At 72.6% G+C, this 55,870-nt stretch carries 54 protein-coding genes (2 of these 54 running past the window's edge); 18 read left to right on the top strand and 36 right to left on the bottom strand.

From position 1 onward, the window contains the following. The 5 genes in view from ABFT23_RS09460 to ABFT23_RS09440 are tightly spaced (at most 49 nt apart) and all read right to left on the bottom strand, a layout consistent with a single transcriptional unit that may run on beyond the window. Positions 1-1,380, bottom strand: the 5' portion of a protein-coding gene (locus tag ABFT23_RS09460) for a cryptochrome/photolyase family protein (RefSeq protein ID WP_347894532.1). The gene continues 129 nt to the left of window position 1, outside the view; 1,380 of the gene's 1,509 nt are visible here — the first part of the coding sequence; it begins with the start codon at positions 1,378-1,380; its stop codon lies beyond the left edge, outside the window. Positions 1,381-1,414: 34 nt separating this feature from the next. Next, complete coding sequence (locus ABFT23_RS09455) at positions 1,415-1,882, bottom strand: MOSC domain-containing protein (protein WP_347894531.1); 468 nt, start codon at positions 1,880-1,882, stop codon at positions 1,415-1,417. Between the two features lie 35 nt (positions 1,883-1,917). Next, positions 1,918-2,670, bottom strand: coding sequence for a hypothetical protein (locus ABFT23_RS09450; protein WP_347894529.1), 753 nt, complete (start codon positions 2,668-2,670; stop codon positions 1,918-1,920). Beyond that, a complete protein-coding gene (locus ABFT23_RS09445; RefSeq protein WP_347894527.1) occupies positions 2,667-3,302 on the bottom strand; it encodes a SatD family protein in 636 nt (211 codons plus the stop codon). The genes ABFT23_RS09450 and ABFT23_RS09445 overlap by 4 nt, the downstream gene beginning before the upstream one ends. Positions 3,303-3,351: 49 nt before the next feature. After that, positions 3,352-4,332: a pseudouridine synthase gene (locus ABFT23_RS09440; RefSeq protein ID WP_347894525.1), complete on the bottom strand. Its 981-nt coding sequence runs from the start codon at positions 4,330-4,332 to the stop codon at positions 3,352-3,354. A gap of 57 nt (positions 4,333-4,389) precedes the next feature. Here ABFT23_RS09440 and ABFT23_RS09435 point away from each other — a divergent pair, with 57 nt between their 5' ends. Further along, positions 4,390-5,544, top strand: coding sequence for a glycosyltransferase (locus ABFT23_RS09435; RefSeq protein ID WP_347894523.1), 1,155 nt, complete (start codon positions 4,390-4,392; stop codon positions 5,542-5,544). Here ABFT23_RS09435 and ABFT23_RS09430 read toward each other — a convergent pair. Continuing rightward, positions 5,537-6,910: an NAD(P)-binding protein gene (locus ABFT23_RS09430; RefSeq protein WP_347894522.1), complete on the bottom strand. Its 1,374-nt coding sequence runs from the start codon at positions 6,908-6,910 to the stop codon at positions 5,537-5,539. The genes ABFT23_RS09435 and ABFT23_RS09430 overlap by 8 nt on opposite strands. A 90-nt stretch (positions 6,911-7,000) precedes the next feature. Here ABFT23_RS09430 and ABFT23_RS09425 point away from each other — a divergent pair, with 90 nt between their 5' ends. Both ABFT23_RS09425 and ABFT23_RS09420 read left to right on the top strand, forming a co-directional pair. Then, positions 7,001-8,266 carry an alpha/beta hydrolase gene (locus ABFT23_RS09425; RefSeq protein WP_347894520.1) on the top strand — a complete coding sequence of 422 codons (1,266 nt, stop codon included), beginning with the start codon at positions 7,001-7,003 and terminating at the stop codon, positions 8,264-8,266. A 10-nt stretch (positions 8,267-8,276) separates the two neighbouring features. Further along, entirely contained in the window at positions 8,277-8,930 is a 654-nt protein-coding gene (locus tag ABFT23_RS09420; RefSeq protein WP_347894518.1) for a class I SAM-dependent methyltransferase, read from the top strand. A 7-nt stretch (positions 8,931-8,937) separates the two neighbouring features. On the opposite strand, the gene ABFT23_RS09415 is transcribed toward ABFT23_RS09420, so the two are convergent. From ABFT23_RS09415 to ABFT23_RS09405, 3 genes are read right to left on the bottom strand one after another with little or no spacing between them, the layout of a single operon-like run. After that, positions 8,938-10,026: a prenyltransferase/squalene oxidase repeat-containing protein gene (locus ABFT23_RS09415; RefSeq protein WP_347894516.1), complete on the bottom strand. Its 1,089-nt coding sequence runs from the start codon at positions 10,024-10,026 to the stop codon at positions 8,938-8,940. Next, complete coding sequence (locus ABFT23_RS09410; RefSeq protein WP_347894515.1) at positions 10,023-10,790, bottom strand: class I SAM-dependent methyltransferase; 768 nt, start codon at positions 10,788-10,790, stop codon at positions 10,023-10,025. Before ABFT23_RS09410 ends, ABFT23_RS09415 begins: the two co-directional genes overlap by 4 nt. A gap of 1 nt (position 10,791) precedes the next feature. Continuing rightward, entirely contained in the window at positions 10,792-12,054 is a 1,263-nt protein-coding gene (locus tag ABFT23_RS09405; RefSeq protein ID WP_347894513.1) for a glycosyltransferase family 4 protein, read from the bottom strand. A 139-nt stretch (positions 12,055-12,193) separates the two neighbouring features. Here ABFT23_RS09405 and ABFT23_RS09400 point away from each other — a divergent pair, with 139 nt between their 5' ends. After that, on the top strand, positions 12,194-12,802 hold the full coding sequence (locus ABFT23_RS09400; RefSeq protein WP_347894511.1) for a TetR family transcriptional regulator: 609 nt from the start codon (positions 12,194-12,196) through the stop codon (positions 12,800-12,802). Here ABFT23_RS09400 and ABFT23_RS09395 read toward each other — a convergent pair. Together ABFT23_RS09395 and ABFT23_RS09390 are read right to left on the bottom strand one after the other, a co-directional pair. After that, positions 12,780-13,313 (bottom strand): pyridoxamine 5'-phosphate oxidase family protein, encoded by a 534-nt coding sequence (locus ABFT23_RS09395; protein ID WP_347894509.1) that lies wholly within the window; start codon positions 13,311-13,313, stop codon positions 12,780-12,782. The two genes, ABFT23_RS09400 and ABFT23_RS09395, sit on opposite strands and share 23 nt — an antisense overlap. 35 nt (positions 13,314-13,348) lie before the next feature. Beyond that, the gene (locus tag ABFT23_RS09390) at positions 13,349-14,332 is read right to left on the bottom strand and encodes an NAD(P)/FAD-dependent oxidoreductase (protein WP_347894508.1); all 984 of its coding nucleotides are present in this window, start codon (positions 14,330-14,332) and stop codon (positions 13,349-13,351) included. A 119-nt stretch (positions 14,333-14,451) separates the two neighbouring features. Between ABFT23_RS09390 and ABFT23_RS09385 the strand changes: the two genes are divergently transcribed. Both ABFT23_RS09385 and ABFT23_RS09380 read left to right on the top strand, forming a co-directional pair. Further along, complete coding sequence (locus ABFT23_RS09385; protein ID WP_347894506.1) at positions 14,452-15,006, top strand: DUF1707 SHOCT-like domain-containing protein; 555 nt, start codon at positions 14,452-14,454, stop codon at positions 15,004-15,006. Beyond that, positions 15,006-15,668 (top strand): potassium channel family protein, encoded by a 663-nt coding sequence (locus tag ABFT23_RS09380; protein WP_347894504.1) that lies wholly within the window; start codon positions 15,006-15,008, stop codon positions 15,666-15,668. The genes ABFT23_RS09385 and ABFT23_RS09380 overlap by 1 nt, the downstream gene beginning before the upstream one ends. A 19-nt stretch (positions 15,669-15,687) precedes the next feature. Here ABFT23_RS09380 and chrA read toward each other — a convergent pair whose 3' ends face one another. Both chrA and ABFT23_RS09370 read right to left on the bottom strand, forming a co-directional pair. Next, on the bottom strand, positions 15,688-17,043 hold the full coding sequence (gene chrA, locus ABFT23_RS09375) for a chromate efflux transporter (RefSeq protein ID WP_347894502.1): 1,356 nt from the start codon (positions 17,041-17,043) through the stop codon (positions 15,688-15,690). A gap of 87 nt (positions 17,044-17,130) precedes the next feature. After that, complete coding sequence (locus ABFT23_RS09370) at positions 17,131-18,381, bottom strand: HNH endonuclease signature motif containing protein (protein ID WP_347894500.1); 1,251 nt, start codon at positions 18,379-18,381, stop codon at positions 17,131-17,133. A gap of 296 nt (positions 18,382-18,677) precedes the next feature. Between ABFT23_RS09370 and ABFT23_RS09365 the strand changes: the two genes are divergently transcribed. Continuing rightward, positions 18,678-19,016: a YnfA family protein gene (locus ABFT23_RS09365; RefSeq protein WP_347894498.1), complete on the top strand. Its 339-nt coding sequence runs from the start codon at positions 18,678-18,680 to the stop codon at positions 19,014-19,016. A gap of 9 nt (positions 19,017-19,025) precedes the next feature. Here ABFT23_RS09365 and ABFT23_RS09360 read toward each other — a convergent pair whose 3' ends face one another. The 5 genes from ABFT23_RS09360 to ABFT23_RS09340 all read right to left on the bottom strand — a co-directional run bounded on the left by ABFT23_RS09360 (position 19,026) and on the right by ABFT23_RS09340 (position 25,477). Continuing rightward, positions 19,026-19,307, bottom strand: a complete 282-nt coding sequence (locus ABFT23_RS09360; protein ID WP_347894496.1) for a hypothetical protein — start codon at positions 19,305-19,307, stop codon at positions 19,026-19,028. Between the two features lie 10 nt (positions 19,308-19,317). Next, on the bottom strand, positions 19,318-20,613 hold the full coding sequence (locus ABFT23_RS09355) for an MFS transporter (RefSeq protein WP_347894495.1): 1,296 nt from the start codon (positions 20,611-20,613) through the stop codon (positions 19,318-19,320). A 60-nt stretch (positions 20,614-20,673) separates the two neighbouring features. After that, complete coding sequence (uvrB, locus tag ABFT23_RS09350) at positions 20,674-22,800, bottom strand: excinuclease ABC subunit UvrB (RefSeq protein ID WP_347894493.1); 2,127 nt, start codon at positions 22,798-22,800, stop codon at positions 20,674-20,676. A gap of 88 nt (positions 22,801-22,888) precedes the next feature. Next, on the bottom strand, positions 22,889-24,217 hold the full coding sequence (locus ABFT23_RS09345) for an aldehyde dehydrogenase family protein (protein ID WP_347894491.1): 1,329 nt from the start codon (positions 24,215-24,217) through the stop codon (positions 22,889-22,891). 3 nt (positions 24,218-24,220) lie between these two features. Beyond that, the gene (locus tag ABFT23_RS09340) at positions 24,221-25,477 is read right to left on the bottom strand and encodes a phospholipase D-like domain-containing protein (protein WP_347894489.1); all 1,257 of its coding nucleotides are present in this window, start codon (positions 25,475-25,477) and stop codon (positions 24,221-24,223) included. 100 nt (positions 25,478-25,577) lie between these two features. On the opposite strand from ABFT23_RS09340, the gene ABFT23_RS09335 reads away from it, so the two are divergent. Continuing rightward, the gene (locus ABFT23_RS09335; RefSeq protein ID WP_347894487.1) at positions 25,578-26,771 is read left to right on the top strand and encodes an MFS transporter; all 1,194 of its coding nucleotides are present in this window, start codon (positions 25,578-25,580) and stop codon (positions 26,769-26,771) included. A 10-nt stretch (positions 26,772-26,781) separates the two neighbouring features. On the opposite strand, the gene ABFT23_RS09330 is transcribed toward ABFT23_RS09335, so the two are convergent. Beyond that, entirely contained in the window at positions 26,782-27,720 is a 939-nt protein-coding gene (locus ABFT23_RS09330; protein ID WP_347894485.1) for a DNA-3-methyladenine glycosylase family protein, read from the bottom strand. A 97-nt stretch (positions 27,721-27,817) separates the two neighbouring features. Here ABFT23_RS09330 and ABFT23_RS09325 point away from each other — a divergent pair, with 97 nt between their 5' ends. Beyond that, positions 27,818-29,362 (top strand): ATP-dependent DNA ligase, encoded by a 1,545-nt coding sequence (locus ABFT23_RS09325; protein WP_347894483.1) that lies wholly within the window; start codon positions 27,818-27,820, stop codon positions 29,360-29,362. A 57-nt stretch (positions 29,363-29,419) separates the two neighbouring features. Beyond that, positions 29,420-30,094, top strand: coding sequence for a TetR/AcrR family transcriptional regulator (locus ABFT23_RS09320; protein WP_347894481.1), 675 nt, complete (start codon positions 29,420-29,422; stop codon positions 30,092-30,094). Between the two features lie 125 nt (positions 30,095-30,219). Here the strand turns inward: ABFT23_RS09320 and ABFT23_RS09315 are convergent, their stop codons facing one another. After that, positions 30,220-31,509: an acetyl-CoA C-acetyltransferase gene (locus tag ABFT23_RS09315; protein ID WP_347894479.1), complete on the bottom strand. Its 1,290-nt coding sequence runs from the start codon at positions 31,507-31,509 to the stop codon at positions 30,220-30,222. Between the two features lie 97 nt (positions 31,510-31,606). Between ABFT23_RS09315 and ABFT23_RS09310 the strand changes: the two genes are divergently transcribed. Both ABFT23_RS09310 and ABFT23_RS09305 read left to right on the top strand, forming a co-directional pair. After that, positions 31,607-32,956: a 3-oxoacyl-ACP reductase gene (locus ABFT23_RS09310; protein ID WP_347894477.1), complete on the top strand. Its 1,350-nt coding sequence runs from the start codon at positions 31,607-31,609 to the stop codon at positions 32,954-32,956. 4 nt (positions 32,957-32,960) lie between these two features. After that, positions 32,961-33,806, top strand: coding sequence for a MaoC/PaaZ C-terminal domain-containing protein (locus ABFT23_RS09305; RefSeq protein ID WP_347894475.1), 846 nt, complete (start codon positions 32,961-32,963; stop codon positions 33,804-33,806). A 35-nt stretch (positions 33,807-33,841) separates the two neighbouring features. On the opposite strand, the gene ABFT23_RS09300 is transcribed toward ABFT23_RS09305, so the two are convergent. From ABFT23_RS09300 to dxs, 4 genes are read right to left on the bottom strand one after another with little or no spacing between them, the layout of a single operon-like run. Then, positions 33,842-34,726, bottom strand: a complete 885-nt coding sequence (locus ABFT23_RS09300) for an acyl-CoA thioesterase (protein ID WP_347894473.1) — start codon at positions 34,724-34,726, stop codon at positions 33,842-33,844. Then, positions 34,723-35,670, bottom strand: a complete 948-nt coding sequence (locus ABFT23_RS09295; RefSeq protein WP_347894471.1) for a PAC2 family protein — start codon at positions 35,668-35,670, stop codon at positions 34,723-34,725. The genes ABFT23_RS09300 and ABFT23_RS09295 overlap by 4 nt, the downstream gene beginning before the upstream one ends. A gap of 25 nt (positions 35,671-35,695) precedes the next feature. Further along, positions 35,696-37,153, bottom strand: a complete 1,458-nt coding sequence (locus tag ABFT23_RS09290; RefSeq protein WP_347894469.1) for a hypothetical protein — start codon at positions 37,151-37,153, stop codon at positions 35,696-35,698. After that, positions 37,137-39,041, bottom strand: a complete 1,905-nt coding sequence (gene dxs, locus ABFT23_RS09285) for a 1-deoxy-D-xylulose-5-phosphate synthase (RefSeq protein WP_347894467.1) — start codon at positions 39,039-39,041, stop codon at positions 37,137-37,139. Before dxs ends, ABFT23_RS09290 begins: the two co-directional genes overlap by 17 nt. 106 nt (positions 39,042-39,147) lie before the next feature. On the opposite strand from dxs, the gene ABFT23_RS09280 reads away from it, so the two are divergent. Continuing rightward, the gene (locus ABFT23_RS09280; RefSeq protein ID WP_347894465.1) at positions 39,148-39,654 is read left to right on the top strand and encodes an FBP domain-containing protein; all 507 of its coding nucleotides are present in this window, start codon (positions 39,148-39,150) and stop codon (positions 39,652-39,654) included. Continuing rightward, positions 39,651-40,235: a TetR/AcrR family transcriptional regulator gene (locus tag ABFT23_RS09275; RefSeq protein WP_347894464.1), complete on the top strand. Its 585-nt coding sequence runs from the start codon at positions 39,651-39,653 to the stop codon at positions 40,233-40,235. The genes ABFT23_RS09280 and ABFT23_RS09275 overlap by 4 nt, the downstream gene beginning before the upstream one ends. Here ABFT23_RS09275 and ABFT23_RS09270 read toward each other — a convergent pair. After that, positions 40,225-41,169 carry an SMP-30/gluconolactonase/LRE family protein gene (locus ABFT23_RS09270; RefSeq protein WP_347894462.1) on the bottom strand — a complete coding sequence of 315 codons (945 nt, stop codon included), beginning with the start codon at positions 41,167-41,169 and terminating at the stop codon, positions 40,225-40,227. The genes ABFT23_RS09275 and ABFT23_RS09270 overlap by 11 nt on opposite strands. Continuing rightward, positions 41,166-41,594: an NUDIX domain-containing protein gene (locus ABFT23_RS09265; RefSeq protein ID WP_347894460.1), complete on the bottom strand. Its 429-nt coding sequence runs from the start codon at positions 41,592-41,594 to the stop codon at positions 41,166-41,168. The genes ABFT23_RS09270 and ABFT23_RS09265 overlap by 4 nt, the downstream gene beginning before the upstream one ends. A 28-nt stretch (positions 41,595-41,622) precedes the next feature. On the opposite strand from ABFT23_RS09265, the gene ABFT23_RS09260 reads away from it, so the two are divergent. Further along, positions 41,623-42,639 (top strand): glycosyl hydrolase family 18 protein, encoded by a 1,017-nt coding sequence (locus ABFT23_RS09260; protein ID WP_347894458.1) that lies wholly within the window; start codon positions 41,623-41,625, stop codon positions 42,637-42,639. A gap of 15 nt (positions 42,640-42,654) precedes the next feature. On the opposite strand, the gene ABFT23_RS09255 is transcribed toward ABFT23_RS09260, so the two are convergent. Next, complete coding sequence (locus ABFT23_RS09255) at positions 42,655-43,026, bottom strand: hypothetical protein (RefSeq protein WP_347894457.1); 372 nt, start codon at positions 43,024-43,026, stop codon at positions 42,655-42,657. 42 nt (positions 43,027-43,068) lie between these two features. Then, positions 43,069-43,857 carry an SDR family NAD(P)-dependent oxidoreductase gene (locus tag ABFT23_RS09250; RefSeq protein WP_347895072.1) on the bottom strand — a complete coding sequence of 263 codons (789 nt, stop codon included), beginning with the start codon at positions 43,855-43,857 and terminating at the stop codon, positions 43,069-43,071. 94 nt (positions 43,858-43,951) lie between these two features. On the opposite strand from ABFT23_RS09250, the gene ABFT23_RS09245 reads away from it, so the two are divergent. Next, positions 43,952-44,428, top strand: a complete 477-nt coding sequence (locus tag ABFT23_RS09245) for a MarR family winged helix-turn-helix transcriptional regulator (protein WP_347894455.1) — start codon at positions 43,952-43,954, stop codon at positions 44,426-44,428. 2 nt (positions 44,429-44,430) lie between these two features. On the opposite strand, the gene ABFT23_RS09240 is transcribed toward ABFT23_RS09245, so the two are convergent. The 6 genes from ABFT23_RS09240 to ABFT23_RS09215 all read right to left on the bottom strand — a co-directional run bounded on the left by ABFT23_RS09240 (position 44,431) and on the right by ABFT23_RS09215 (position 50,618). Then, entirely contained in the window at positions 44,431-44,844 is a 414-nt protein-coding gene (locus tag ABFT23_RS09240) for a secondary thiamine-phosphate synthase enzyme YjbQ (protein WP_347894453.1), read from the bottom strand. A 2-nt stretch (positions 44,845-44,846) separates the two neighbouring features. Continuing rightward, positions 44,847-45,152, bottom strand: coding sequence for a thiamine-binding protein (locus tag ABFT23_RS09235; protein WP_347894452.1), 306 nt, complete (start codon positions 45,150-45,152; stop codon positions 44,847-44,849). Positions 45,153-45,183: 31 nt separating this feature from the next. Beyond that, positions 45,184-45,849 carry a DUF3105 domain-containing protein gene (locus tag ABFT23_RS09230; RefSeq protein WP_347894450.1) on the bottom strand — a complete coding sequence of 222 codons (666 nt, stop codon included), beginning with the start codon at positions 45,847-45,849 and terminating at the stop codon, positions 45,184-45,186. Positions 45,850-46,030: 181 nt separating this feature from the next. Then, positions 46,031-46,798 carry a hypothetical protein gene (locus ABFT23_RS09225; RefSeq protein ID WP_347894448.1) on the bottom strand — a complete coding sequence of 256 codons (768 nt, stop codon included), beginning with the start codon at positions 46,796-46,798 and terminating at the stop codon, positions 46,031-46,033. 129 nt (positions 46,799-46,927) lie between these two features. After that, positions 46,928-49,618: an aconitate hydratase AcnA gene (acnA, locus tag ABFT23_RS09220; RefSeq protein ID WP_347894447.1), complete on the bottom strand. Its 2,691-nt coding sequence runs from the start codon at positions 49,616-49,618 to the stop codon at positions 46,928-46,930. 199 nt (positions 49,619-49,817) lie between these two features. Then, on the bottom strand, positions 49,818-50,618 hold the full coding sequence (locus ABFT23_RS09215; protein WP_347894445.1) for a VWA domain-containing protein: 801 nt from the start codon (positions 50,616-50,618) through the stop codon (positions 49,818-49,820). 146 nt (positions 50,619-50,764) lie between these two features. Here ABFT23_RS09215 and ABFT23_RS09210 point away from each other — a divergent pair, with 146 nt between their 5' ends. Together ABFT23_RS09210 and ABFT23_RS09205 are read left to right on the top strand one after the other, a co-directional pair. Next, the gene (locus tag ABFT23_RS09210) at positions 50,765-51,334 is read left to right on the top strand and encodes a dihydrofolate reductase family protein (RefSeq protein ID WP_347894443.1); all 570 of its coding nucleotides are present in this window, start codon (positions 50,765-50,767) and stop codon (positions 51,332-51,334) included. A 116-nt stretch (positions 51,335-51,450) separates the two neighbouring features. Beyond that, positions 51,451-52,728, top strand: coding sequence for a neutral zinc metallopeptidase (locus tag ABFT23_RS09205; RefSeq protein ID WP_347894441.1), 1,278 nt, complete (start codon positions 51,451-51,453; stop codon positions 52,726-52,728). A gap of 66 nt (positions 52,729-52,794) precedes the next feature. Here ABFT23_RS09205 and ABFT23_RS09200 read toward each other — a convergent pair whose 3' ends face one another. Both ABFT23_RS09200 and ABFT23_RS09195 read right to left on the bottom strand, forming a co-directional pair. Beyond that, entirely contained in the window at positions 52,795-53,895 is a 1,101-nt protein-coding gene (locus ABFT23_RS09200; RefSeq protein WP_347894439.1) for a class I SAM-dependent RNA methyltransferase, read from the bottom strand. Next, on the bottom strand, positions 53,892-55,870 hold the 3' portion of the coding sequence (locus ABFT23_RS09195) for an APC family permease (RefSeq protein WP_347895070.1). 76 nt of this gene lie beyond the right edge of the window; the window shows 1,979 of its 2,055 coding nt (coding positions 77-2,055); its start codon lies beyond the right edge, outside the window; the stop codon is at positions 53,892-53,894. Before ABFT23_RS09195 ends, ABFT23_RS09200 begins: the two co-directional genes overlap by 4 nt.

The raw sequence follows: 55,870 nt of genomic DNA, 5'->3' as shown, positions 1-55,870 counted from the left end.
CACGAAGGTCCAGTAGAGGCCGTCCCACGCCTCGCGCCACTCGCCCCACTCGCCCCCGGGGTAGTCGCTCATCTTGCGCAGGTAGTTGCTGCCCGACACGTAGGGCTTGGTGGTGATGGCCTCCCCCGCGGCGAACTGGCTCATCGCGTAGACGTTGGGCACCATCACCCAGTCGTAGGCGTCGACGAACATCTCCATGAACCACTCGTACGCCGCGTCGGGGTCGGTGCGCAGCAGGGTCATCGCGTTGCCCAGCACCATCAGTCGCTCGATGTGGTGCGCCCAGCCGTTCTCCAGCACCCGCTCGAGCACGTGGTCGACCGGGCCGAGCCCGGTGGACGCCGTCCACCACCCGGGGGCGAGGGACCTGCCGTGCTGGAGGTGGTTGTGACTGCGCAACCGTCGGCCGTAGAGGGCGTAGGTGGCCCGCATGTACTCGCGCCACCCGACGACCTGTCTGACGAAGCCCTCGAGGCTCGCGAGGGGCACGGCGTTGGACTCCCCCACCTCCAGCGCCCGAGCGAGCACACGGCGCGGCGAGATCAAGCCGACGTTGAGCGGCGGCGTGAGCAGCGAGTGGAAGACCCAAGTCTCCGCGCGTGACAGGGCGTCCTCGTAGGGGCCGAACTCGGCGAACCGCTCGGCCAGGAACTCCTCGTAGGCCGCATCGGCCTCGCCGTGGCTGGTCGGCCACGCGAACGCGTCGGCGTTGCCCGGGTTGTCGGCGAACGCCCGCTTGACCCAGGCGATCGCGTCGTCGACGTGCTCGTGCCGGTCGGCGGGGTCGATGCGGCGTGGCTGCGGGACCGGGTGGCCCTTCGGCAGCTTCTTGCGGTTCTCCTCGTCGAACGACCAGCGCCCGCCCTCAGGCTTGCCGGTGCTGGTCACGAGCACGTCGAGCCGCTGGCGCTGCCAGGCGTAGAAGTGCTGCATGCGCGCCCGCCCGCCGGCCTCGGCGAAGTAGTCCGAGAGCTGGTGTCGCGTGGTGAGGAAGTTGGGGGTGTCGAGCACGTCGGCGGCCTGCAGCTCGTAGCCGCCGTCGGCGAGCCCGGCGACGAGGTCCTGCCCGAGCCAGTCGTCGACGACGTCGTAGACGCTCACCCAGGTGGGCGCCAGCCGCTGCACCAGCCGGGCCAGCGCGGCGCGCGACGTCGTCCGGCCGTCGGTCTCGAGCACCTCGACGTCGTGGCCGCGCTCGCGGAGGCGGTCGGCGAAGCGCCGCATGCTGGCCCGGTGCAGGACGAGCTTCTGGGCGTGGAAGCGGTACTGGCGGAACAGCAGGTCGTGCTCGACCAGCACGAAGGTGGTGCCGGTGTCGGCGTCGAGGTGCGACTCGAACAGCTGGTGCGGCAGGACGAGACGGACGTGTCGTTCGGCCATGACCGCACGCTAGTGACCGGCTCGCGTCGTCGACTCACCCTGCCGGTACGTCGAGCTCGACGGCGTCACCGACCGACACCGGGCCGCCCTCGAGCACCCGGAAGATCGACCCGCCCCGGTGGCGCAGCGCCTCCTGGGCGCCGGGACCGATGGTGTCGTCGAGCAGCTTGCACGGCGCCGCGACCCGCACCACCTCGAGCAGCACCGCGCCGACGCGCACCCGGGTGCCCGGCGTCCGGGGCACCGTGCCGTGGTCGAGGGTGAGGTTGCGGCGCGTCAGCCCGGCCGGCACGTCGGCACCGTGCCGCTCGGCGGCCTCGGCCAGTGCGTCGAGGCTCTGCACCGACACGTGGCGGTGCCGGGTGCCGTGGTAACGGTCGCCGACGATGCCCCGGCCGGCCTCGACGTCGACCTGCTCGACCGAGCGCATCGGCAGGCGGGTGCCCTTGGCGACGTGGATCGCGACGACCCGGGGCGTGCTCCCGACAGGACTCGTGCTCATGGCTCCAGCCTGCCTCGCCATCGGTCGGACGGCCGTCAACCGGCGATCAGGACCAGCGAGAGGAGCGAGACCGACCAGGAGACGAAGCTGCCCACCAGGAAGTACTCGGTCACCTCGTGGATGCCGGCCGCGGTCGGCGTCGAGGCGCCGCCCGGTGAGGCCCGCGCCGACTGGAGCTCGGGGAACCGCAGCAGCCCCTTGGCGGCGACGACGATGCTGGCCGCGGTGAGCTCGCCGGCGACCCCGAACCCGACGATGAACAGTCGCTCCATCGGGCCGAGCAGGCGGCCACCCTTGAGCGCGGACGAGCCGGCACTGGTGCGCCCCGGGTGGGTGGTGCCGGTGGCGCCCAGCACGAGCCGGACGACCACGTTGCCCGACGACACCTGCCACACCAGGACGCCGCCCAGCAGCAGGGCACGGTCGGGCTCGAGCCGGGCCAGCACGGGCAGGTCGGACGCCGCCAGCCAGTCGCCGAGCAACCCACCGGCCTCGGGCGAGGCACCCGAGACCAGCACCGATGCGGCGCCGAGGCCGGCGAGCACGAGCAGGGGCAGGCGGTAGCACCGGGTGCGGAAGCCGTACGTGACGGCCTCGCCCCAGCCGATCGTCGCCGCGGCGACCAGGACCAGCGCGCCGACCTCGACGAACGAGGTGAGGCCCGCGGCCAGGCCGACCGCGACGACCACCGCAGCGCCGACGGCCTCGGCGCGACGTGGCGAGGTGCGCAGGGAGAACGCGAGGTCGGTGAGGGCCGTGCCGAGGAGCAGCAGGCCCAGCAACGTCATGCGAGCTCCTCCAGCCAGGTCGTCATCGTCTGCACGACGCCGATCGCGTCGTGACGCACGCGCTGCGAGACGGCCGAGGCCGACACGTCGAGCTCGTCGGCGAGCTCACGTTGCGTGCGTCCGGACATCAGACCACCGAGCACCGACAGTGAGCGCTCGTCGAGGCGGCCGACGAGCTCGTCACGGGCCAGCAGGGCGGCCTCGACCGCCGCGACCGGTTCGTCGACGCCGTCGGCCACCCGGTAGGACGTGCGGGCGGCGCGGGTCGCGGCCCGGCCCGCCCGGGCTCGGGCCTCGTCGATGGCCGCCCGGGCGGCCCACCACGCGGGGCCGTCCTCGATGCCGGCGGCGGGATCGAGGGCGGTTCGGGTGCCGCGGCCGATGCCGTGGCGGACGTCGTGGTCGGGCAGGAGGGACAGGCGCAGCCACACGGTGGCCGTCAGCGCCGCGCCCAGGCTCGGCAGGGTGCCCTGGTACTCGTCGCCGACGGTGATGCGCAGGTCGCCGTCCCAGCGCCGGTTGACCTGTTCCAGGGCGTCGACGACGACGGCGTGGAGGACCGCACGGTCGACCGCGCGTCGAGACCCGACGACGTCCCCGATGACGACGACCACTGGCTGCGCGATGCTCATGTGAAGACATTACCTTCACATCGCGGCAATGAACCTCATTGCTTACGCATCAGTTCGGATCACGACGCAGCTGTCGGGAGCCCTCGTCCTGGTCACCCTGCGCTCGGAGCGGGAGCCTGCGGGCGCTGCGGTGGTGCCGCACCTGCCCGTCGACGGGGTCGACGTAGGCGAGCTCGGCGGCCAGCAGCTGCAGCGGCTCGGAGAAGTCGTCGATCGGGACCTGCCGGTCGACCGGGTAGAGGGGGTCGTCGACGATCGGGACGCCGAGGCCGAGCAGGTGCAGGCGCAGCTGGTGGGTGCGGCCGGTGCGCGGCGAGAGCCGGTAGACGGCCAGGTCGTCGGGACCGCCGAGCCGTCGCTCGACCTCGACCAGCGTCTCGGCGTTGACGGGCGCGTCGGGCACCACCTCGGCCCGTCCGGTGCGCGGGACCGCGCGGATGTGGTTGCGCACGACCACGCCGTCCGAACCGGCGAGGCCGGCGCGCCACGGCGCCAGCGCCCGGTAGGTCTTGGCCACGGTGCCGGTGGCGAACATCGACTGGTACGCCGCGCGGTGCTCCTTGCCCACGACGCACAGCACGAGGCCCGAGGTCACCCGGTCGAGGCGGTGCATCGTGGTCAGGTCGGGCAGGCCGAGCTGGTCGCGCAGCCGCACGACCAGGCTCTGCACGACGTGGTTGCCCCGCGGCACCGTCGACAGGAACGCCGGCTTGTCGACCACGACGACCCGCTCGTCGCGGTGCACGACGGTGAGCTCGCCCGGCACCACCGGCTCGTCGCGCAGGTCGCGGTGGAACCACACGAACGCGGTCGTGGCGTAGGGGTCGTCGTCGCGCACTGGGCGGCCGTCGCCGTAGACGAACCGGGCCTCGGCCAGCAGGCGCTCGACGTCGACCCGCTCGTCGACCTTGTCCCGGAGCCAGGCGCCCATGCTCGGCCACCGCGACGGGGGCGCGGTGTGCCGGTCGGGCGTCACCACCCACGCGGCCTCGAGCCCGTGCCGGCGCGGCAGCGGGGACGGCGGGGGCACCCGCCGATCGTACGGACGGCGACGGCCTGGCCCGCCGGCGCACGTAGCGTGACCTCGGTGCGGATCCTGTTCACCTTCATCGGCGGCCTCGGGCATCTCCACCCGCTCCTGCCGGTCGCCCGGGCCGCCCGCGACGCCGGGCACGACGTGGCCGTGGCCGGGCACGGCGGCCTCGCGCCGAGCATCGAGGCGGCCGGGTTCCCTGCGCTGGCCACGGGTCCCGCCCGGCCGAGCGGCGATGCCGGCCGGGGGCGCGACCTGACTCCGCTGCTCCCCGTGAGCAGTCGCGCCACCGAGATCGAGTTCGCCGAGAACTTCGCCGACCGCGGGGCCCGCCGCCACGCCGTGGCGTTGCAGGAGCTCGCCCGGTCGTGGCGCCCGGACGTGATGGTGCGCGACGACGCCGACCTCGGCGCGACCGTCGCCGCGGAGGTGCTCGGCGTGCCGGTGGCGAGCGTGACGGTGCTCGCCGCCGGCACGCTGGTCCGACCCGACCTCGTCGTCCCCCGGCTCGACGCCGTCCGGGCCGAGCACGGCCTGGGCCCCGACCCGGACCTCGTCGCGCTGTCCCGCGGGCTGGTCCTGGTCCCGTTCGCACCGTCGTTCCGCAGCCCTGCGGCAACGATCGTCCCGCGCGACGAGGTCGTGCACTTCCGGGGCGGCGCACGGACCCGCCCTCGCTCTCCGGCCGGCAGGAACGATCGGAGGCCGCGCGTCTACGCCACGCTCGGCACCATCTTCAACACCGAGTGCGGCGACCTGCTCGAGCGCCTCGTCGCCGCCCTGGGTGTCGTCGACGCCGACTGCCTGCTGACCGTCGGCAACCAGGTCGACCCCGACGACCTCGGCCCGCGTCCCGGCCACCTCCGCGTCGAGCGCTTCGTACCGCAGGAAGACGTCCTGCCCGCGGTCGACCTCGTCGTCTCGCACGGCGGCTCGGGCAGCCTGATGGCCTCGCTGACACAGGGGCTCCCGTCGGTGCTGCTGCCCCTCGGCGCCGACCAGCCGCACAACGCGGCACGGGCCGAGGAGCTCGGCGTGGCGCGGGTGCTCGACGCCTCGTCCGCGACCCCCGAGGTGATCGCGACCGCCGTCACCGCCGCCGTCGCCGACCTGGGCCTGCACGAGCGGGCCCGGCAGGTCGCCGCCGAGGTCGACGCGCTGCCCGGCGCCGAGGCGGCCGTCTCGGCGATCGAGCGCCTCGTCAGCTGAGCCCGGCCAGCGCGGCGAGCCGCGCCACGCCGGGAGGACCGAAGGTGGCCAGCCGCTCGCGGGCGGCGTCGAGGGCCGGCGACCCGGGGTGGTCGGGCGCGACCCGCGCCGGGTTGAGGGCGACGGACGACGCCCACGCGGCGATGTCGGGCTCGGCGCCGAACGCCGCGGCGTTGCGGGCGCCGAGCACGTTCATCGCCGCCCACTGCTCCAACGAGTTGCCGTAGGACGACGGCGCGCACAGCGCGTTCTTGACGGTGTCGTCGTCGCGGGTGGCCTCCACGTAGCCGGCCAGGGCGGCGCCGAAGCACGGGAAGCCGGCGCGGACCGGCTGCGGCGTGATCGCCTGAGGCGTCCAGATGGGCACGCGGGCGGGGTTCTTGAGCCCGTCGGCGGCGCAGTTGACGACGACCGCGTCGGGCGCGACGTCGACCGTGCCGTCGTCGAGGTGCAGGCGGCCCGGCTCGACCGACCGCACCCGACCGAGCCGGACGACGTGCTCGACCGAGCGGAGCAGCTCGAGCTCCCACGCGCCGAGGGTCGGGGCCTTGGCCATGGTCGGCTCGACCGACCGGTCGACCCGGGTCATCACGCCGGCGTCCTCGAGGGCCAGGAACAGCGCGGGCAGCGAGGTCGCCGTGGCGGCGCACTGCATCATGGTGCCGGCCATGCCGAGGAAGACCGTGGGATCGGGCTGCACCACGGCCCGGTCGAGCATCCACGGGTCGCGGGGGCGCACCCAGGTGATCGCGCCGGGGTCGATGCCCTCGCCGAGCAGCCACACGATCGCGTCGGTGGCGGTCTTGCCCGAGCCGACGACGACGTGCTGCGAGTGCGCGCCGAGCGCCGGTACCGCGTTGACCGGCACGACGTGGGCGCCCGCGGCGACGTCGAAGCGCGGCGGCAGCTCGGCCGGCACGTCGGGGGCCAGGTAGCGGGCGTCGACGACGCGGCACCGTTCGGGCACGACGACCGGGCCGCCGCCGTCGAGCGGCACGAGGACGCCGCCAGCGTGGCCGTGGCCGAAGTACGTCGTCACGCGCCCGCGACCGACGAGGCGCTCGGCCAGCACCTGCTCGTAGTAGGCCAGGATCGCCGGCTGGTCGGCGCGCTCGTAGAGGCCGGCCTCGGGGCCGGACGGCTGGATGCCGCCGCCCATCACGGTCGAGGCGACCCCGTAGAACTGCGAGGCCTGGTGCAGCCGCACGAACGGGTACGCTGCCCGCCAGTGCCCGCCGACGCCGTCGCGTCGGTCGACCAGCGCCACGTGGACGTCGGGGTCGTGGTCGACGAGGGCATCGGTGAACGCGAGGCCGGCGGCTCCGGCCCCCACCACGAGGTAGTCGGCGTCGACGGTACGGGTCACCCGCCAAACACTACCCAGTCACACGACTTCGGCGGGCAGGCCCCACACCGCCCGCTCGAACCAGCCGCTACCGGCAGGTAACCTCGGGGCATGGGGTTCCTCCGCCGCCAGGTCGTCGCCGCCGCCCTCACCGCCAACGCCCTGCGTCCGGTCCCGGGGTTCCGGGCCGGCGTCCCCGCGTTCCTCACCGGCTGGCTCACCACCGAGCTCGCCCCCCACCTGCTCGCCCTCACCGCAGCCGACGCCGCCGCGCACACCACCGGTGGTCGACGCGACTGGCGCGGCCTCGCGCTCGCGGGGGCGTCGTCGGCGGGGCTGGCGTACCTGGTCAAGCAGAGCCGCGCGACCCAGCAGGTGGCCGAGAGCGCGCTCACAGACGCGCTCGGCGTCGACTACGGCGAGCGGCTCGACCACCTGCCCACCCCGGCCGAGCTCGCGACGCCGTGGCGCACGATCGCCTACCCCTTCCGCTCGAAGGACAAGGCGGTGCACGTCGAGAGGGACATCTCCTACAACGACCACGGACGCCGTGGCCTGCTCGACGTCTACACACCCGCCGGCGGCGTGCCCGACGGTGGCGCACCGGTGCTGCTGCAGGTGCACGGCGGTGCCTGGATGTTGGGCAGCAAGGACCAACAGGGCATCCCGTTGATGAACCACCTCGCCGCTAAGGGCTGGGTGTGCGTCGCCATCAACTACCGCCTCTCGCCGCGCAGCGACTTCCCGGCCCACGTGATCGACGTCAAGCAGGCCATCGCCTGGATCAAGGAGCACATCGCCGACTACGGCGGCGACCCCGACTACGTCGCCATCACCGGCGGCTCGGCCGGCGGGCACCTCGCCGCGCTCGCCGCCCTCACGCCCGACGACACGTCGTGGCAGCCGGGGTTCGAGGACGCCGACACCTCGGTGCGCTGTGCGGTGCCCCACTACGGCGTCTACGACTTCGCCGGCTCCACCGGGCTGCGCAGCGCCGAGCTCATGCGCGACCGCTTCCTCGCCCCGAAGGTGATGGCCGCGCGCTGGGCCGACGACCCCGAGGCCTTCGAGGCCGCATCCCCGTTGCTGCGCATCACGCCCGACGCGCCCGACTTCTTCGTGCTGCACGGCGCCCACGACAGCCTCGTCGACGTCAACCAGGCGCGGTTGTTCGTCGAGAGGCTGCGCCAGGTGAGCGAGCAGTCGGTCGTCTACGCCGAGCTGCCCGGCGCCCAGCACGCCTTCGACGTCTTCCCCTCGATCCGCTCGGCGCACGTCGTCCGCGCGATCGACCGCTACCTGCACTGGCACTGGAACACCTGGCGCGCCGGGCTCGACCACGACGCGCAGGTCAGCGAGCCGTCGACCGCCCACTAGCCTGACGCCCGTGTCCGACCTGTCTGCCGACCTCCTCGCCCACGCGGTGGCCGCCAAGGGCTTCATGCCCGACGACGAGGGCGCGCTGCTCCACCGGTGCGCGGCCGAGCGGGCGTCGTCCGGACCCCTGCTCGAGGTGGGCACCTATTGCGGCAAGTCGGCGATCTACCTCGGCGCCGCCGCGCAGGCTGCCGGCGGCACGGTGTTCACCGTCGACCACCACCGCGGCTCGGAGGAGAACCAGGCCGGCTGGGAGCACCACGACGCCACGCTCGTCGACCCCGCGATCGGCCGGATGGACACCCTGCCGGTCTTCCGCCGCACCATCCACGACGCCGGTCTCGAGGACGTCGTCGTCGCGATCGTCGGCCGCTCGACCACGGTCAGCGCACACTGGCGCACCCCGCTCAGCCTGCTCTTCATCGACGGCGGGCACGCCGAGGAGCACGCCCAGAACGACTACTCGGGCTGGGCGCCCTGGGTGATGGCGGGCGGACTGTTGGTCATCCACGACGTCTTCCCGAATCCCGCCGACGGCGGGCAACCACCCTTCCACGTCTGGCAGCGCGCCATCGCCGGCGGCGCGTGGGACGACGTCGAGACCGTCGGGTCGATGCGGGTGCTGCGGCGCACCTCGGGCGAGGCGGGCGACCCGGTCGGCTGACGTCGGGTCAGACCCGCTCCGACTCGCAGCCGCACTCGAGGCCGATCTCGGCGAAGTGCGGGCCGAACGAGGTGCCGCGCATGATGCCGGAGCCGGGCGAGCTGTGGCCGTAGGTCTCCCCCAGCGCGTCGACGCAGAGGATCATCGCGGCGGCGGTGTAGGTGGTGTGCTCGACGGGCCAGTAGACGTCCTTCGACTCCCCCTCGCGGGCGTCGTAGACCCAGCCGGTCCAGTAGGCGCCGGCCTCGCCGCGCAGGTGCTGCATGTCGGAGAGCAGGGTGCGCGCGCGGCGGTGGTCGCCGATCAGGTCGAGGGTGAGCGCGAGCTCGCAGGTCTCGGCACCGGTCACCCACGGGTTGGTGTCGACGCAGCGGAGGCCGAGACCGGGCACCACGAAGTCGTCCCACCGCGACGCGATCAGCTCCGAGGCCGCCGCGCCGGTGACGGCACCGCCGAGCACCGGGTAGTACCAGTCCATCGAGTAGGTCGACTTGTCCTCGAACCGGTCGCGGTGGCGCCGGATGGCGTGCCCGAGGCGACCGCCCGCGAGCTCCCACTCCGGCTGCGGCTCGCCGAGCAGCTCGCCGAGCGCGACGCCGGCCCGCAGCGAGTGGTAGATCGAGGAGCAGCCGGTGAGCAGGCTGAGCTCGTCGTCCGGCGTCCACTGGATGCCCCCGAAGGGCTGCTGCAGCGAGACGACCCAGTCGAGCCCGGCGCGCACGGAGGCCCAGTGCTGGACGACGTAGCCGATGTCGTGACGCACCAGCCAGTGGTGCCACAGCCCGACGGCGAAGTAGGCGCTCATGTTGACCTCGCCGCGCGGGTCGACGACCTCGCCGGCCACGATCTTCATCGGCCACGAGCCGTCGGGGCGCTGCATCGTCGGCACCCAGTCGAGCGCACGCTCGGCCGCGTCGACCTGACCGCCGACGAGCATCGCCATCGCCGCCTCGACGTGGTTCCAGATGTCGACGTGCTCGCCCGTCGTCCACGGGACGGCGCCACAGGACTCCTGCATCGCGACGATGGCCGCCGCCGTCTCGGCGACCTGGCCGGCGGTGACGACGCCGTCGACGTAGGGCAGCGGCTCGGTCACGCAGCCCCCGACGCCGACTCGGTGAGCGGCTTGCGGAAGTAGAGCACCATCGACTTGCCGATGAGCGGGTCGAGCACCTTGCCGGCCAGCTTGAGTGCGGTCGGCTGCTTCATGATCTCCCACACCAGCAGCCGGTGGTAGGCCTTCGCGGCCGGGTGGTCGTCGTTGTTCACCCCGACCGCGCACTTGATCCACCAGTAGGGCGCGTGCAGCCCGTGGGCGTAGTCCTTGCCCTCGAAGACCATCGCGTCGCCGGGCGTGCCGTCGTTGGTCCGGCCGGCCTTGGTGACCTTGTCGACGAGCTCGTGGTCGGTGTAGATGCGGATGTGGCCGCCCTCGGCGTGGTGGTACTCGTCGGAGAGCTTCCAGTTGATGACCTCGGGCAGCCACCGCGGCACGGAGACGGCGAGCGTGCCGCCCGGTCGCAGCACGCGGACGAGCTCCTTGATCGCCTCGACGTCGGCGTGGATGTGCTCGAGCACCTCGGCGGCGACGATGCGGTCGAACTCGCCGTCGGCGAACGGCAGCGCGAGGGCGTCTCCCTGCTTGATGTCGGCCTCCGCGCCCGCGGGCACCTCGCCGGCCTCCTTCATGGCCCCGAACAGCTCGAGGACGCCGGCCAGCTCGTCGGCGTCCATGTCGAAGGCGACGACGTCGGCCCCGCGGCGGTACATCTCGAACGCGTGGCGTCCGGCACCGCAGCCCATGTCGAGCACACGGTCGCCGGCCTGGAGACCCAGGCGGTCGAAGTCGACGGTCAACATCTCAGTTCTCCTTCTCGGATCCGACCTCGGACCCGAAGTCGGCGATGACCTTCTCGTACGCCGCTGCGACCGTGACCGCGACGGCCCGCCAGCTGAACATCTCCTCCACGCGACGGCGTCCGGCCTCGCCCATGCGGGCCCGGCGCTCGGGGTCGTCGAGCAGACCGGCGATGGCCTGCTTGAGCGCGTCGACCTCGCCGGGCGCGACCAGCTGCGCGCACACGCCGTCGTCGCCGACGACCTCGGGGATGGCGCCGGCGCGGGAGACCACGAGGGGCGTGGCGCAGGCCATGAGCTCGGCGGTCGGCAGCGAGAAGCCCTCGTAGAGCGACGGCACGCAGGCGAGCTCGGCCGAGCCCATGAGCTCGACGAGCTCGGCGTCGCTGATGCCGTGCACGAAGCGGACGTGCGGACCGATGCCGAGCTTCTCGATGAGCTTCTCGGTGCGGCCACCGGCTTGCGGCTTGGTGACCAGCACCAGCTCGAGGTCGCGCTCGGTGCGCAGCTTCGCGAAGGCCTCGAGCAGCGTGGAGATGCCCTTCATCGGTGCGTCGGCGCTGGCCATCGCCATGATCCGACCCGGCACCCGCGGCCGGTCGGCCGGCGGCGGCACGAACATGTCGTCGACGCCCAGCAGGATGACCTGCATCTTGGCGGGGTCGACGCCGAAGTCCGTCGCGATGTCGCGCTTCGACGTCTCCGACGGCGTCAGGATCCATCGGGCCTTGCGGGCGACGTGGCCCTGCATGCGCAGGAAGCCGTACCAGCGGCGCAGGGTGATCTTGCGCCACGGGTGGCGCGTCTGGGCGAGGTCGATGCGGCGGTCGTAGGTGATCGGGTGGTGCACCGTCGTGATCAGCGGGAGGCCGTAGCCCTCGATGTCGAGCAGTCCGTGGCCGAGGACCTGGTTGTCGTGGGCGATGTCGAACTCGCCGGCCCGCTCCTTCATGATCCGGCTGATGCGGCGCGCGAACGTGCGCGGCTCCGGGAACCCGGCCAGGCACATGACCAGGAACTCCTGGACGTCGACGAGGTCGCGGAACTCGCGCAGCCTCGGCACCCGGAACGGGTCGGGCTCGCGGTAGAGGTCGAGGCTCGGCACCTTGGTCAGGCCGACGCCCTCGTCGAGCTCGGGGTAGGGCTGGCCCGAGAACACCTCGACCTCGTGGCCGAGCGCCGTCAGCTCCCGGCTGAGGTGGCGCACGTAGACGCCCTGGCCTCCGCAGTGCGGCTTGCTGCGGTAGGACAGCATCGCGATACGCATGGGCGTCGACCCTTCACGGACTGGGGCGACGCGCGGGTCGCGGGAGATAGAACGTGTTCCTATCATGGCTCACTGCCCGTTAGCCTAGTGAGGCAGACCTGACAGCGGGTCCTGGCAGCAGGAAGACCATGGGGCCCCGATGAGCACCACCACCTCCCTCTCCGCCGACGAGCTCGGCTCGGCCGCGCAGCGCGACCGCCACAGGCGGATCCTCGACGCGACCTACGAGCTCGCCCGCGAGGGCGGCTTCGACGCCGTCCAGATGCGGGCCGTGGCCGACCAGGCCGACGTCGCGCTCGGCACCCTGTACCGCTACTTCCCCTCGAAGATCCACCTGCTCGTCTCCGCGCTCGTCCGCGAGTTCGAGCGCAGCGAGGCCGCCTTCCGCGAGCTCGACGTCGTCCCCGGTGACACGGCGGCCGAGCGGGTCACGTTCGTCATGCAGCGCACCACCCGCGGCCTGCAGCGCGATCCGCGGCTCACCGAGGCCCTCACCCGGGCTTTCATGTTCGCCGACGCCTCCGTCGCCACCGAGATCCGCACCGTCGTCAGGCTGCTCACCGCGATGCTCACCCGGGCCATGCACCCCGGCCGCACGACCCCGCCCACCGACGACGACACCACCATCGCGCGCGTGATCGGCGACGTCTGGCTCTCGGCCCTGGTCGCCTGGGTCACCGGTCGATCCACCGCCGCCGAGACCGGCGCGCACCTCGAGCGGGCCGTCAGCCTGCTGCTGCGCGACTGAGACCTGCAGCGACCACCTCCAGGAACTCAGCCGTCGTCCCACCCAGCTCCATGGCCGGCAGGCCGAGCTTGCGGTGGTCCCACGAGCGGGTGCGCTCGACGTCGAGCCGCACGACGACGCGGTTCTTGGCCATCACCTCGACGAACGGCCTGACCTCCTCGGTGTACGGCGCGTGATAGCGCTCGAAGACGTTGACGCACACGTCCCAGACGACGTCGGCGTCGTCGACGACCTCGCCGCGGCCCTCCAGCGAGACGCCACGCAGCTGGTCGTAGGTGTGGCCGGACTCGACGAGGAACGACATCGTCGAGTCGCGGCGCAGGTTGACGACCTTCTGCGACTTCGCCTTGGTCTCGATCCACACCGCGCCCTCGTGGACGGCGTACCACATCGCGACGAGGTGGGGCCGGCCCGTGGGGCCGAGCGTGGCGATCGTCGCCGACCGCTGCTGGTGGAGGAACTCGTCGACCTCGTCGGGACCCATCACGACCTGCGAGCGCTGGTTGGCCATGGGCCGAACCTATCCGCCGGGCTGGTGGGTCCTGCTCAGGAGCCTTCGGAGGAGTGCCCGGGGAAGACCTTCGCGCTGGGGTCGATCGCGACGGTGGCGTTGTTGACGGCGGTGGCGGCCTCGCCGAAGCCGACGGCGATCAGCCGGACCTTGCCGGCGTACTCGGTGATGTCGCCGGCGGCGAAGACCCGCGGCAGGTTGGTCTGCATCGACGGGTTCACGCACAGGTGCCGCTTGTGCACCTCGAGCCCCCACTGCTGCAGCGGGCCGAGGTCGGCCACGAAGCCGAGCGCCGCGACCACGGCCTGGCACGGTCGGTTGACCGTCTCGCCGCCGACCTCGATGTCGACCGACTCGACCACGGTCTCGCCGTGCAGCGCGGTGACCTCGGCCTTCGTGACGATCTCGACGGACGACGCCCGCACCTGCTCGACCGTGCGCTCGTGGGCACGGAACGCGTCACGTCGGTGCACGAGCGTGACCGATGCGGCGATCGGCTCGAGGTGCAGGGCCCAGTCGAAGGCGCTGTCGCCGCCGCCGACGATCACGACGTCCTTGCCGGCGTAGGGCGCGAAGCTGGGCACGAAGAACTCGAGGCCACGACCGACCCAGTCCTCACCGGCGGGGAGCGGCCGGGGCGAGAACTTGCCGATGCCGGCGGTGATGATCATGGCGCCGGCGCGGACGGTGGTGCCGTCGTCGAGCCCGACGGTGACGCCGCCGTCGACGGGGTCGGGGTCGGTCTCGAGGGTGAGCGCGGTGCGCTCGAGCAGGTACTCCGGCTTGGCGGTGTTGGCCTGGGTGACGAGGCCGTCGACGAGGTCGCGGCCCTTGACCGACGGGAAGCCGGCGACGTCGAGGATCTGCTTCTCCGGGTACATCGCGGTGATCTGCCCGCCGAGCTCGGGCAGCGAGTCGACCACCGCGATGCGGTGGCCGCGGAACCCCGCGTAGTAGGCGGCGAACAGGCCGGTGGGGCCGGCACCGATGATCAGGAGGTCGACTGAGACGGTGGTCACAGCCATGATCCTTCCGCCGACGTCAAGCGCCTAGAGCCTCACCCGCGTGGGGCACGACCAGAAGGCTCTCTAGGATGCGGGTCCGACGACGAGACGATCGCGGGGCGACGGAGGTGGGCATGGCCACGGACCTGTGGGCATCGTTCCCGCACGACCCGCGCGATCGCGCCAACGCGGGCCTGCGTGCCTCCGACGCCGACCGCGAGCGCATCACCGGCGTCCTGGCGTCCGCCTTCGCCGACGGACGCCTCGAGCGCGAGGAGCTCGACGAGCGCACCGACGCCGTCGCCTCGGCCCGCACGCTCGGTGACCTGCCCCCGCTGGTCGCCGACCTCGTGCCGCTCAGGTCGGCGCCCGCGCGGCCGACGAAGTCGCTCGTCGGCGTCTCGTCGGCCGAGCTCGAGCAGCGTGCTCAGCGCTCCTGGGAGGCGCGGCGGCGCGCCGCCCTCTTCTCGTTCCTGGGCACGGGGCTGATCTGCTGGGCCATCTGGATCAGCACCACGCTCGCCGGCTGGACCGACGTGTTCTTCCCCTGGCCGCTGATCGTCAACGCGGTCACGGGCGTCAACCTGGCCCGGGTGCTCACCTCCCGCGACGAGATGGTGCGTGACGAGGTGCACCGGCTGGAGAAGAAGCAGGCCCGCCAGCAGCGCTGGCCCAAGGGCCTGTCCTGATGGCGCGGCGGCTCGGCGCCACCGTCCGCGAGCACCCCTCGGCACTCCTGCTCGGCCTGCAGCTGCTCGCCGTGCTCGCCTACCCGTTCCTCGACGAGAACGTCGCCGGTCGGGCGGTGCTCGGCGCCGTGCAGGTGGGCGTGGTGCTGGCCGCGGCGGCCGCCGTCCGGCTCACCCCGGCCCTGTCGTGGGTGGCCGTGCTGCTCGGCGCCCCGGCCATGGTGTTCAGCGTGCTCGAGGCCGTCACCGACGACGCCGGGTGGGCGGTGCTGGCCTCCGCGGTCTTCCACGTGCCGTTCTACCTGTTCGTCTCCTACGCGCTCATCCGCTACCTGTTCCACGACGACAAGGTCACCCGTGACGAGCTGTTCGCCACCGGCGCCGCGTTCACCGTGGTCGCCTGGGCCTTCGCCTACGTCTACGCCGGCGCCCAGGTCGTGTGGCCCGACTCGTTCGTCGGCTACGCCGGCGAGGGCACGCGCGCGTGGTTCGACCTGCTCTACCTGTCCTTCACCACCCTCACCTCGGTCGGCCTGAGCGACGTCTACCCGATCCGTGACCACGCTCGCTCGCTGGTCATGCTCGAGCAGGTCGCGGGAGTCTTCTACGTCGCGCTCGTCGTGGCGCGCCTCGTCGGCCTCACGGCGAAGGGCAGGGCCTGACCCGGCCCCGGGGGCCGCGTCAGAACGAGCGGACGACGCCCACGGTCAACCCCAGGACCGCACACACCGCGAGGGTGCGCAGCACGCTCCAGCGCGCGGCGAAGGCGAGCCCGAACCCGAGAGCGGCCATCGCCACGGCGTCCCAGCGGACGGTCGACGGGCGGGGCACGTCGAACGACAGCCACCCCGCCGTCACCGCCGTCGTGCCGTCGAAGAGCGTGTGGACGGCGAAGTAGAGGGCCAGGCTCGCGATCACGCCGACGACCGCGGCGGTGATGCCCGTCAGCGCGGCCGTCAGCCCCCGGTGCCCACGCAGCCGCTCGACGTAGGGCGCACCGAGCAGGATGAACACGAAGCTCGGCACGAAGGTGACCCAGGTGACCACGAGCGAGGCGACGACGGCGGCCGCCCAGGGCGACAGCGCGCCGGGGTCGCGGTAGGCGCCGAGGAACGCGACGAACTGCACCACCATGACCAGTGGCCCCGGGGTCGTCTCGGCCAGCGCGAGGCCGCGCACCATCTCCCCCGGCGAGAGCCAGCCGTAGACGTCGACCGCTCGCTGCGCGACGAACGCCAGCACCGCGTAGGCGCCGCCGAACGAGATCACCGCGGTGCCACCGAAGAACACGCCTTGGTCGACGACCGTGCTGCCGCCGCCGAGCACCATGGCCGCAAGCGCGACCGGGGCCATCCACAGGACCAGCCCGATCCCCAGCACGGCTGCGGTGCGGCGTGACGACGGCCGGTCGGCGTGCAGAGCCTCGTCGGGCACCAGGGGCGGCGGGCCGTCGTCCGGGGGTGCCGACGCGGACGACGTCGCCAGGGCGCGTCGCGCCGTCCACCCCACGACGGCCGCGACGACCAGCACATACGGGAACGGGACGGCGAAGAAGGCGAGGGCGACGAACGACGAGACGGCCAGTGCGACCAGGACCGGGTGGGTCATGCTGCGACGAGCGATGCGCAGCACCGCTTGGACGACGATCGCCAGCACCGCGGGCCCGAGGCCGAGGAACAGCCCGTCGAGCACCGCGGTGTCGCCGTACGTCACGTAGACCGCCGACAGGACGAGCATCGCGACCAGACCCGGCAGGACGAACAGCACGCCGGCGACGAGCGCTCCGCGCACGCCGTTGAGCAGCCAGCCGACGTAGGTCGCGAGCTGCTGCGCCTCCGGACCCGGCAACAGCGTGCAGTAGGACAGGGCGAACAGGAACCGCTGCTGACCGATCCACCGACGCTCGTCGACGAGCATCCGCTGCATGACCGCGATCTGGCCGGCGGGGCCGCCGAAGGTCTGCAACGAGACCAGGAACCACGCGCGGGTCGCCTGCCGGAGGGGCACGACGTCGTCCCGCTTCACCGTGTCGCTCACCGCGTGAGGGTCTCAGGTGTCGGTGAACGGACGGTACGTGCGTGCCCATGGCCCGCGGTCGGGGTGGACGGCGGGCTGATGGGGCGGTCAGGGATGTCGGCGGGCGTGGGTGCCGGGTGGTGGACGCCGGTCGACGACTGACTCGACGCCGGTCGGTGAGGTCCAGGCGTAGAGGCCGGGTTCGACCATCCGGTACGACCACCGGCCGTGGGTCTTCGCTCGATGGTGCCTGCGGCAGAGCAGCGCGAGGTTCCAGGTCGCGGTGATGCCACCGGACTCCCACGCCATGACGTGGTCGAGGTCGACCCGACGCCTGCTGCAGTCGGGGAAGACGCAGCACCGGTCGCGGAGCGTGACGCGTTCACGGATCGCGTCGCTGGGTCGGTAGGCGGGGGTCTCGTGGGGTTCGGCGAGGTCGATGACGGGCTTGACGGCGACCTTGGTGCCGGCCGCCTGACACCATTCACGGACCTGCTCGACGAGGAGCGGGGTCTGGGTGCTGTCGAGCAGCCCGGGCAGGTCCGGGTTGGCGGCGTCGAGGTGGGCGTAGATCGTGACCCCACGCCCGGTGCCGCTGGTGTCGAGATCGAGCGCGAGCTGCGTGCGGGCCATCTCCCCCAGCGCCTGGGACCGTCGGACGTCCAACGTCTCGGTCGACCCGAGGTCGGCAAGGGCCTGCGCGCCGTCACGCAGCGCATGTTCGAGATCGATCGCATCAGCGGTGTCCAACGTGGCGACGACATCGACGGTGCCGTCGGTGCCGTCGGTGGTCGCACCCGCGAGGTACACGGTCACGCGCCGGTCCTCGAGCGCAGCCAGCCGTCGGGCCTCAGCCTCGGCGGGGTCGTGCTCGGCGCGAGCGGCGTCGACGGTGCGGTCGAGCTGCGCGAACGAGCACCGCTCCGCCACAGGGGTGATCGCCTTATCGACGTGCCAGGCTGCGGTCTCGGACAGGGTCATGGTCGCGTCCGTGATCTTGAACGCCCGCCACAGCGCGACCTCGTGCTTGACCACCCGCAGGTACAACCGAGGGAGCCGGTGGGCGAGCTCAAGCGCCCGACCCAGGTAGGTCAGGCCGGCATCGGTCGACATCCCCAGAGACAGGGCGAGGTCGAGCGCGGCGTACTCCGGCACCGCCGGAGCACCCGGCCCGGCCAGGTGCAACGGACGCTCCACCGACTGCAGCAACACGACGACCTCGTCGCTCGAAGCGACGTTCCGCTCAGCCCACGCCAAGACCGACTTCAGCGTCTCGACCTGCGCGTCAGCCTCGGCGAGGCGACGGCCACGCACCGCAAGCAGCAGCGGATCGCTGCTGGTGCGGGTCGAGGTGGCCATAGGCCATGCTACCACGGATTCGAACGTATGTTCGACTCAATCCCGATCACAAACCCAACCCAAATCCTTCCCCTGGCGGCGCTTGGCGGGCGGTGCGCCGGAGCTTGCGGAGGCGCCACCGCACGCGCCGGACCAGCACGCCGCACGAGGCTCGGGGTCAAGGACCAATCCCCAACTCGCATCAACAGTCAGGCGTGGGGATTGGTCCTTGAGGCCGAGACGCGGCGTGCTACCGCGCGCGGCCAACCCGACCACGCACGTCATCGCACGTAGACCCGCCGATACGCTCGACCCCCATGGACACCCTGCGCAGCATCGTGCTGTTCCTCGCCGCAGCGGTCGCCGAGATCGGCGGCGCCTGGCTCGTCTGGCAGGGCGTCCGCGAGCACCGGGGCTGGGTCTGGATCGGCCTCGGCGTCATCGCCCTCGGCATCTACGGCTTCGTCGCGACGCTCCAGCCCGATGCCGAGTTCGGCCGCATCCTGGCCGCGTACGGCGGCGTGTTCGTCGCCGGCTCGCTCGCCTGGGGCATGGTCGTCGACGGGTTCCGACCCGACCGCTACGACGTCACGGGAGCGTTGATCTGCCTGGTCGGCGTCGCGGTCATCATGTACGCCCCGCGCGCCGGCGCCTGAGCGACGCCGTCACGGTTGCGGGACGTCGGCCTCCCACCGGGCGCGGCGCTCGTCGTCGGACTGCTCCCACCACGGCGTGCCGCGCTCGCCGAGCGCGACCTTGGCCGCCTGGACGCCGGCCCGGACCCGCGCCTCGTCGTCGGTGCCCCGCGCCGTCCTCACCGCGCGGCGCCAGGCCATGAGGATCTTCTGCAGCTCGTCGCGGCGCTCGGTCGGGATGTCCGGGTCGGTGGCCCGCCAGCGTCGTCCGTCGACCACGATGTAGCGGCCGTCGTCGGTGTGCTCGACCATCACGCCACCATCATGTCGGCACGTGGAGGCCGGCCTCGAGCGTGGCACGGTCGATGACGCGGCGCACCCGCACCCGGTAGCGCCAGATCTGCAGGAGGCCGAGGGCCCAGAGCGGGTACTGCGCGGCCATGGCCCAGCGGAAGGCCTCGGGCGTGTAGCTGCTGCCGGCGCCGGGGGTACGCCAGTCGAGGATCAGGCCGATGGCGACGACGAGCACGAGCGAGGCCGAGAAGCCCGCCTGGTTGATGATGCCGGTCGCGCTGGCGAGCCGGTCGGCCGGGTTCGAGGTGCGCGCGAGGTCGAAGCCGATCATCGAGGCCGGGCCGCCGATGCCGATCACCTGGGTGAGCAGCACCAGCAGCCACAGCGGCGCGTCGCCCGGCCAGACGAGCACCGCCGTCCAGACCGCCACGATGGCGGTGACGATGACCAGCACCATCGACGAGCGGTGCCACGGGTGCCGCGAGACGAGGTAGCCGAGCAACGGGCCGCTGTACATGATCGCGACCACCACGAGGCTCAGCAGCAGGCCGGCCGTGTGCTCGGACAGACCCTCGCCCTCGACCAGGAACGGGTAGCCCCACAGCAGCGACATGGTCGTGGCGCTGAACTGCGAGGTGAAGTGCATCCAGAACCCGAGGCGGGTGCCGGGGTGGCCCCACGACGCGGTGAGGCTGCGCCGCACGGTGGCCAGCGACAGCTGCGGGCCGACCACGCGCCGCTGCTCGGGTGCGTCGCGGACGACGACGACCAGGGCGACTGCGAGCACGACGCCGAGCGAGGCGGTGGCCAGGTAGGCCGTCGTCCAGCCGAGCTCGCGCAGCGCGATGGTCATCGGGATCGCCGCGACGACGGCGCCGAGCTGGCCGAGCGTGCCCGAGAGCTGGGTGATGAACGGGATGCGGTTCGGGGCGAACCACCGTGAGACCAGGCGCAGCAGGCAGATGAAGGTGAGCGCGTCTCCCATGCCGACGAACACCCGGGCGACCAGGGCGGCCGCGTAGGACTCGGCGAGCGCGAAGCCCGCCTGGGCGAGAGTGAGCAGCACGGTGCCGGCCAGCATCACGGCGCGTGGCCCGTACCGGTCGACCAGCAGCCCGACCGGTACCTGCATGAGCGCGTAGACGAGCAGCTGCAGCATGGTGAACGTCGCCAGCTGGGCCGCGCTGATGCCGAACCGGTCGGTGGCGGCCAGGCCGGCGACGGCCAGGGAGCTGCGGTGGAACACCGCGACGAAGTAGACGAGCAGGCCCACCGCCCAGACCGCCCACGCCAGGCGCGGGGTGGTCGGGGTGGACGTCGTCACTGCGCTCACGTTAGGGGTGTGGGCCGGGTCACCGGAGCCCGGTCCGGGTTCTCCCGGTGGCTACTTCTGGGCCTCCATCATCTGACGCAGCTCCTTCTTGAGGTCGTTGATCTCGTCGCGCAGGCGCGCCGCGAGCTCGAACTGCAGCTCGGCGGCGGCCTGCTTCATCTGGTCGGTGAGGTCCTGGATGAGCGTGGCGAGCTCGGAGCTGGGCAGGCCCGCGAGGTCCTTGGCGTGGTGGCCCGAGGCCTTCTCGCCCAGCACCGGCACGGTCTGCCGCGCCTTGGCGCCACCGGCCCGCCCCTTCGCCTCGGTGCCGGCCCAGGTCTCGAGCAGCGCCTGGGTGTCCTCGCTGTCGCGCGCGAGCATCTCGGTGATGTCGGCGATCTTCTTGCGCAGCGGCTGCGGGTCGACGCCGTGGGCCTTGTTGTAGGCCACCTGCTTCTCGCGGCGCCGGTTGGTCTCGTCGATGGCCGACTCCATCGAGGGAGTGATCTTGTCGGCGTACATGTGCACCTCGCCGGAGACGTTGCGCGCCGCGCGGCCGATGGTCTGGATGAGGGACTTGTCGGAGCGCAGGAAGCCCTCCTTGTCGGCGTCGAGGATCGAGACCAGCGACACCTCGGGCAGGTCGAGGCCCTCGCGGAGCAGGTTGATGCCGACCAGCACGTCGTACTCGCCCATGCGCAGCTCGCGCAGCAGCTCGATGCGGCGCAGCGTGTCGACCTCGGAGTGCAGGTAGCGGGTACGGATGCCGGCATCGAGGAGGTAGTCGGTGAGGTCCTCGGACATCTTCTTGGTGAGCGTGGTGACCAGCACCCGCTCGTTCTTGTCGGCCCGGGTGCGGATCTCGTGGATGAGGTCGTCGATCTGGCCCTTGGTCGGCTTGACGACGACCTCGGGGTCGACCAGGCCGGTGGGCCGGATGATCTGCTCGACGACGTCGCCCTGCACCTTGTCGAGCTCGTAGTTGCCGGGCGTGGCCGAGAGGTAGATCGACTGGCCGACGCGGTCGAGGAACTCCTCCCACCGCAGCGGCCGGTTGTCCATCGCCGACGGCAGCCGGAACCCGTGGTCGACCAGGTTGCGCTTGCGCGACATGTCGCCCTCGAACATGCCGCCGATCTGCGGCACCGCCACGTGCGACTCGTCGACGACGAGCAGGAAGTCCTCGGGGAAGTAGTCGAGCAGGGTGTTGGGGGCGCTGCCGGGCGAGCGGCCGTCCATGTGCATCGAGTAGTTCTCGATGCCGGCGCACGAGCCGACCTGGCGCATCATCTCGACGTCGTAGGTGGTGCGCATGCGCAGCCGCTGCGCCTCGAGCATCTTGCCCTGGCGCTCGAAGGTCTGCAGCTGCTCCTCGAGCTCGGCCTCGATGCCCCGGATCGCCCGCTCCATGCGGTCGTGGCCGGCCACGTAGTGGGTGGCCGGGAAGATGTAGAGCTCGGGGTCTTCGGTGAGCACCTCGCCGGTGACGGCATGGAGCGTCATCAACCGTTCGATCTCGTCGCCGAAGAACTCGATGCGCACCGCGTGCTCCTCGTAGACGGGGAACACCTCGAGCGTGTCGCCGCGCACGCGGAACGTGCCGCGGCTGAACGACATGTCGTTGCGCGTGTACTGGATCTCGACGAGCCGCCGCAGGATCGAGTCGCGGTCGTGCTCCTCGCCGACCTTGAGCCGGATCATCCGGTCGACGTACTCCTGCGGGGTGCCGAGGCCGTAGATGCAGCTGACGGTCGAGACCACGATGACGTCGCGCCGGGTGAGCAGGCTGTTGGTGGCCGAGTGCCGCAGCCGCTCGACCTCCTCGTTGATCGAGGAGTCCTTCTCGATGTAGGTGTCGGTCTGCGGGACGTAGGCCTCGGGCTGGTAGTAGTCGTAGTAGGAGACGAAGTACTCGACCGCGTTGTCGGGGAACAGCTGGCGCAGCTCGTTGGCGAACTGCGCCGCCAGGGTCTTGTTGGGCTGCATGACCAGGATCGGGCGCTGGACCTGCTCGGCCACCCAGGCGACCGTGGCGGTCTTGCCGGTGCCGGTGGCGCCGAGCAGGACGACGTCTTGCACGCCGGCCTGCACGCGGCGCGAGATCTCCTTGATCGCGGCCGGCTGGTCGCCGCCGGGCTCGAAGTCGGAGGTGACCTTGAAGGGAGCGACGCGGCGCTCGAGGTCGGTGATCGGTCGCATGCTGCGAGCGTAAACGCCGCCACCGACACTCGCCGCCCGCCGGGGTGGACGGCGCCCGGTACCGCGGCCCGCCCGGGCCTGTGACGGGCTAGTCGAGCGAGTGCCGCACGTGCAGGGCGAGCCTCGTGGCGAGCCGCCCGGCCGGGGTCGAGAGCAACAGCTCCACCGGCGCGGTCGGCACCGGCAGCCGGCGTCGTGCGGTCGTGGTGCGGGCGCGCGCGAACGTCCGTAGCCCGGCGTCCCCGGCGAAGGGCCCGTAGCCGGGCGAGCCCAGTGCCGCGCGCGGCACTCCCCCGCCGGTGGACGCCGACGAGGGTGCGGGCAGGTTGACGGTGACCTCGGCCGCGGCGAGCAGCTGGGCGAGGTGCTGGCCGTCGCGCGCCGAGTGCACGGCGACCTCGGCCACGGGGTGCGCCCGGAGCCGCTCGACGAGCGCCTCGAAGGCCGGCGCCGTCTCGATCCGGACGTCGCCGCGAGGCCCGGGCGGGAGCTCGAGCGGCCCGCGGCGTCGTCCGAGGGCGCGGGCGACGACGCCGCGACGAGGGCTGGGGCCGACCCGGTCGAGGGCGGCGCGGAAGTCGTCGAGCACCGACGGGGCCACGAGCACCTCGGCGGGCGGGTCGTCGTCGGCCGTGCCGAGGTGGGCGACGGCGGCAGCCGCCCGCTCGAGGTCGGCGTCGGGCGCGACGAGGGTGACCGGCGCGACCACCGCGACGACGGTGGCCGGCACCATCGCCCGCGCGGCGACGGTGGTGACCCGGACGCCGGCGACCGGCGCGCCGAGGTAGCAGACCCGGTCGACCGGCGAGCCGGCGAGCGCGAGCGCGGTGGCGTCGTCGCCCGCGACGAGCTGCAGGACGTCGTCGGGGACGTCGCGGATGCGGCCGAGCGCCGCGACGACGTCCGACAGCGTCGCGGTGACCCGCGACCCCGGTTGCACCACGACGGCGTTGCCCGCCGCCAGCGCGCACGTGACGGCCGACATCGTGGCGTAGAGCGACGGCCGACCGCCCGTGACCACGGCGACGACGCCCTCGGGCACCCAGTCGGTGGTCGAGCCGAGCTCGGGGCTCAGCCGCCCGCGCGCCGTCGTCTGCGGGCCGAGCGCTCGGGCGAGGTGGCCCTCGGCCCACCTGAGGTGCTCGACGGTGCGCAGGACGTCGAGCATCGCGTCGTCGAAGCCGAGGCCGCTCTCGCGGTGCAGCAGCTCGGCGAGGCGCGACGACGAGCGCCACAGCTCACCACGCCACCGGCGCAGCGCCCGGGCACGCGTGCCGGCCGAGGCGCTCGCCCAGGCCGCTGCGGCGTGGCGGGCGGCCTCGACCGCGGTCCGGACCTCCCGCTCGCCAGCGACCTGGAACGAGGCCAGGACCGTGCCGTGCGTGCGGTCGACGACGTCGAAGGTGGGCGGGCGCACGGCTCAGAGCAGCGGACGCAGGGGCCGCAGGAACGACTCGGTGAAGCGCCGGTGCAGGTCGCGGGCCTCCCACTCGTCGCGAGTGAGCAGCACGCAGTTGGACTCGTCGGTGGCGAAGATCTCCTCGAGCTCGTGGGCGAGGTCGGCGTCGATGATCTCGACGTTGATCTCGTAGTTGCCCGACAGGCTCAACCGGTCGATGTTGGCGGTGCCGACCGTCGACCAGGTGCCGTCGACGGTCGCGGTCTTGGCGTGCACCATCGCGCCCTTGAAGCGCAGGATCTTCACCCCGGCCTCGAGCAGCTGGGAGAAGTAGCCGCGCGAGATCCAGTCGGCGACGATGTGGTTCGACTTCAGCGGCACGAGCAGCCTGACGTCGACGCCGCGGCGCGCGGCGTCCTTCATGGCGTCGACGAAGTCCTGGTCGGGGATGAAGTAGGCCGTCGTGAGCCACACGTTCGTGCTCGCGCGGGTGATCGCCTCGAGGTACATCGAGCGGATCGGGAACATCCACAGGCGCGGCACGTTGCGCTGCACCCGGATGCGCGGCTCCCAGGTGGACGCCGTCTCAAGCAGCAGCGGTCGCTCGGAGTGGCGCAGGCGGCGGCGCCGGTGCAGGTTCCAGAAGTCGGCGAAGGCCCGCTTGAGGTCCCACACACCGGGACCGGTGATGCGCACGTGCGTGTCGCGCCACTCGGTCTCGTAGGCGGCGCCGATGTTGTAGCCGCCCACGAAGCCGATCTCGTCGTCGACGACGAGGATCTTGCGGTGGTCGCGGCCGTAGCGACGCAGGTCGAAGAACCGCCAGCCGGCCGCGTAGATCGGGTAGCGCAGCACCTTCATCGACGACGGGAACCGCTTGAAGACCGGGCTGACGACGAGGTTGGCGAAGCCGTCGTAGATGCAGTAGACCTCGACACCGCGGGCGGCCGCGTCGGCCAGCGCCGCCTTAAACCGCTCGCCGGTCGCGTCGCCCTTCCAGATGTAGGTCTCGAACAGGATCTGCTTCTCGGCGCCCTCGATCGCGGCGATCATGTCCTCGTAGAGGTCGCGCCCGAACGTGTAGGTCGTGACGGCGCTGTCGCCGATCTTGACCGTCTCGGGGTCGCGGGTCGGGAACGGCTTGGGCTTCTTGCCGCGGCGCCGGTAGGAGTCGACGAGCGACATCGTGACCGCCAGCACCAGCTGCAGGCCGAGGATCGTGAGCAGCGTGCGGCGCAGGACCGCGATCCATCGCTCGACGTCGACACCGGCACCCACGGGCCCAACCTATCGGGCGGGTGCCACGAGTCTGACTTCTCACACTGCGTGCCGCGAGACGACGCGCTCCCCGGGGTCGCGGCCGGGGTTTCATGATCGGGTGACCACCACAGCCGCCGAGACCGACGTCAGCGCCGCCCGCCGCTGGTCGATGCTCGGGGCGAGCACGCTGGCCCAGGCCGCGTCGGCGGTCGCCGTCCACGGGCCGGCGTTCCTGATCCCGGCACTGCGCGACCAGGAGGGCCTCTCGCTCGTGCAGGCCGGCGTGGTCGCGGCCGCGCCCACGGTCGGCGTGATGCTGACCCTCGTGCCGTGGGGCGTCGTGACCGACCGCCGCGGCGAACGCGGCGTCCTGCTCGCCGGGCTGGCGCTCACCGTCGTCGCGGGCCTGGCCTCCGTCGCCGCGCACGGCCTCGTGCCGATGACGGCGGCGCTGCTCGCCGCCGGTGCCGCCGCCGCGAGTGCGAACGCGGCCTCGGGACGCGTGGTCGTCGGCTGGTTCCCGCCGCGGCGACGCGGCCTCGCCATGGGCATCCGGCAGATGGCGCAACCCGTCGGGGTCGGCATCGCCGCGATCTCGATCGCCGTCGTGGCCGACCGCCACGGCATCGGGACGGCGCTCCTCGTGCCCACCGTCGCCGCCGCCGTCGCCTTCGTGGTGGTCGCGCTCGTGGTCGTCGACCCGCCGCGCCCGCCGGCCCGCGCGGGAGCCGCGGCCAACCCCTACCGGGCCGACTCGTTCCTCGCGCGGGTGCACGGCGTCTCGGTGCTGCTCGTCGTCCCGCAGTTCCTGGTGTGGACCTTCAGCCTGGTCTGGCTCGTCGAGGAGCGCGGCTGGACGCCGGCCGCCGCCGGCACGCTCGTCGCCGTCGCTCAGGTCGTGGCCGCGTTCGGGCGCATCGCCGCCGGCCAGCTGTCCGACCTCGTCGGCTCGCGCATGCGCCCGCTGCGCTGGGTGGCCGTCGCCGCTGCGGTGACCATGGGCCTGCTCGGCCTCACCGCCTGGCTCGACCTCGGGGTCGCCGTCGTGCTGCTCGTCGTCGCGACGGTGCTCACGGTGGCCGACAACGGTCTGGCGTTCACCGCCGTCGCCGAGCGGGCCGGGCCGTTCTGGTCGGGCCGCGCGCTCGGCGTCCAGAACACCGCGCAGTTCCTCACCAGCGCGCTGGTGCCGCCGTTCGGCGGGCTGCTGGTCACCCACGCCGGCTACGCGACGGCGTTCGCCGTCGCAGCCGTGCTGCCGCTGGCCGCCGTTGCACTCGTGCCGGTGGCCGAGGAGGCCGAGCTCGCCTGAGCCGCAGCGCTCAGCGGCGGCGCGTGACCGAGGCCGGCAGGTGGGTGCGGGGCGCCATGCGGGCCCCGTGGCGTGGACGACGCAGGCCGGCCATCGCGACGAGCATCGGCACCCGGCCGCGTTGGGGCCGCCACGGCTCGAGGTAGGCCTCCATCTCGGCGTCGTCGAACGGGGTGCCGGTGAGCGCCCAGCCGACGTCCTTGGCCACGTGGTAGTCGCCGTAGGACACGGCGTCGGGGTCACCGAAGGTGCGCTGGCGGACCTCGGCCGCGGTCCACCGGCCGATGCCGGGGATCGAGCACAGCCGGCGCTCGGCCTCCTCGGGCGTGGCGGTGACCGCGCGCTCGAGCGACCCGGCGACCCGGGCGGCGCTGACCAGCGTGCGCGACCGGGCCGGGTCGACGTGCATGCGCAGCCACTCCCACGACGGCACCTGGCGGATCGTGTCGGCGTCGGGCTGCACCCACAGGTGCTGCTCGGCGCCGGGGCCGGGTGCGCGCTCGCCGAAGCGGTGCACGAGCATGCGGAACCCGGCGAAGGCCTCCTGGCCGGTGACCTTCTGCTCGATGATCGCCGGCACCAGGGCCTCCATGAGCAGGCCGGTGCGGCCGATACGGGCGTGCGGGAACCGGCGCCGGGCGTCGACGAGCACCGGGTGCCTGGGCTCGAAGCCCTCCCAGGAGTCGTCGGCCCCGAGCATCGCCGGCACGGCCTCGAGCACCCAGGCGGCCCCCGGCCCCCAGGCGGTGGCCCGGACCTCGCCGAGCCCCGCGGCCCGCTCGAGCAGGAGGGTGGTCGGACCGTCGGGGGTGCGGATGCCGCGCCAGGTGAGGTCGCCGTCGGTGCGGAAGGTCGGGTCGCCGCCGCCGCGCCGGTGCAGGCGCAGGACGCCGAGGCCGCACGGCCAGTCGGGTCGCCACACCCGGTGCTGCCCGCCGTCCGTCGTCACGTGGACAGCCTAGGTTCGAGCACCGACACCGAGCCACGCCGCGGGGGCCTGCGGTGGCCGCCCTGGCCCGCGGGTGTGCCTGGCTGTCGGTGGCAGCGTGTTGACTGACCAGATGCTGCTCGCCGACCTCGTCGCCACCTCCTCCGCGGTCGCCGCGACGCGGTCGCGCAAGGCCAAGGTCGCCGCGCTCGCCGAGCTCCTCGACCGGGTCGGCCCGGGCGACGAGCTCGAGGTGGTCGTGTCCTACCTCGGCGGCGCCCTGCGCCAACGACGCACCGGCATCGGCTACCGCGGCCTGTCGTCGCTGCCGCCGCCGGCCGCCGAGCCCACCCTCACGGTCGCCGGCGTCGACGCCGAGTTCGCCCGCATCGCCGACCTCGCCGGCGCCGGCTCACAGGCCGCGCGCGCCGAGGCGGTCGCCGCGCTCTTCGGCGCGGCCACCGCCGACGAGCAGCCGTGGCTGCGCGGGCTGGTCACCGGCGAGGTGCGCCAGGGCGCGCTCGACGCCCTCGTGCAGGAGGCGGTCGCCGCGGCCACCGGGCTCCCGCTGGCCGCGGTCCGCCGGGCGGCCATGTTGTCCGGGTCGACGCTCGTGGCCGCGCGCCTCGCGTTCAGCGGCGGTGCCGAGGCGCTGTCCTCGGTGCGCCTGCAGGTCATGCGCCCGGTCTCGCCCATGCTGGCGTCGTCGGCTCCCACGGTCGGCGAGGCGCTCGCGAAGGTGACGCACGACGGCGGCCCGGCCGCGGTCGACACCAAGCTCGACGGCATCCGCGTCCAGGTGCACCGGCACGACGACGCGGTCCTGGTCGTCACGCGATCGCTCGACGACATCACGACCCGGCTGCCCGAGGTCGTCGACGTCGCCCGGTCGCTGCCGGCCTCGTCGTTCGTGCTCGACGGCGAGGTGCTCGCCCTCGACGACGCCGGCCGCCCGCGTCCGTTCCAGGAGACCGCCTCGCGCACCGCCCTCGCCGAGGGCGACGCCGAGGTCCGGGTCACGCCGTTCTTCTTCGACGTGCTGCACGTCGACGGCCGCGACCTGCTCGACTCCCCCGCCCACGAGCGCGCCGCCGCCCTCGACGACCTGGTGCCTCGCGAGTTCCGGGTGCCACGCCTGGTCACCGCCCAGGTCGAGGCGGCCGAGGCGTTCGTCACCGAGGTGCTCTCCGCCGGCCACGAGGGCGTCGTCGTGAAGGACCTCGAGGCGCCCTACGCCGCCGGGCGCCGGGGCGCGGCCTGGGTGAAGGTCAAGCCCGTGCACACCCTCGACCTCGTCGTGCTCGCGGTCGAGTGGGGCTCGGGCCGACGCTCCGGCAAGCTCTCCAACATCCACCTCGGCGCCCGCGACCCCGACCGTCCCGGCGAGTTCGTGATGCTCGGCAAGACGTTCAAGGGCATGACCGACGAGATGCTCGCGTGGCAGACCGAGCGGTTCCTCGCTCTCGCCGAGGGCCCCACCGACGGCTGGGTCGTGCCGGTGCGGCCCGAGCAGGTGGTCGAGATCGCGCTCGACGGGCTGCAGCGCTCCTCGCGCTATCCCGGTGGCGTCGCGCTGAGGTTCGCGCGCGTCGTCCGCTACCGCGACGACAAATCGGCCGCCGAGGCCGACACGCTCGACCAGGTCAAGGCGCTCGCCGGCTGACGGCGTGCTCCGTCACAGTCGTGCAACTGAGAGTTGCAACATGGCTACCATCGGATCATGACCGCCTCCACCCCCGCTCCCGAGACCGACGGGCGCCGCCGCGCGGCCGCCGTCCGACGGCGGGCCCGGGAGGCGCAGATCATCGAGGCGACCCGTGCCGCGTTCGACCGGCAGGGCATCGGCGAGATGCGCATCGAGGACATCGCCGCCGCGGTCGGCGTCAACCGGGCGATCATCTACCGGGTCTTCACCGGCAAGGAGGAGCTGTTCGCGCTCACGCTCGTCAGCTACCTCGACGAGATGCGCGCCGCCCTCGAGGCGGCGGCGTCCGCCACCGAGGTGCCGGCCGACCGGCTGGCGGCGATCGTCGGCGCGTTCGTCGACTACGGCGTGCGGTACCCGGCGTTCGTCGACTGCGCCCAGGCCCTCATGCGCCGTCGCGGCGAGGACCTCCTGCTGGAGATCTCCGAGAGCGCCCTCTTCCGGCTCGGTCGCGCGATCTCGGCGAACCTCAACATCCTCACCGCCGCGCTCGAGGGCCTCGGCACGCCCGACCCCGTGCTCACTGCGAACACCCTCTATGCCAGCGGCCTCGGCGCGCTCCAGCTGGCCCGGCTCGGCATCCTGGTCACCGAGCTGGCGCCGGGCGTGCCCACGGTCGGCACGATCTCGCCCGACCAGGTCCGGTCGCACCTGGTGTCGTCGGCGCTCGCGCTCGCCGGAGCGCACTGAGTCTCTGGCGACTCGCGGCACGAGATCGGCGCCGGCTTCCCAGGGACTGCGCTCGCTTCTCGGCCGTTGCAACCCCTGAGAACGTCAGGGATCCCCGGTGTACCGGGTGTTCCCCGCCGCCGCCGTCAGGCGCGCTCGAGGATCGCCACGACGCCCTGGCCGCCGGCGGCGCAGATCGAGATGACGCCGCGACCGGTGCCGCCCTCGGACTCGGCGAGCAGCTTGGCGAGCACCGGGACGATCCGGCCGCCGGTGGCGGCGAACGGGTGACCGGCGGCGAGCGAGGAGCCCTTGACGTTGAGCTTGGTGCGGTCGATCGCGCCGAGCGGCTCGTCGAGGCCGAGGCGCTCCTTGCAGAAGACGGGGTCCTCCCAGGCCTTCAGCGTGGAGAGCACCTGCGATGCGAACGCCTCGTGGATCTCGTAGTAGTCGAAGTCCTGCAGGCTCAGGCCCTCGCGCTGCAGCATCGTCGCCATGGCGTAGGCCGGGGCCATCAGCAGGCCCTCGCCGCCGTGCACGTAGTCGACGGCCGCGGTCTCGTAGGCGGTGAGGTAGGCCAGCACGGGCAGCCCGCGCTCCTTCGCCCAGTCCTCCGAGGCGAGCAGGACGACGGAGGCACCGTCGGTGAGCGGCGTCGAGTTGCCCGCGGTCATGGTCGCGGCCTCACCCTTGCCGAAGACCGGCTTGAGCTTGGCGAGCTTCTCGGCGGTCGAGTCGGCGCGCAGGTTGGTGTCTCGCTCGACGCCGCGGAACGGGGTGACCTGGTCGTCGAGCCACCCGGCCTCGTAGGCCGCCGCGAGGTGCTGGTGCGACGCCGCCGCGAGCTCGTCCTGGGCCGTGCGCTCGATCTGCCACTCCAGCGCGGTGAGCGCGGCGTGCTCGCCCATCGACATCCGGGTGCGGGGCTCGCCGTTCTGCGGGATCTCGAGGCCGATGTCGCCGGGACGGATGGCCCCGAGCGCCTTGAGTCGCGAGGCGGTGTCGCGGGCGGCGTTGACCTTCATCAGCTTCTTGCGCAGCTTGTCGCTGATCGCGACCGGCGCGTCGGAGGTGGTGTCGGTGCCGCCGGCGATGCCGACGTCGATCTGGCCGAGCGCGATCTTGTTCGCGACCTGGATGGCGGCCTGCAGGCCGGTGCCGCAGGCCTGCTGGATGTCGGTGGCCGGCGTCTCGGGGGCGAGCTTCGAGCCGAGCACGGCCTCGCGGGTCAGGTTGAAGTCGCGCGCGTGCTTGAGCACGGCACCGGCGACGACCTCGCCGACGCGCTCGCCCTCGAGACCGAAGCGGGCCACCAGGCCGTCGATCGCGGCGGTCAGCATGTCCTGGTTGGACGCGTCGGCGTAGGCGCCGTTGGAACGGGCGAACGGGATGCGGTTGCCGCCGATGACGGCGACGCGGCGGGTCTTGTCGATCATGGGACCATACTGGCGGGTAACCAGCCCGCGACCAAGCCCCTGAGGCCCACGTCACCAAAGGTGGACACTCAGTTACACGAGGAGTTACAACAGCATCATGAGCGACAAGCGGACCGACAAGTACGGGGCGTTCACCGACACCCCCCTCGGCAAGATCCTCGTCAAGAACCTCGGCCTGCCCAACCCCACCCGGCTCGACCGCTGGAGCGAGGGTGCCCCCCTGGTCGACGGCACCGTGCTCGTCGGTGGCAGCGGCCGGCTGGTCGAGTCGCTGCCCGGCCTGCTCGACACGCTCGGCATCGCCTCGACGGCGGTCAAGCCCGACGAGCAGAAGCTGAAGGGCCTCGTCTTCGACGCCACCGGCCTGACGGCGTCGGCCGACCTCGTCGCCCTGCGCGACTTCTTCACCCCGGTGCTGCGCAGCCTGGCCCCGTGCGCCCGCGTCGTCGTCGTCGGCACCCCGCCCGAGCAGGTCACGGGCGGCGAGCGGGTCGCCCAGCGCGCGCTCGAGGGCTTCACCCGCAGCCTCGGCAAGGAGATCGGCAAGGGCTCCACCGTGCAGCTCGTCTACGTCGCCGACGGCGCCGAGGGCGCGCTCGCCTCCACGCTCGCCTTCCTGCTCTCCCCGAAGTCGGCCTACGTCTCCGGCCAGGTCGTGCGCATCGGCGCCCACGGCGACACCTCGACCCGTCTCCCCACGGTCGACGCCGTCACCCCGCTCGCCGGCAAGGTCGCCCTCGTCACCGGCGCCAGCCGCGGCATCGGCGAGCAGATCGCCCGCGTGCTCCACCGCGACGGCGCCACCGTCGTCGGCGTCGACGTCCCCCAGGCCGCCAGCGAGCTGCAGGCCCTGATGAAGGAGCTCGACGGCGACTGGCTCACCCTCGACATCACCGGCAAGGACGCCGCCCAGCGCATCGCGCACCACCTGAAGGAGAAGCACGGCGGGGTCGACGTCGTCGTCCACAACGCCGGCATCACACGCGACAAGAAGCTCGCCAACATGGACGACGCCCGGTGGGAGTCGGTCATCGCGGTCAACCTCACCGCACCCGAGAAGATCACCCGTGAGCTGCTCGACAATGGCCTGGTCCACGACCTCGGCTCGATCATCGGGGTCGCCTCGATCGCCGGCATCGCCGGCAACGTCGGCCAGACCAACTACGCCGCCTCGAAGGCCGGGGTCATCGGACTCGTCGACTCACTGGCCGACGCGATGACGAACGGCATCACGATCAACGCCGTGGCGCCCGGGTTCATCATCACCCAGATGACCGCTGCCGTGCCGTTCGCCACCCGCGAGGTCGGCCAGCGTCTCAACGCGATGGCGCAGGGGGGCCTGCCGGTCGACGTCGCCGAGACCATCGCCTGGTACGCCGACCCGCGCTCGAGCCTGGTCAACGGCAACGTGGTCCGCGTGTGCGGCCAGATGATGCTGGGAGCCTGACGCGATGGCCGCGGTGCCCATGCTGCTCAAGGTAGCCCTGCCGTCGATCCCCGTCGTCAACCAGCTGCCCGGCGTCAGGAAGGCGCCGGTCGACGGCTTCACCGGCCTCGCCCGCACCCGCCCGCCGATCACCGTCGAGCGCGACGCCGTGGAGGCCTACGCCCGCGTGTGCGGGTTCCCGATCAAGGACGTCGCCCCGTTGCCCTACGCCCACCTGCTCGTCTTCGAGCAGCAGATGGCGATCATGAGCGACCCCGCGTTCCCGGCGCCGGCCATCGGCACGGTCCACCTCGAGAACTCCATCACCCAGCACCGCCCGATCGCCGTCGGCGAGACGCTCGACGTCGTGGCATCGGTGGGAGCACCGTTGCCCCACGCCAAGGGCCGGGTCTACGAGTTCCGTACCGAGGTCCGTGCCGGCGGCGAGCTGGTGTGGGAGGAGCTGTCGGCCTACCTGCGCCGCGGCCGGGGCGACGACGGCGCGTCGTACGGCACGGTCTTCCCCGACGCCCCCGCGACCGGCGTCCGCTGGCAGCTGCCGGCCGACCTCGGACGCCGCTACGCCGCCGTCTCGGGTGATGCCAACCCCATCCACCTCTACCCGCTCACGGCCAAGGCCCTGGGGTTCAAGCGCCAGATCGCGCACGGCATGTGGACCATGGCGCGCTGTGTGGCGGCCCTCGAGAACCGGTTGCCCGACGCCGTCAAGGTCGACGTCGCCTTCAAGCGACCGGTGCTGCTGCCCGGCACCGTCGCGTTCGGCTGCACCCCTGTCGACCAGGGCTTCGCGTTCGGGCTGTCGAGCCCCAGCGGCACCCCGCACCTGGCCGGTCGCACCACCGCGCTCTGAGACGTCGCCCGGCGACCGACGCCGGACGCGGTGAGCTACCGCGTACGGGGCCGGATCAGGCCCTCCTGGGCGACGGTTGCGACGAGGGTGCCGTCGGTGGTGAACACCCGCCCCAGCGAGAAGCCGCGCGCCCCGGTGGCCGACGGCGAGACCTGGTCGTAGAGCCACCAGTCGTCGGCCCGGAACGGCCGGTGGAACCAGATCGTGTGGTCGAGCGAGGCCATCTGGATGTCGGAGGGGTCGGCCGTGTGCGCGGCCAGCGAGGCACCCAGCAGCGAGACGTCGCTGGCGTAGGTGAAGGCCGCCAGGTGGTCGAGCGGGGAGTCGCCCATCGCGCCGGCGATGCGGATCCACATCTGGGCCTTCGACGGGTGGTCGGCGTCGGGCTCGAGGCCGACCTGCGAGTTGCCGAGCCACCGGACGTCGAGCGCGGCCCACTCCTTGCCGAGCGCCTCGGCCTCCTCGTTGCCGCGCCCACGCATGAGGTCGAGGAGGTCCATGCCCTCCTCGGGGCCCTTGACCTGCGGCATCACGTCCTGGTGGTCGAAGCCCTCCTCGTGCTTGTGGAAGCTGAGCGTCTGGTAGTAGATCGGGCGCCCGTGCTGGCGTGCCATCACTCGTCGCGTGGCGAACGACCGGCCGTCGCGGATGCGCTCGACGTCGTAGATGACCGGCACCTGGTAGTCGCCGGGCAGCAGGAAGTAGGAGTGCAGGGAGTGCACGTGAAAGTCGTCGGGCACGGTGCGCGTGCCGGCGACCAGCGACTGGGCGGCGACCTGGCCGCCGTAGACGCGCTGCCGCGTCGACTCGGGCTGCTTGCCGCGGAACAGGTCGACGTCGAGGTACTCGAGGTCGAGGAGGTCGATCAGCGTCTGCGCGGCATCGTGCTGGAGGCCGCGCTGGGGGTCTGGCTCGGTCATCGGTCGTCCTCGTCGGTGCCGGGGTGCTGCGGGTCGCCGGGCTCGAGCCCGGCCAGGAACTGCTCGAACTGCTGCCCGATCTCCTCGCCGGTCGGGATCGGCTGGTCGTCGGCGAGCAGGTTCGAGCCCTCCTCCTCGGCGCGGGCGAACGAGTCGTACTGGCGCTCGAGCGAGGCGACGACGTCGCCGACCTCCTCGTTGGCGGAGAGGTAGCGCGCGATCTCCTCCTCGCGCTCCTCGGCCGCGGTGCGCAGCGCGGTCAGGTCGACGGTGAGGTGCCCGGAGCGCTCGACGTGCTCGAGCAGGATCACCGAGGCCTGCGGGTACTCCAGCTGGGCCAGGTAGTGCGGGATGTGCGCGACGAAGCCGAGCGCGTCGCGCCCCCACTCCCCCAGCCGGATCTCCAGCAGGGCCTGCGCGCTGCTCGGCACCCGCAGCTCGCCCTGCCACGGGTTGGTGCCGGTGATCAGCCCGACGTCGTTGGCGTGGTGCGTGACGGCGATCGGCCGGGTGTGCGGCACCGCCATCGGCACCGAGCCCATGCTCACCACACGGGTGACGCCGAGCCGCTCGACGACCTCGCGGACGGCGCGGCAGAACGCCTCCCAGCGGTTGTCGGGCTCGGGGCCGTGCAGGAGCAGGTAGGGCGTGCCGCCGGTGTCGCGCAGCAACCGGACGACGAGCCGCGGGGCGTCGTAGTCGGCGTAGTGGTCGCGCACGAACGACACGGCGGGACGGCGGGCGCGGTAGTCGTGGAACTGGTCGACGTCGAACGTCGCCACGACCGAGCCGCCGTCGCCGAGCGAGGCCAGGTGGCGCGCGGCGAGGACGGCCGAGCTGCCGGCGTCGAGGAAGCCGTCGAGGGCGACCACCATCGTCAGGGTGTCGACGTCGTCGAGGGCCGGCACCTCGTCGAGGATGTGGACCAGCCGTTCGGAGCTCACCGGCCCAGCCTAGTGACCGATGGTGCTACTCGGAGACGGTGGGCGTGCTCCCGGGCACGGGCGGCGTGCCCGGCGTCGGGGCCGGCGTGGGTGCCGGGGCCGGCGTGGCCGGCGCGTAGGTCTGCACCATCAGGCGCGCGGCCTGCCGGGCGATCGCGTCGACGGGCTGACGCAGCACCTCCTCTACGACGGCCTCGGGGTCGTCGTCGGGGCGCGCCGCGAGGTGGTCGAGCAGGACGAACGGCGCCTGCGCGTCGTAGGTGCGCACGAGCCACTCGCAGACCCACCAGGCCAGGGCGTAGTGCTGCACCGCGGCGTCGTCGTTGAACTCGGCGTCGCCCGGCATGGCGTCGATGCCGCGCCGGGCGGCCCGGAGGGCCTCGGCGGGCACCTGGCGCTGGTCGGGTGCGAGCGCCTGCACCGAGAGCCACTCGGCGATGCCCTCGCTCAGCCAGACCGGGGCGCCGTCGTCGTGCTGGCCGATCGCGACGTGGGCGAGCTCGTGGCGCACCAGCCGGTCGAGCCGCACGTCGGGCTGCGCGGACGCCGCCGCCGGCAGCAGCGCAGGGCTCAGCGCGATGCGGGTGGAGGCAGCGGCCTCGGGGACGGCGGGGTCGGTGCCGCTCGGCACCGTGAACGCGACGCCGTCGAGGGCCTGGGGGTCGCCGCCGGGCAGGTCGTCGAAGTCGTCGAGGAACCGCGGGTCGCCGAGCGCGTAGACGACGGCCCGGCTGCCCCACTCGGGGTACGGCACCCGGGCGCTGATGTCGGCGATGCCGCGCTCGACGGCGGCGACGACGCCGGCCGCCTGCGCGTCGTCGGCGGTGTCGAACACGGCGAGCACGCCGGCGCCCTCGCGCACCGTGACGGGCTCGGTGTCCCACGGCTGCTGCACGGGCAGGTTCTCGACCTCCCACCGCGGGTCGGTGGTCGAGCTGATCCGGAACCGGCCGTCCTGCACGCCGTGTGGGTCGGCGGGCACGAACTGGATGCGGTCGGCCGTGCGCACGGGCGCGACGTCGTAGGGGGCGAGCTGGAGGTCGACGGTCACGACGGCCCAGTAGGCGCCGTCGGTGCGCACGAGGCTGGCCGGCTCGAGCCGGTAGGCGAAGATCGAGATCGGCAGCTGGGCGAGGTTGTCGAAGTAGCCGCCCTCGGTGGTGCGCAGCGCCTCGTCGTCGGCCAGGCCGGCCAGGAAGGCGGGCCGGTCGCGGTGGAGGACGGCGGCGGCCCGGGCGTCGAGCACGCCCTGCAGGTCGCCGGCGAGGTCGGCGGTGACCTCGGGCAGCGACGGCACGGCAGGGGGCGGCGCCGACTGCCCCGCGGCGTCGCCGGGAGGCGTGGTGGTGGTGGTGCCAGACGGCGTCGGGGTGGGCCCGGCGGCCTCGTTGCCGGCGCTCCCGCCCCCGCAGGCGCTCAGCAGCAGGCAGCCGGTGACGACCGCCGCTGCCAGACCGAGATCACGCCTAGGGCGCGTCGACACGGTCGGCCAGGTTGTGGCCCTCGGAGAGCGCGGTGACGTCTTCGACGATGCCGCGCGCGATCGCCTGCGGGGTGAGCCCGATGCGCTCGAGGATCGCGGCGCGCTTGGCGTGGTCGAGGAACTCCTGCGGCACCGCGTGCAGGCGGAACGGCGTGGTGACGCCGGCCTCGTTGAGCGTCTGCAGCAGGACGGCGCCGCACCCGCCGGTGCGGCCGTTGTCCTCGACGGAGACGACGAGACGGTGGGTGCGGGCGAGCTCGACGACGGCCTCGTCGACGGGCTTGACCCAGCGCGGGTCGACGACGGTGACGCCGATGCCTTGCGCGACGAGCCGGTCGGCGACGTCGACGGCGACCGCCCCCATGGAGCCGACGGCGACGACCAGGACGTCGAAGGCGCCGTTGCGCACGAGCACGTCGGCCCCGCCGGCCTTGCCGATCGACGGGATGTCGGCCGGCGGCGGCCCCTTCGGGAACCGGACGACGGTGGGTGCGTCGGCGACGTCGAGGGACTCGTCGACCAGCTCGCGCAACCGGGTGGCGTCGCGGGGTGCGGCGAGGCGCAGCCCCGGCACGACCTGCAGGATCGACATGTCCCACATGCCGTTGTGGCTCGCGCCGTCGTCGCCGGTCACGCCGGAGCGGTCGAGCACGAAGGTGACGCCGCAGCGGTGCAGGGCGCAGTCCATGAGCACCTGGTCGAAGGCGCGGTTGAGGAACGTCGCGTAGACCGCGACCACGGGGTGCAGGCCGCCCATCGCCAGGCCGGCGGCCGAGGTGGCCGCGTGCTGCTCGGCGATGCCGACGTCGAAGGTGCGCTCGGGGTAGGCGGCGGCGAACTTGTGCAGGCCGACCGGGTGCATCATCGCGGCCGTGATGCCCACGACGTCGGGACGACGGGCGCCGACCTCGACCATGTGGTCGGCGAAGTGGTCGGTCCAGATGGTGCCCTTCGGCTTCTCGTCACCGCTGTCGACGTCGAACGGGCCGGGCGAGTGGAACTGGTCGGCCTCGTGACGCTCGGCGGCGTCGTAGCCGAAGCCCTTGCGGGTGATCGCGTGCACGATGACCGGGCCGTTGAACCGCTTGGCCTGCAGCAGCACCTGCTCCATGGCGGTGCGGTCGTGCCCGTCGATCGGGCCGACGTACTTCAGGCCGAGGTCCTCGAACAGCCCCTGCGGGGCCAGGGCGTCCTTGAGGCCCTTCTTCATCGCGTGCAGGGCGTCGTAGGCGGCCGGGCCGACGCCCTTGACCGAGGTGAGCCGCTTCTTGACCAGGTCGAGCACCTGCTCGTAGCGCGGGTTGGTGCGGAGCGTGGTGAGGGCCGTGGCGAGGCCACCGATCGTAGGGGTGTAGGAGCGACCGTTGTCGTTGACGACGATCACGAGCCGGCTGTCCTGGGCGATCGCGATGTTGTTGAGTGCCTCCCAGGCCATGCCGCCGGTGAGGGCGCCGTCGCCGATGACCGCGACGACGTGGCGGTCCTCGCCGCGGATGCGGTAGGCCTTGGCCAGCCCGTCGGCGTAGCTGAGCGCCGTGGAGGCGTGGGAGTTCTCGACGATGTCGTGCACCGACTCGGTCTGGCTCGGGTAGCCCGAGAGCCCGCCCTCGGTGCGGAGGCCGTCGAAGTCACCGGCGCGGCCGGTGAGCATCTTGTGCACGTAGGCCTGGTGCCCGGTGTCGAAGACGACGCGGTCGTGCGGCGAGTCGAAGACCCGGTGGACGGCCATCGTCAGCTCGACGACGCCGAGGTTGGGACCGAGGTGGCCGCCGCCGCGGGCACAGCTGCGCACGAGCAGGTCGCGGATCTCGGTGGCGAGGGTCGCGAGCTGGTCGTCGTCGAGCCTCCGCAGGTCGCGCGGCTCACGGATCGACTCGAGCAGGGACATGGGCTCGAGTGTAGGAGATCGAGGTGCGAGGACCACGCCGCCGGCCGCTCGCCTACATGCCCTAGCCATTTGCCTATGGGACGTAGACACACGTACCGTCGAGGCCATGGACGCGATCACCGACACCCAGGTCCGCGCCTCGTTCGTGAACGCCACGCGGGGCGAGGCCAAGCGCATCAACCTGCCCGACCTCGACGCCCAGCCCTGGGCCGAGCTCGACTTCCTCGGCTGGGTCGACCCCAAGGCGCCGCAGCAGGCCTACCTCGTCGCCCCGGGCATCGCAGGCACCCCGGCCGCCGACCGCCCGACCGGCGTCAAGCTGCGCCGCAACAACGCCGGCTTCGGCGGCGGCACCCGCATGTGCTCGATCTGCTGCACGGTGCACCCGGCGAGCGGCGTGACGCTCATGGTCGCCCCGCGCGCCGGCAAGGCCGGCCGCGACGGCAACACCGTCGGCATCGACGTGTGCAGCGACCTCCGCTGCTCCGGCTACGTGCGCGGCTGGGCGCCGCTGCCCCCGATCAGCCGGATCGGCGAGACGACGTCGGTCGACGACAAGGTCGCGCGCCTGCTGGTCAACCTCGAGACGTTCCTGCGCCGGGTGCAGCGGTGAGCGCCCGCGTCGGCCTCTCGCGCGACGGGCTCGTCCGCACGGCCGCCGACCTCGCCGACGAGGTCGGGCTGCGTGAGGTGACGCTCAGCGCGCTGGCCCGGCGGGTCGGCGTCCGCGCCCCCAGCCTCTACGCCCACGTGCGCGACGGCGCCGACCTGCACGCCGGCGTCACCCTGCTGGCCCTCACCGAGATCGCCGACCGCACCGACCGCGCCCTCGCCGGTCGCTCCGCACGCGCGGCGCTCGTGGCGCTGGCCGGCGTCCAGCGCGACTACGCACGCGAGCACCCCGGGCGGTTCGAGGCCGCCGGACGGCTCGACGTCGAGGTCACCGCCGCCCTCGCCGAGGTCGGCGCGCGGTTGTCGGAGCAGTCGCGAGCGGTGCTGCGCGGCTACGACGTGCCCGAGCCCGAGCACACCCACGCCGTCCGGTTCGTCGGCAGCGCCGTGCGCGGGTTCGTCGAGCTCGAGGCCGGCGGCTCGTTCGCGCACAGCGACCCGCCACCCGAGGCGTCGTGGGCCCGCGTGCTCGACGGGCTCGACCTCGTGCTCGGCTCGTGGGGCCGCCTGGCTACAGGGTGACGACGGCGACGGCGTCCTCGTGCAGGCTGCCCAGCCACACGCGGCCCTCGTGCTCCCGCACGCCGGTGACCATGTGGTACGCCGTGGGCTGCCGCGTCGGGTCGACGTCGACGTCGTGCACGAGGCGGCCATCGTCGTCATAGGCCTGCACGCGCACCGTCTTCTTCGGCTGTGGCTGCAGTCGTTCGGGGATGCGGGTCACCAGCCTGCGCACCGCCATCGGGCTCGACTGCAGTCGCTCGACGACCGGGTCGCGCGGGCTGGCGATGGTGACCCAGATGAGGCCGTCGCTGCCGCGGGCGATGTTGTCGGGGTAGCCCGGCAGGTCGGAGCAGAGCAGGTCGCGCATGCCCGTGCGGGGGCCGCTGAGCCAGCGGCGGACGACGGTGCGCGCGCCGGTCTCGGCGACGCACACGTAGTCCTCGTCACGCGAGAGCGCGACGCCGTTGGCGAAGGCGAGCCCGTCGACGACCACGGTGACGGTGCCGTCGGGGTCGAGCCGGCACAGACGGCCGGTGCGCGTGTTCTGCACGAAGTCGGACTTCCAGTCGTCGATGCCGAACTTCGTGGAGGAGTCGGAGAACCAGACCGTGCCGTCGGAGGCGATGGCGGCGTTGTTGCAGAACTTCATCGGCGCGCCGTCGATCTCGCCCGTCACGGCCTCGACCGCGCCGCTCGCGGTGTCGACGCGCAGCAGGCCGCGCCGGGCGTCGCAGACCAGCAGGCGGCCGTCGAGGTCGATCTCGAGGCCGAGCGGGCGCCCCTGCGTCTGCGCGATCCGGTCGACCTTGCCGCCGTCGTGGCTGATGCGGAAGATCGAGCCGTCGGAGGTGCCGGTGAACACGGCCCCCTCGTCGGCACCGTGCGTGCCCACGACGACGTCCTCGGCGCCGGGGCCGGGGACGGGGTGGACCTCGAGGGTGTAGGTGGTCACGCGATGGCCCTTCGGTAGAGGTCGGAGCGGAGGAGGTCGGGCAGCGCCACGGAGGCGGAGTGGGTCAGGGTCAGGTCGCCGAACGTGCCCGGGTCGACGAACACGATGCGGCGGCCCTCGTGGCACTCGACGTCGTCGTCGGCGAGGTCGAGGCCGGCGACGAAGACGTGCACGGGATCGGTGCTGCCGTAGTGCTCGTGGAAGACGTCGTAGGTGGCGTGGTGCGTCAGCGTGCCGGGCGGGAGGTCGAGCCCGGTCTCCTCGAGGAGCTCGCGGTAGGCCGCGGCCTCGACGTCCTCGCCGGGCTCGACGTGGCCGCCGCTGAGACCCCAGCACTCAGGGTCGATCGGCGCGTGCTCGTCGCGCTCCTGCAGGAGCACCCAGCCGCGACGATCGACCAGGGCCACGCACGCGAACGTCGGCATCCGGCCACCGTAGTGGCAGCCTGAGCACATGCTGCGCACCGCCGTCGTCGCCCTCGTGGCGGCCCTGCTCGTCGCACCGACCCTCCCGGCCGACGCGGCCCCGGGCCCCGTCGTCCCGGCACGCGAGCCCGAGGTGACCGGCTTCGCGCTCGGCAGCCTGCCCGCCTCCGTCGTCCGACGGGAGGCGCACGCGCTGCGCACGGTCGCGGTCTCCGGCGTCGGGCTCGCCGCCGACGGGCGCGGGGTCGGCCGGCCCACGGCCGACGTGCGGTCGGTGGCGCGAGCCGCGCGCCGGGCGGGCCTACGCACCGAGCTGGTCCTGAGCAACTACAGCAACCGACTCGGCGACTTCGACGCCGTCCGCGCCCACCGGCTGCTGTCCTCCCCCGCGGCGATCGACCGGGTGGCGCGCCGCATGTCCCTCCTGGTCGCCCGGGGTCCGTGGGGCGGCGTCAACGTCGACCTCGAGCTGGTCCGCCGCGGCGACGCCGCCGGCCTCGTCGCGCTCTGCGCCGCCCTGCAGCGGGCGATGCCGGCGGCCCGCACGGTGTCGATCGACGTCAGCGCGGCCGGCACCCCGCGGGCCTACCGCGACCGCGGCTACGCCCTCACCCGCCTCGGGCGCACCGTCGACCGCGTCGTGGTGATGGCCTACGACCAGCACGGCCCGACGTGGTCGGGGCCGGGACCCGTGGGGGCGCTGCCCTGGCAGCGCCGGGCCATGGCCGCCGCCCTGACCCGGGTGCCGGCCGAGCGGCTCGACCTCGGGGTGGCCGGTTACGGCTACACCTGGCCGAAGGCCGGCAGCGGCCGCACCGGACGCTCGCTGTCGCCGCGGGCCGCTCGCCGGCTGGCTCGTGAGGCCGGCGTGCGCCCGACCTGGCACCAGCGCACCGGCGAGTGGTCGGTGCGCCTGCCCGACGGCACCCGCATCTGGTGGTCGGACGCCCGGTCGTACGCCCTGCGGGTACGGCTGGCCGAGCAGCTCGGCGTGCGCGGCGTCGCGGTGTGGCGGCTCGGCTCCGCCGACCCGTTGCCCCGGTGACTGGCTGGTGACCGCCTACAGCCGGGCCCGGTAGCGGGCGCCGCGGACGGCGTCCTCGACGAGGCCGACCTCGCGTCGTAGGCCCGCCAGCCGGGCGTCTTCGGCCAGCCAGGTCTGCACGGCCTCGTCGACGACCACGTCGCTCGCCACGGCCCGCAGCTCACCGCGCGCCTCGCTCAGCCCTCGCCGGGCCGCGGCCTGCATGGCCTCGACGTGCAGCACCGCGAACCGCGCCAGGAGCACCAGGTGCCGGCGTAGGGTCGGGTAGCCGCGGTACTCGGGCGGGCAGACGTCGAGCAGCCACGACGCGGCCGTCGCCTCCCACTGCGGCGCATCGGGCGGTCGGACGGCGCCCGGCCAGCCGGGCGGGACGACGAGGGCGGGCATGAGCCCCATCGTAGTCGAACACCTGTTCGATCGCCAGGCTCGTCACGTCGTCGCGGTGAGCACGCCGCCGTCGGCCCGCAGCGCGGCGCCGTTGGTGGCCGACGACCGGACGCCGGCGAGGTAGACCACGAGGTCGGCGACCTCGCCGGGCTCGATGAAGCGGCCCAGCAGCGAGGTCTCGCGCACCAGGCCGGCGCGCAGGTCGGCGACGTCGAGACCCTGGGCGGCGGCGACCGCCTCGACGGCCGAGGCGACGCCGTCGGACCACGTGGGGCCGCCGAGCACGGTGTTGACCGTGACCTCGGTGCCCCGGGTGAGCTTGGCCAGGCCGTTGGCCAGGGCGAGCGCGGCGGCCTTGCTCGCGCCGTAGGCGACCATGTCGCCGGGCACGTCGACCGCCGACTCCGTGCCGACGAACACCACCCTCCCCCAGCCGCGCGCGACCATCGCCGGCAGGAGATGCCGCGCGAGGCGCACGCCGCCCATCAGGTTGACCTCGAGGTAGCGGCGCCAGGCGTCGTCGTCGAGGCTCTCGAACGGCGCGACGTCGAAGACGCCGGCGTTGTTGACGAGCACGTCGACGCCGCCGCCGGCGTCGAGCGCCGCGAGCAACGAGGCGACCTGCGCCGCGTCGGCGAGATCGGCGGCGAGACCCTCGACGTCGCCGTCCGGCACCGCCTCGAGCAACCGGGCGACGGCCCTCTCGACGCCGTGCCGGCTGCGGCCGTTGACGACGACCCGCGCCCCCTCGGCCAGGCAGCCGCGGGCCACGGCGAAGCCGATGCCCTGGGTCGACCCGCTCACGAAGACGCGCTTGCCGGTGAGTCCCATGTCCACGATCAGGTTCCTTCCGTTGACTTTCCTGAGCAAGTCACAACGTACGGCATTGAGTTTCCCAGGAAAGTCATCGGATAGCATCAGGCGCATGACCGACGCCACCGACTCGTTCGACGACGACGAGCTGGAGACCTGGTCGGCGTTCGCCACGCTGCTCGAGTGGCTGCCCGCGGCCCTCGACGCCCAGCTGCAGGCCGACTCCGACGTCACCCACTTCGAGTTCGGCATCCTGTTCGCGCTCTCCCGCGCCGACGACGCGACCCTGCGCATGAGCACGCTCGCCGAGCACGCCAACAGCACCCTCTCGCGCCTCTCGCGCGCCGTCGGACGGCTCGAGCGGCGCGGGTGGGTCCGCCGCTCGCCCGACCCCGACGACGGCCGCTACACGCTGGCCCGCCTCACGCCGTCCGGACGACGCGCGACGCGCCGCGCCGAGCCGGGTCACGTCGCCCTCGTGCGCGCGCTGGTGCTCGGCGCGCTGACCCCCACGCAGACGCGTCAGCTGCGCACGATCAGCCGCAAGGTCACCGCCGCGATCCGCGACCGCGAGGGCTGGACGCCCTGAGGTCAGGCGCTCACGAGCAGGCTGAACCGCACCTGTCGCACGTCGTTGTCGACGTTGAGGTCGACCAGGCAGATGCTCTGCCACGTGCCGAGCGCCGGCTCGCCGTCGAGCACCGGCACCGTTGCGTGCGGCGGCACGATGGCCGGCATCACGTGCGAGCGGCCGTGCCCGGGGCTGCCGTGGCGATGACGCCACCGGTCGTCGGCCGGCAGCAGATCGCCGAGCGCGGCGAGCAGGTCGTCGTCGGAGCCGGCGCCGGTCTCGAGGATGGCGATGCCACACGTCGCGTGCGGCACGAACACCTGCAGCAGCCCGTCGCGCACCCCCGTGCCCGTCACGAACGTCGCGACGTCGCGGGTGAGGTCGAGCACGACCTCACGACCGCCGGTGCGGTAGCTGCGGGTCTCGGTGTGCACGCCTACTGCTCCTGCTCGAGGGCGCGCTCGAGACGCTCGAGCTTCGCCGACATCTCGCCCGTGCGCCCGGGTCGGATGTCGGCCTTGAGCACCAGACCGACCCGCGGCGACACGGCGGCGACGACGTCGACGGCCCGCTTCACGACGTCCATCACCTCGTCCCACTCGCCCTCGATGTTGGTGAACATGGCGTTGGTCTCGTGGGGCAGGCCCGACTCGCGCACCACCCGGACGGCGGCCGCGACCGCCTCGGCCACCCCGCCGTCGTCGGAGCCGGACGTCGGGCTGATGCTGAAGGCGACGATCACGACGTCCAACCTACGCGGCCCACGACGCGGACTACGAGGAGAGCGTGCCGGTCAGGCTCTCGGCCTGCGAGAGCGACAGCCCGCCGGCGCACGAGGCCAGGGGCTCGGGCGCGGTGACGCCGCCCTCGTACTCGTCGATGAACACCTGCAGCAGCGGGTCGTCGGCGCCCGAGAGCGCGAGCTGGCGGCCCCACACGGTGACGACGACCGGGGCGTCGAGTCCGACGTAGGGGCTGAGGATGCCGTTCTGCGGCAGCACGTCGGCCAGGGCGTCGACGTCGTCGTCGGAGAGGCTGTCGGCGTCGTAGGTGATCCAGACCGTGCCGTGCTCGAGGTCGTGCACCGCGACGACGTCGGGCACCGGACGGTCGTAGACGCCGCAGTCGAGCCAGCGGCCGTAGTGCTCGCCGCCGACGGGCGGTGTCTGCTCGTAGTCGACCTGCTCGTCGACGTGCGTCGTGGGCAGGTCGTCGTAGACCTCGACGCCGGCGAGCTCGGCGCCCGGCTGCGGGTCGCTCGGGTCGCTCGGGTCGGAGAGGTCGCCCGACTCCTCCCCCGACGGCCCGTCGGTCGCGGTCGGCGACGGCTCCTGGCGCGCGCCGCGCTCGTCGTCGTCGTCGCGGGTGAGCACGAGCGGGATGGTGATCGCCGCCGCGACCATGACGAGGGCGGCGAGCAGACCGAGCACGAGCGGCACCCTGGACCTCTTCGGCGGCGGCGGCGGCGCCCAACCCGGCGGAGGTCCCCAGGAGGGCCCCGACGGGGGCGGCGGTTGCCACCCGGGCGGGGCGGGCGGCCCCGTCGGCGGGCCCGTCGGCGGCTTCCCCCACGGCACGGACGGGTCGTGCGGCTCGCTCATGGCACCAGCCTCCCAGGCCTCACCCAGCGATGAAGGAGGTGTAGGCGCGCTTGCCGAGGAAGAACCCGCGCTCGGTGGCCTGGTCGACGCACGTCACCCCGGCCTGCTCGACCAGGCACATGATGCCGGTGGCCGACGACCGCGCGACCAGGCCGTCGGAGAGCAGCGGCGCGCCGGGCTCACGGATGGTGTCGCTGTTGCACTCCGGGGTCGGCCCGCTGCCGTCGTCGGGGAACAGGATGCGGCCCACGACCTGGCTCGGGCCGTCGCCGCAGTACGCCTCGTCGCGCACGCCGCCGCCGCGCAGCTCGCAGCCGATCGCGAAGTCGGAGTCGAGCAGGCAGTAGGTGCCGTTCTTGGTCCGGAAGCGCATCAGGTCCTGCGGCTCCTGCCCCGTGGCGTCGAAGCGCGCCGTCGCCTCGTCGTACGTCTGCGGCACGCCGGACGTCGGCGGCACCGGCTCGGGGTCCTGCGTGGGCTCCTGGGTGGGCTCCTGCGTGGGCTCCTGCGTGGGCTCCTGCGTGGGCTCCTGGGTGGGCTCCTGCGTCGGCGTCATCGTCATCGTCGGTGCGGTCTCCGACGGGCTGTCGGTCTCGGAGGGCGACTCGCTGGGTGTCTCCGAGGGGGTCTCGCTCGCGGTCTCGGACGGCGGGTCGCTCGGGCCGGCCTCGGGCTCGTCGTCGCCGCACGCGCTCACCCCGAGGGCGAGGACGGCGAGCACGGTCGCGAGGGCGGCGGCGCGCAGCGGGCGCGACGGACGGGCGGACGTGTGGGGACGGCAGGTCACGCCGACCATGATCGTGCCCGCCGGCCGGCTACGGCGGCACCGGGGCCCGTCGGCGCGTCGTCCGGGCGACGTCCGAGAACGACAGGACGCCGGACCCGAGCGGGGTCCGGCGTCCTGGTCGGTGCGGGATCAGCCCTTGGCGAGCAGGCTGCGCAGCACGTACTGCATGATGCCGCCGTTGCGGTAGTAGTTCGCCTCGCCGGGGGTGTCGATGCGCACGACGGCGTCGAACTCGACGCTCTGTCCGTCGGAGGCGGCCGTGACCTTGACCGTGCGCGGCGTGGTGCCGTCGTTGAGCTCGGTGATGCCGGTGATGGAGAAGGTCTCCTCACCGGTCAGGCCGAGCGACTCGGCGTTCTCGCCGGCCGGGTACTGCAGCGGGATGACGCCCATGCCGATGAGGTTGGAGCGGTGGATGCGCTCGTAGGACTCGGCGATGACGGCCTTGACGCCGAGCAGCGAGGTGCCCTTGGCGGCCCAGTCGCGCGAGGAGCCGGAGCCGTACTCCTTGCCCGACAGGACGACGAGCGGGGTGCCGGCCGCGGCGTACTTCTCGGAGGCCTCGAACACGGTGGTCACCGGCCCGTCGGCCTCGGTGAAGTCGCGGGTGAAGCCGCCCTCGGTGCCGGGCGCGATCTGGTTGCGCAGGCGGATGTTGGCGAACGTGCCGCGGATCATGACCTCGTGGTTGCCACGGCGCGAGCCGTAGGAGTTGAAGTCGCGCTGCTCGACGCCGTGCTCGGCCAGGTAGGTGCCGGCCGGGCTGTCCTTCTTGATCGCACCGGCGGGCGAGATGTGGTCGGTGGTGACCGAGTCGCCCAGCTTGAGCAGCACCCGCGCGCCCTCGATGTCGGTGACCGGGTCGGGGGTGTCGGGCATGCCGTCGAAGTAGGTGGGCTTGCGCACGTAGGTGGACTCGGGGTCCCACTCGAACGTCTTGCCCTCCGGCGTCGGCAGCGAGCGCCAGCGCTCGTCGCCCTTGAACACGTCGGCGTAGGAGGCGTCGAACATGTCGCGGTCGATCGCGCCGGCGATGGTCTCCTCGACCTCCTGCGGCGTCGGCCAGATGTCGCGCATGAACACGTCGTTGCCGTCGGCGTCCTGGCCCAGCGGGTCGTCGAACAGGTCGACCTTCATCGAGCCGGCGAGCGCGTAGGCCACGACCAGCGGCGGCGAGGCGAGGTAGTTCATCTTGATGTCGGGGCTGATGCGGCCCTCGAAGTTGCGGTTGCCCGAGAGCACCGAGACGACGGCGAGGTCGTGCTCGTTGACCGCGGCCGAGACCTCGGGGATGAGCGGGCCGGAGTTGCCGATGCAGGTGACGCAGCCGTAGCCGACGAGGTTGAAGCCCAGCTTGTCGAGGTAGGGCGTCAGGCCGGCCTTGTCGTAGTAGTCGGAGACGACCTGCGAGCCGGGCGCCAGCGTGGTCTTGACCCACGGCTTGCGCTGCAGGCCCTTCTCGACCGCCTTCTTGGCCAGCAGCGCCGCGCCGATCATCACCGAGGGGTTCGAGGTGTTGGTGCACGAGGTGATCGAGGCGATGGTGACCGCGCCGTTCTCGAGCTCGAACGTGGTGCCGTCGTCGAGCGTGACCGGGATCGTGGCGTCGACGTTGTCGGTGTAGTTCGTGACGTCGGAGGCGAACGCGGTGGCGGCGTTGGACAGCTCGACGCGGTCCTGCGGGCGCTTGGGGCCGGCGAGGCTCGGGACGACGGTGGCCAGGTCGAGCTCGAGCTTCTCGGAGTAGCGCGGCTCGGCGTCGGGGTCGTGCCACAGGCCGTTGGCCTTGGCGTAGGCCTCGACGAGCGCGAGCTGCTCGGCCGAGCGACCGGTGAGCTCGAGGTACTTGGTGGTCTCCTCGTCGATCGGGAAGACCGCGATGGTCGAGCCGAACTCGGGGCTCATGTTGCCGATGGTGGCGCGGTTGGCCAGCGGCAGCGCGGAGACGCCGGGGCCGTAGAACTCGACGAACTTGCCGACGACGCCATGCTTGCGCACCATCTCGGTGATCGTGAGCACGAGGTCGGTGGCGGTCGAGCCCTCGGGCAGCTCGCCGGAGAGCTTGAAGCCGACCACGCGCGGGATGAGCATCGAGACGGGCTGGCCGAGCATCGCGGCCTCGGCCTCGATGCCGCCGACGCCCCAGCCGACGACGCCGATGCCGTTGACCATGGTGGTGTGCGAGTCGGTGCCGACGCAGGTGTCGGGGTAGGCCTGCAGCTCGCCGTCGACCTCACGGGTGAAGATGGTGCGGGCCAGGTGCTCGATGTTGACCTGGTGCACGATGCCGGTGCCCGGCGGGACGACCTTGAAGTCGTCGAAGGCGCCCTGGCCCCAGCGCAGGAACTGGTAGCGCTCACGGTTGCGCTCGTACTCGATCTCGACGTTGCGCTCGAACGCCTCGGGGGTGCCGAAGACGTCGGCCATCACCGAGTGGTCGATGACCATCTCGGCGGGCGCGAGCGGGTTGATCTTGGTGGGGTCGCCACCGAGGTCGGCCATGGCCTCGCGCATGGTGGCGAGGTCGACGACGCACGGGACGCCGGTGAAGTCCTGCATGATCACGCGCGCCGGCGTGAACTGGATCTCCTTGTCGGGGTCGGCCGTCTCGTCCCACCCGGCCAGGGCCCTGATGTCGTCGGCGGTGATGTCGGCACCGTCCTCGGTGCGCAGGAGGTTCTCCAGCAGCACCTTCAGGCTGAACGGGAGGCTGTCGACGTCGAGGCCTTCGCCCTTGACGGCGTCGAGCCGGAAGATCTCGTAGGACTTGCCGTCCACGTCCAGGGTGCTCTTCGCGCCGAAGCTGTCCTTGCTGGGCATCAGCCGTCTCCTCGTGGGTTCTCGTGTGTCCACCGACCATCTTGCCGCCGCCGCGAAGTCTCGCGGTAGTAAGGCGGGCCTAAGCCGGCCGGAAAGAATCTCTTGACATCAAGATACACGCGGTCGAGAAGAAGCGTGGCCCCGACGCGCTCGCGTCGGGGCCACGCTCTCGGTCGTGACGTGATCGGTCCGGGACCGGTCAGCCGGCGACCATGCCGAGGCGCCGCGCCTCGGCGACGTACTCGCCGTACTCGTCGAGCAGGGCGTCGATCAGCTGCTCGTCGGAGAGCGCGTCGATGGAGCCGATCGGCTTGTAGTCGGCGTTGTCGATCACACGCTCCTCGAGGTCGTCCAGCTTCTGCAGGAACTCGAAGGACTCGGAGCCGATCGAGAGGAACTTCCAGAAGATCGGGGCGGTGGAGACCTCGATGAGCGCCTGCACGGCCTGCGGCTTGGAGTTCGGGGCGCCGTCGGTGAGGAAGATGGCGAAGACCGGCTCGCTCGCCGGCTGCAGGTTGTCGGGCAGAGCGACGTCGACGGCGCCCTCGACCTTCTTCTTGCGGCCGAACAGGCCCTTCTTCTCGCTGCCGGGCTGCGGCACGAGCTTGGGCGGGGCGAAGCCGAAGTGGTCACGGACGACGCGGAACGCGCCGGCGTAGTCGGTGGTGCCCATGCGCCGGCCCTCGGTGAGCCGCGTGACGGCGCCGGTGAAGTTGGTGAGCGGCACCTCGCCGAGGTAGGCGGCGGTGGAGTCGAAGACGAAGAAGTCGATGGCGCCGTCGTCGTCGAGCTGGGTGGCGAGGGCGAGGATGCGCTCGGTCAGGCTCTGCACCCGCCCGGAGCTGTACTCACGCGACATCGAGCCGCTGTAGTCCATCACGACCGCGACCTTGGCCCGGGTGCCGAACAGGTTGCGCTTCTCGAGGCTGACCTTCGCGGTCTTGGCGAGCGAGACGAGGCTGGGGGCGGTGGACTCGACCTTGTCGAGGGAGATGGGCATCGGTGACCTTCCGGGACGGGGAGCGGGACGTCGACCATCCTGTCCGGCGACTCCCAAAAGAAACCGCGATGAGGTGTCGTGTCGGCGCCGGTCCGTTCGTGGAGAGGACGACAGCACCACATCACCCACCAGCAGGAGACACCATCATGCGCACCCTCATCGCCACTGCCTTCGTCTCGCTCGACGGCGTCGTCGAGGCCCCGGGCGGAGAGCCCGGTCACCGCAGCAGCGGTTGGACGTTCAAGGCCGTCGAGCACGACGACGCCGCCTACGAGATCAAGGGCCGCGAGCAGGAGGAGGCCGGCGCCATGCTGGTCGGCCGCCTCAGCTACGAGGCCTTCGCCCCTGTGTGGCCCGACCTCGAGTACTTCCCGCGGTACAACGAGATGCCGAAGTACGTCGTCTCGACCACCTTGCAGGAGGCCGACCTCGAGCCGCGCTGGCCCGCGACGATCCTCCGCTCGCTCGACGACGTCGCGGCCCTGAAGGAGACCGACGGCGGCCCGATCTCGATCCACGGCAGCGCCACCCTCGTGCGCAACCTCACCGACGCCGGCCTGGTCGACCGGTTCCACCTGCTCGTCTTCCCGCTGCTCCTCGGCGCCGGCAAGCGCTACTTCAGCGAGACCGACAAGGACCTGCAGCGCCTCCACCTGGTCGAGCACGAGGTCTACTCCAACGGCGTCCAGAAGCAGGTCTTCGACGTCGTGCGCTGAGTCGGGCCGGCACGCGAGGGATTCCTCGCTAGTCCGCAGACGCTCCCCCGTGGGTTGATGCCCCGGGGCCGGCGCACCTGCCGGTCCCGATTTCATTCCTCGGGAGGGAACCCGTCTTGAAGATCACCCGCCTCGCGCTGCCCTCGGCCGCGCTCGTCGTGGCCCTCGCGGCCACGACGTCGGGAGCGGCCACCGCCGCCCCCGCACCGGTCGCCGCCCAGACCCCGGTCGCGGCCAACTCCAGCGACGAGGTCGACGCCGCCAACCAGGCGCGCTACGACCACGTCGTGTCCCTGCTGCCGGCGAACTGGGAGCAGCGTCGCGACGCCGCCCGCCAGCGGTTCGGCATCGACCACTCCCCGGTCGAGGACGTCCTCGCCGGCAAGATGGAGCACGCCGAGGCCCAGTGGCGCGACGGCGCCGCCGTCATCGACCCCACCGACTACGAGTGCGGCCCGACGGCGCTCGACGGCTATGTCGACGGCATCCTGGCCGACGTCGACCCGTTCTCGGTCCTCCTGCTGTCGCTGCTCGGTGGGCTCGACGTGCCGACCTACGAGGCCCTGCTGTTCGGCAGCCCGAAGGACGCCGACTTCGCCGTCGCGGCCGACTACCGCGAGCGGCTGACGACGTCGTTCGGCTACAACCAGCGCTTCTGGGACGTCAAGCTCAGCGACGTCCAGCTGCTCGGCATGCACGGCGAGATGATCACCGACCTCAACCGCTCGGCCCGCACCCTCGAGTTCCTCTACGGCGTCGGCCCGGCCGACGCCGTCGAGATCGCCACCACCATCGCCGAGATCGTCGAGAGCGACCCCGCCCTCGACGGCGGCGCGCACCCGCTGTTCACCCTCAACGCGTTCGCGTTCACCGGCGAGGGCGACCCCGACCCGGTGATCCGCAAGCTCAAGGACAAGGTCGTCTTCGGTGACGGCATCCTCGACGCGATGAAGAGCCTCGGGCTGGGCAAGACCGGGCCGGACGCCGTCCTCGCCCACGAGGTCGCCCACCACGTGCAGTACGAGAACGACCTCTTCGACAGCGACCTCGACGCCCCCGAGGCCACCCGCCGCACCGAGCTGATGGCCGACGGCTTCGGCACCTACTTCGCCGTCCACAAGAAGGGCCTCGGCATCAAGCCCGCCCAGGTGCTCGAGGTGGCGAAGTCGTTCGCCGCCGTCGGCGACTGCTCGTTCACCAGCCCCGGCCATCACGGCACGCCCAACCAGCGCCGGGCCGCCTCGGCCTGGGGCGCCGCGGAGGTCGCCTACAGCAACAACCCGCAGAAGGTGCTGCCCAGCCTGAAGCTGGCCCAGCGGTTCGAGAAGATCCTGCCCGAGCTCGTCGCGCCCGACGCGCCGACCACCGTGCAGGGCTTCGCGCCGGCCGCCTGAACTACCAGTACGACCTCGTACCACCTCGTCCGACACCCCGTCACCGCTCCCGGTGGCGGGGCGTCGTCACGTCGCGAGGATCGCCACGCACTCCAGGTGGTGGGTCATCGGGAACAGGTCGAACGCGCGCAGCGACGTCATGCGGTAGCCGTGCACGGCGAAGAGCGCGACGTCGCGGGCCAGCGCGGCGGGGTCGCAGGCGACGTGCGCCACGGCCCGCGGACGACGGGCGACGACGGCCTCGACGACCTGACGCTTGGCCCCCTCGCGGGGCGGGTCGAGGACGACGAGGTCGACGGGGTCGGCCGGCATCCGGGCCAGCACGGTGGCGACGTCGCCGGCGTGGGCCGTCGCCCCGGGCACGTTGCGCTCGGAGTGGGCGGACGCCGTGCGGTCGCCCTCGACCATGACGACGGGCGTGCAGCCCGCGTCGGCCAGGAACCGCGCGAACAGCCCGACCCCGGCGAACAGGTCGAGGGCCGACTCCCCCGGCCGTGGCGCGAGGCCGTCGAGGACGGCGGCGACGAGCGCCTCGGGAGCGCCCGGGTGCACCTGCCAGAACCCGTCGGCGGCGACCTCGAACTCGACCCCGTGCAGCGAGTGCGGGGCCGGGGCGGGCGCCTCGAGCAGACACTCCTCGACCGGCACGAGGTCGTGGGAGCGGTGCTTGCGCATCGCGCGGCCGCCGTCGGGCGTGCGGGCGTAGCGCTGCCGGGTGCGCCAGTGCAGGCCACTGCCGGCAGGGGTGTCGCCCGGCACCGGCTCGACGACGACCGCGACGTCGAGTCCGGCCAGGCGCCGCAGCTGCTCGGCCACGACGGCGGCCTTGAGCTCGCGCTGGTGCGGCACCGCGACGTGCTGGAGGTCGCAGCCGCCGCAGGCGTCGGGACCGGCGTAGGGGCAGGGCGGCGTCACGCGGTGCGGCGAAGCCGTGAGCACCTCGACGGCGTCGGCGCGCCAGAAGCGGTCGTCGGCACCGCCCTCGGTCACCGTCGCCACCACCCGTTCGCCCGGCAGCGCGTGCCGCACGAACACCGCGCGACCCTCGTGGCGCGCCACGCAGAAGCCGCCGTGCGCGACCGGGCCGACGTCGAGCTCGAGGCGTCGTCCGACGACGGAGGCGCCGCGGACCCGCCGGGGCGCACGGGCGCGGGAGGGCCGGCTCACCGGTTGATCTGGCCGCGCGAGCGGGGCTCGGGCTGCTCGGAGACCCGGCCGCTGCGCAGGTCGCCGGCCTTGACCCGGGGGCCGCGCTCCTCGCGCTCGACGGCGATCTGCGACGACGAGAGCTGGTAGGGCACCGAGGTGACCATGACGCCGGGCGTGAACAGCAGGCGCCCCTTGAGCCGCAGCGCGGTCTGGTTGTGCAGCAGCTGCTCCCACCAGCGACCGACGACGTACTCGGGGATGTAGACCGCGACGACGCCGCGCGGGTTCGCCTTCCGGATCTCGGTGGCGTAGGCGACGATCGGGTTGACCAGCTCGCGGTAGGGCGAGTGCAGCAGCTTGAGCGGCACTCCGGTGTTGCGGCGCTCCCAGGCGTCGACCAGCGCGTTGGTGTCGTGGGGGTCGGTGGCGACGTAGATCGCCTCGAGCACGTTGGGCCGGGTCGCCTTCGCGAACGCGAGCGCGCGCAGCGTCGGCTTGTGCACCTTCGAGACGAGCACGATGGCGTGCACCTTCGTCGGCAGGATCTTGTCGCCCTCGTCGGCGACGAGCTCGTCGGCCACCCGGTCGTAGTGCTTGCGGATCGCCGTCATCAGCGCGTAGAAGAAGCCCATCGCCAAGATCGTGATCCAGGCACCGGCGAGGAACTTGGTGATGAGCACGATCACCAGGACGACGGCGGTGAACGACAGGCCGATGGTGTTGATGACGCGCGAGCGCTGCATGCGTCGGCGGACGGCGGGGTCGCGCTCGGTCGACAGCGCCCGGGTCCAGTGGCGGATCATGCCGAGCTGGCTGAGGTTGAACGAGACGAAGACGCCCACGATGTAGAGCTGGATCAGCCGGGTGGTCTCGGCGTTGAAGGCCACGATCAGGATGATCGCCATGATCGCCAGGAAGACGATGCCGTTGCTGTAGGCGAGGCGGTCGCCGCGCGAGCCCAGGGCCCGGGGCGCGAAGCCGTCCTTGGCGAGGATCGAGCCGAGCACCGGGAAGCCGTTGAACGCGGTGTTGGCGGCCAGCACCAGGATGATGCCGGTGACCACGACGACCAGGTAGAACCCGGGCGGGAAGTCGGAGAAGACCGCCTTGGCGATCTGCGCGATGACCGCGTTCTGCTCGTAGTCGGCGGGCACCGGGGTGCCGTCGGCCCGCACCAGCCGGTCGAGGTCGGCCGGGTCGACGTACTTCAGGCCCATCTGCTTGGCCAGCACGATGACGCTCACCATCATCGAGATCGCGATGAGGCCGAGCAGCAGCAGCGTGGTGGCGGCGTTGCGGCTCTTGGGTCGCTCGAACGCCGGGACGCCGTTGGAGATGGCCTCGACGCCGGTGAGCGCCGCACAGCCCGACGAGAAGGCCCGGGCGAGCAGGAACAGCAGCGCGAACGTCGTCAGCGACCCCTCGTAGCTGGGGTCGGCGATGATCCGCAGGTCGGCGCTCTCGACGTCGGGCAGGTTGCCCTCGGCCAGCCGGAGGAAGCCGTAGAGGCAGGTGCCGAGGATGGCGACCATGAACGCGTAGGTCGGCACCGCGAAGAACGAGCCGGACTCGCGGATGCCGCGCAGGTTCATCGCCATCAGCAGGATCACCGCGGCGCTGCCGACGGTGGCCTCGTGGTTGTGCAGCACCGGGACGGCGGCGCCGGCGTACTGCGCGGCGGCCGAGATCGAGACCGCCACCGTGAGCACGTAGTCGACCAGCAGGGCGCTCGCGACCGTGGTGCCGGCCGACTTGCCCAGGTTGACGCTGGCGACCTCGTAGTCGCCGCCGCCGCTCGGGTAGGCGTGCACGGTCTGGCGGTAGGAGGCGATGACCGCGGCCATGACGAGCGCGACGGCGATGGCGATCTTCCACGACCACACGTAGGCCGACACGCCCGCCAGCGACAACATGATGAAGACCTCGTCGGGGGCGTAGGCCACCGACGACAACGCGTCGCTCGCGAAGACGGGGAGGGCGATGCGCTTCGGCA

Source organism: Nocardioides secundeburneus, assembly GCF_039939255.1.
In the GTDB taxonomy this organism is placed as follows: Bacteria; Actinomycetota; Actinomycetes; order Propionibacteriales; family Nocardioidaceae; genus Nocardioides.
Note: the sequence above shows the minus strand (reverse complement) of the source record. Positions and strands in the feature narration are given on the sequence as shown.

Coding starts and splice junctions, on each gene's coding strand:
- ABFT23_RS09300 (WP_347894473.1), bottom strand. CDS start 34,726: ATGACCGAGCCAGACCCCCAGCGCGGCCTCCAGCACGATGCCGCGCAG.
- ABFT23_RS09445 (WP_347894527.1), bottom strand. CDS start 3,302: ATGAGCATCGCGCAGCCAGTGGTCGTCGTCATCGGGGACGTCGTCGGG.
- ABFT23_RS09455 (WP_347894531.1), bottom strand. CDS start 1,882: ATGAGCACGAGTCCTGTCGGGAGCACGCCCCGGGTCGTCGCGATCCAC.
- ABFT23_RS09380 (WP_347894504.1), top strand. CDS start 15,006: ATGGCGCGGCGGCTCGGCGCCACCGTCCGCGAGCACCCCTCGGCACTC.
- uvrB (WP_347894493.1), bottom strand. CDS start 22,800: ATGCGACCGATCACCGACCTCGAGCGCCGCGTCGCTCCCTTCAAGGTC.
- ABFT23_RS09305 (WP_347894475.1), top strand. CDS start 32,961: ATGGCCGCGGTGCCCATGCTGCTCAAGGTAGCCCTGCCGTCGATCCCC.
- ABFT23_RS09425 (WP_347894520.1), top strand. CDS start 7,001: ATGGGGTTCCTCCGCCGCCAGGTCGTCGCCGCCGCCCTCACCGCCAAC.
- ABFT23_RS09385 (WP_347894506.1), top strand. CDS start 14,452: ATGGCCACGGACCTGTGGGCATCGTTCCCGCACGACCCGCGCGATCGC.
- dxs (WP_347894467.1), bottom strand. CDS start 39,041: ATGTCCCTGCTCGAGTCGATCCGTGAGCCGCGCGACCTGCGGAGGCTC.
- ABFT23_RS09215 (WP_347894445.1), bottom strand. CDS start 50,618: ATGCCCATCTCCCTCGACAAGGTCGAGTCCACCGCCCCCAGCCTCGTC.
- ABFT23_RS09280 (WP_347894465.1), top strand. CDS start 39,148: ATGGACGCGATCACCGACACCCAGGTCCGCGCCTCGTTCGTGAACGCC.
- ABFT23_RS09255 (WP_347894457.1), bottom strand. CDS start 43,026: ATGCCCGCCCTCGTCGTCCCGCCCGGCTGGCCGGGCGCCGTCCGACCG.
- ABFT23_RS09310 (WP_347894477.1), top strand. CDS start 31,607: ATGAGCGACAAGCGGACCGACAAGTACGGGGCGTTCACCGACACCCCC.
- ABFT23_RS09395 (WP_347894509.1), bottom strand. CDS start 13,313: ATGGCCAACCAGCGCTCGCAGGTCGTGATGGGTCCCGACGAGGTCGAC.
- ABFT23_RS09365 (WP_347894498.1), top strand. CDS start 18,678: ATGGACACCCTGCGCAGCATCGTGCTGTTCCTCGCCGCAGCGGTCGCC.
- ABFT23_RS09245 (WP_347894455.1), top strand. CDS start 43,952: ATGACCGACGCCACCGACTCGTTCGACGACGACGAGCTGGAGACCTGG.
- ABFT23_RS09405 (WP_347894513.1), bottom strand. CDS start 12,054: ATGCGTATCGCGATGCTGTCCTACCGCAGCAAGCCGCACTGCGGAGGC.
- ABFT23_RS09360 (WP_347894496.1), bottom strand. CDS start 19,307: ATGGTCGAGCACACCGACGACGGCCGCTACATCGTGGTCGACGGACGA.
- ABFT23_RS09250 (WP_347895072.1), bottom strand. CDS start 43,857: ATGGGACTCACCGGCAAGCGCGTCTTCGTGAGCGGGTCGACCCAGGGC.
- ABFT23_RS09260 (WP_347894458.1), top strand. CDS start 41,623: ATGCTGCGCACCGCCGTCGTCGCCCTCGTGGCGGCCCTGCTCGTCGCA.
- ABFT23_RS09320 (WP_347894481.1), top strand. CDS start 29,420: ATGACCGCCTCCACCCCCGCTCCCGAGACCGACGGGCGCCGCCGCGCG.
- ABFT23_RS09400 (WP_347894511.1), top strand. CDS start 12,194: ATGAGCACCACCACCTCCCTCTCCGCCGACGAGCTCGGCTCGGCCGCG.
- acnA (WP_347894447.1), bottom strand. CDS start 49,618: ATGCCCAGCAAGGACAGCTTCGGCGCGAAGAGCACCCTGGACGTGGAC.
- ABFT23_RS09370 (WP_347894500.1), bottom strand. CDS start 18,381: ATGGCCACCTCGACCCGCACCAGCAGCGATCCGCTGCTGCTTGCGGTG.
- ABFT23_RS09410 (WP_347894515.1), bottom strand. CDS start 10,790: ATGTTGACCGTCGACTTCGACCGCCTGGGTCTCCAGGCCGGCGACCGT.
- ABFT23_RS09450 (WP_347894529.1), bottom strand. CDS start 2,670: ATGACGTTGCTGGGCCTGCTGCTCCTCGGCACGGCCCTCACCGACCTC.
- ABFT23_RS09315 (WP_347894479.1), bottom strand. CDS start 31,509: ATGATCGACAAGACCCGCCGCGTCGCCGTCATCGGCGGCAACCGCATC.
- ABFT23_RS09210 (WP_347894443.1), top strand. CDS start 50,765: ATGCGCACCCTCATCGCCACTGCCTTCGTCTCGCTCGACGGCGTCGTC.
- ABFT23_RS09265 (WP_347894460.1), bottom strand. CDS start 41,594: ATGCCGACGTTCGCGTGCGTGGCCCTGGTCGATCGTCGCGGCTGGGTG.